The sequence below is a fragment of the [Clostridium] symbiosum genome, assembly GCA_036419695.1.
Lineage (GTDB): Bacteria > Bacillota > Clostridia > Lachnospirales > Lachnospiraceae > Otoolea > Otoolea symbiosa_A.
The window spans coordinates 1-57,671 of sequence record CP143946.1 but is presented as its reverse complement, the minus strand read 5'-3'; the positions used below and the strand labels follow the sequence as shown (position 1 = coordinate 57,671).

Sequence of the window (57,671 nt, the reverse complement as noted above, 5' to 3'; positions counted from 1 at the left end):
AACTAAGAATTTCATCCATAAGCATCACCCTCTATAGCCCGGCCATGAGGGAAAAAATGTGCTGCACAAATTCCGTAAAAACACCCAGCATCCAGGAACCGGTCACCAGAAGCACAATGGCAATTACGATGAGCTTCGGCACAAAGGTCAGGGTCTGCTCGTGAATCTGCGTCGCCGCCTGAAAAATAGCCACAATAAGTCCTACCACGATACTGACAAGCAAAAGAGGCCCGGCCATCTGAAATGCAACCAGCATTGCCTGTTTTAATACTTCCATTACTTCCGATGTCGTCATCTTCTTACCTCCCGTCCGGACTGCCGTTTCATCCTCTTTATCTGAATCCCTGCACCAGCGTCTTGATTACCAGATCCCAGCCGTCTACCAGTACAAACAGCATCAGCTTAAACGGCAGCGCTATCATCGTCGGCGGAAGCATCACCATACCCATTGACATCAGGGTACTGGCCACCACCAGGTCAATAATCAAAAATGGCAGGAAAATCAAAAATCCCATTGTAAATGCCCTGTTCAGCTCACTCAAAATAAAGGACGGCACAATCACAATCAGATCAAGCTGCATATAACGCTCCGGCCCTTCAACGCCTTCCAGCACCACCGGATCCGTTTTGGAAATCTGCATGAACAGATCGAGGCTCTTCTTCTCCGTCTGCTTCAGCATAAACTCCTTCACCGGAACCTGCGCGCGGTCAAAGGCCTCTTCCCTGGCTATCTCCCCGCTCCGGTACGGCTGGTATGCCTCCGTATTCACCTTTGCAATTACCGGGGTCATGATAAAAAGCGTAAGAATCAGCGCCAGCCCGACCAGAATCTGGTTTGGCGGCGACTGCTGTGTTCCCAGCGCATTCCGCAGAAACGAGAGCACAATAATAATCCTTGTGAAGCTCGTCATCATGATAATAAACGACGGAACCACCGCAAGGAACAGAAAAAGAAACAGCACATCCAGAGAGTCCAGGGAATTGGCTCCGTTTCCATTGTCATACTGGATCGAAAAGCCGCCTGCATAGGATGTTTTATAAAATGAAAAAACAAAGACCGCCGTCAGGATCATCAGACCGGCAGCCGCCATCATTTTTTTCTTTAATTTGTGCAACTCAATCTGATGTTCCATCATCTGTATCTCCCCTGTATCTGTATATCAGTTTCCATTCTTTTGTCCTTATTCCGCTCTTTACAAATCCGGCCCTTTCCCGTTCTGCCGGTCTCTCAGCTGCTTTGCAAACACCGAAGTGAACGAAGAGGCGGCTGTCTTCCCGGCATCCGCATTCTTAGCCGGCTCATAGGAATCCAGATCACAAATCTTCTGTATTCCCGACGGGGATACCCCCAGGACCATAAATGTACCCTGTATTTCCACGACAAGAAGGAAACTGTCCCTGGCAACCGCCGTCCGCTCCCATACGCGGATACCGCCCGAGTCCTGTTTCCTTCCCATCCCATTACCTACTAATTTTGTCGTATAATATGCCAAAAACAAGATGGCGATCAATACTATAAAATATAAAACGAGTTTTACTGCCGTCATAGCTATTCCTTCTTGCCGATAATTTCCGTAATTCTGGCGGCAAAATTGTCATTAGAAACCAGCACGTCCCCTCTTCCGATCAGAACCCCGTTAACCACAACATCCGCCGGTGCGCCTGCCTGTTTGTCCAGCATCAGCACCTGGCCTTCCTGCATATCTAGGATATCCTTCATCTTGCAGACAGCTCTTCCGATCTGCACCGAAATATTGAGGGATATGTCGCGGATTTTTTTCCGTTCCTCACCGATATCCGATACCGTGTTCTCGATCTCCTCCATCTTAAATTCCGGAAATGAAACGGTCTTCACTGAAATCGGCCTTTTCTTCCTGTTTCTTTCCTGAACAGCCTGGATATCCTGACCAGAGACACCCTGGCCGTCCTCCCTGGTTTCATCCTCCATGGATGCAAAGAGTCCGTCCGTTGTAATCTTGTAGAATTCTGCCTTCATCACGTCTTCAATTTCCAGCCCAAAGCGGACAAACTGAAGAATCCCGTTATTCCAGTCCCTGAGGCGCTGCTCTATATCCCGTGCGCTCTCCGACATTATCAGCTCTCCGACTGTGCCCGTCTGCTGGACGTTTAGAAGCGTCTGAAGCTGGGCCTCCTCGATCCGGATACACTGGGACAGCACTTCTTTAAACGTGCTGAGCGCCACCTCATCCAGAGGATTGTAGGCATCTGCATCGACTCCCATGATAAAATTGGTGACGCGGCTTACCGTCTCTTTCTCAAATATGTAGAGGTTTCGTATCTGTTTCTGCCCTGCCGCCCGGTCTTCCTCCACGGCCACAGTGCTGCGTGGAAGTTCGAGTTCCAGCCCTTCCGGTATAATGCGCCGTACTTCCCTGCATTCAATCCGGGACTTTCTGCCCAGAAGCTGTTTTAATTTATCCCCCATCATCAGGGTAATCGCGTTCATCATCTCTAACGCCGCGTCTTTTTCGATTTCAGGCATGAGCTCCGTCCCCCTGTTTATAAAATCTTACTGATCTGAACTGCTTTTCTAAGTTTCGTGTGGCCGATTCTGGCCTGAAAACAATTCTTATCCTCCACATACAGCTCCACATCACTGTTAATCAGTTTGGTCAGCGGAATGACATCCCCCGCCTGAAGCTCTAAAATATCCTGGGCATCCAGTTCAAAATCATGCAGAACCGCCCTCAGCTCCACCTCCGAGTCCAGCAGATGCTGGGTAATCGAGGTGCGGCGCACCAGGCTCTTCTCCTGATCCTGTTTCCTTACGCCAACGGCAAATTTATAGCCGAATTTGGAGGTAAGCTCCTCCACGTTGGAAGCGGGCATCACAAGATGCATACGGGTCGATAAGTTATTGACATTCACCTCTATCTGGACGATGACGGACACATCTTCCGGCGCACTGAGCTGCAGCAGATGCGGGTTCGTCTCCAGACCGGTCAGCGTTGCCTGCATTTCAATATAGCCGTTCCAGGCATCGTCCACAAGTCCCGTCATTTTCTTCAGGATAAATTCCAGGATCGCTTTCTCAATGTCTGTGAAATCCCTCTGGAATTCATATTCCGTGCCGGGTCCGCCGAGCAGCCGCTCGATCATAAAAAATCCCAGGGACGGTTCAATCTCCAGGATTAGAGGAGCCTCATTATAATCTTTGTTCTCCGGCATCAGGCTGATAATGCCAAACAGGGACTGATCCTCGATCTGTCCCGCATATTCCTGATACCTTTTTTCTTCTATATTGATAATGTTTACTTCGCAGTACGCCTGTAAAAGTCCGGTAAGATAAGTAGCAAGAGACCGTGAAAATCCATCGTACAGATTTTCCACGGTACTCATGCGCTCTTTTGTAAACTTTTTAGGAGATTTAAAATCGTACGATTTAATCACTGGTTTTCTCCCCTTCCTGTTCTGAATTCTTAGCCCCGGGTACATCAAAGGGTGATACCGGATTAAATAATTCCGCATCTTCTTCGGCCACATCGGACATCTGGAAATCCTGTCCCAGAATGATCATGTCGACGCGCCGGTTCTGCTCCCTGCCTTCTTTTGTGGTGTTGTCTGCGATTGGATAGTATTTGCCGTATCCTCTGGTAATCATCTTCCTGGGATCCACCCCGGCCTTTTCCTCCAGATAAACCGCCACATTTGCCGCCCGTTCGGATGAAAGGAGCCTGTCGTTCACCAGCGATCCCGCCGATTCCGCCGTGTGGCCGTTAATGTAGACCGCACTGATCTCCCCGTTGTCTTCCCTGAGCATCGTTCCTATGTAATCCAGTGCCGACTTACTGTTATCAAGCAGTACGGAACTGTCCGGACCAAACAGAAGGTCATTCTTGAATCTCAGATACATATAGTTCGCCCTGCTGGTTACGCTTACCTGGATATTCTGATCTTCCATATACTGCTGGACGCTGCTTGCCATGCTCTGCATCTCGGTAAGCGGCTGATCCGTCGGTATCCCGTTCGGCACCGAATCCTCGCCGACCGACGGATACTTTAGGTCGGGAGGCACGTCGTTCAGTTCCACGTTCGTCTCCAGTCCCAGTTTTTTCTGCATCGCATTGGCGATCTGTTCCAGTTTAGTAATATTAACATTTGATATACTGTAGAGAAGAACAAAGAACGTCAAAACCAGTGTGATCATATCCGCATACGTATTCAGCCATTCCTGTGTATTCTCTTCTCCGCGCTCTTTTCTCTTCACTGAGATTTCCTCTCTTTGTCAGTCACTCTGTATCTATAACTATTCAGTACCTTCATCGTTACTGCTTCACGAATGTACAGAAACAGCAGAAAACGCTGTTTCGCGTTGGCTAAACTCGGGATTTTTCATGCAAAAATGCATGCCGTTTTATTTCCCAATATCGAGCGCTTTCAGCGTCATGCTTTTGGCAATATTGAGGGCGGTGATATTAGCCTCGTAGGCACGGGTAGCGGCCATCAGATCGACCATCTCCTCCGCGCTGTTGACATTGGGCATCATTACGTAGCCGTCTTCATCAGCGTCAGGATGGGTCGGATCATATACCGGCACAAACGGATTCTCGCTCTCGACAACCTCTTCCGCGATTACGCCTCCGCCGCCGGACGTAGAGAGCGCTCTGTTAAGTTCTGACTTGAAATCCATCTGCTGTTCTCTGAACACCACCTGTTTTCTGCGGTAGGGACCTCCGTCCTCCGTCCTGGTAGTTCTCTGGTTGGCGATGTTCTGCAGAATAATATCGGTTCTGAAACGCTCCGCAGTGAGTGCGGAACCTGTAATATTAAGTGAATCTAAAAAGGCCATCATACCCTCCCCGGCTCATTATTTACCCGTATTGTTGATTACATAGCGGAGCGTTGAAAAACGCCCGGAAATCCGGTTGGTGAGCGCGGAATACTGTACGTAATCCTTCCACATCTCCAGCTCTTCCGCTTCTACCTGTACATTATTACCGTCGGGCCTGGCCTCCGTCTGGTTATCTTCGCTGAGAACCGGCTTATACTGAAGTTCCGGCTTTCCCGTCACCTCCGATTCCCGGAGCACGCGCTGGAAATCCAGCTTTTTCGCCTTAAAGCCAGGTGTCTCCACGTTGGCGATATTATGGCTGTGGACCTGTTGTTCCATCCATGTCTGATCCAGCGCATTACCCAGCGCCCGGATCGACGGGTCTTCAAATAGAGACATTCTTTTACCTCTTGTTATCCTTCTTTACACGCCTTTAGCGCTCTGTGACATCCGCACCTGCCTGTCGGCCTGGGCAAATGCATCCTTTAATTCCTCTACCATAGGCAGAATCTCCTGAATCTGCCCCGCGTCGTTGTTTATATTCGCCTGCACAATGGAATAGCTGAAGTATTCATAAAGGGAGGAAAGTCCCTTCGACACCTCGTACTGAGGGTCCAGCGTCGTGCTTAGATGTGTTACGATCGCTCTGGCCTTCTTCAGATGTTCATTTCTTCCTGCTATATCTTTTTCCCCGATGCAGATTACCGCCTTGTTCAGGCGGGAAATAATCTCTTCATAGAGCAGTTTGAGCATATCGCCCTGGGTCATTGTCATGACTGACTGCTCTTTATATTTTGCGTATGGATTTTGCATACTGACCTCCGTTATGTAAACTGACTTCCTGATAAATCAGGAGAACTGCTGGGAAAGCCAGGAGCTTTGACTGTTCATGTTAGAAATCGCCTTTTCCATCTCGGTAAACTGCTTCCAGTAGCGTGTTCTTTCGTTCTTATACTTTGTATTAAGCTTTGTGAGAGTTTCCGAAATCCCCTTCAGCTCATAATACAAAGAGTTACTGGTTTCCATGACATCCTTGGCGCCTGCATATCGAACCAGCAAACCCGGACTGCCGCTGCTGGCATTCGCAGCTTCCTTGACCACTTTCTGAAGTTGAACTGCAATTCCGTTATCCTTATCGGTAAACATCTGCTGAATTTTATCCAGATTAGTGGAAAGAGCGGTTTTCAGTTTACTCTCATCGAGTATCAGTTTTCCGTTGTCCTTATAGTTACTGGATGCCTCGATACCAATATCATAGAGCGCGAGACCCGCACTGCCGACTTTCTGATACATGACACCTCGCATATCCTGTAAAAACTTCGATATGTTGGTATCGTAGCGGAGCAGGCCCTCTTTGGCTTTCTCCTCCCACTTTTCGATCTCTTTTTCGGTCATCTCTTTCTTCTGGGCATCGGTTAACGGCGGATATTTCTGAAAATTCGCCTTCGCATTTACCTGCTCATTCAGTTCTTCTATAAGGCTGTTATAGTCGTCTACAAAACCTTTCAAACCTTCTACTATTTTATCAGTATCCTTAGAGGTAGTCAAGCTAATTGGACCGTCCCCAGTACCTGTAACGGCCTTTAATTCAATGGTAATTCCATCCAGATCGAAGCTGTTGGTGTTTCGTTCAATTACATTGCCATTTACCACAATCTGAGCATTCTCTCCCTGCTGTATTGTTTTTATCTCCTTACGAGTAATATCTCCCTGGAACTGGTTAAAATTCATTTGGTCATTTACGAACAATGCCTTCATAACATCCTTGCCCGTTCCTCCGGACGTAATGGAAATAGGCTGAGTAATTCCTGAAATTTCAAGCTCTCCTGTAGCATCGTTAAATCCGACCGTAACAGGATCCCCACCATTCTGAGCCGTCAGTTCCTGTTTCATCTGATCCATTAAATCCTGTATAGTCATACTCCCGTTTACTGCAATCTGAGTGCTTCCCACATTAATGGTAGCGCCTGCGTCCACAAAGTTCTGGTTCTCAATCAGCATGCCCAACTTCGTATTGGAGGTTACCGCCATCTGTGTCTGACCGTCGCTGAATCCCAACTGTCCCGTAAACATGCCCTCTATATTTTTTTTACCAAAGCTGACTTGATATCCAGCCTTAGAAACAAGTTCAAATTGGCTGTGATCCGCATCAACGGACGTCATTTTTATTTCGATTTTATTATCACCTGCACTGTCCACACCAAACGTGGCGGCAAGTGACTGGTTTAGTGCGGTTACGTAATCGCCGACGCTGGTATATCCACCCTCCTTAAAAGGAACCCGGACCGAATAATCTTTTCCATTTACATTAAATGAAATAAGGGAGTCCTGCAATTTAATGCCGTCTAATGCGGTCTGGAACAGGTTATTGTCAATAGGAGTTCCCGTGATGGTATCCGTATTTCTGAGTCCCTTACTGGTTCCAAGCACACCATCCTCTCCATTTGTTGTTCCGCTTGCCAGTCCAAACATAGCAGTCATTAGGTTTCCCTTGGACTGGGTAATTGTAATACCTGAAATATCTCCGGTGTTAGACGACTCCAGAACAAATTTATCGTCAATGGAGGAATATGTAAGGCGCACTCCCGCTTCACTGTTATTAATCCGGTTTATAATATCTCCCACCGTATCCTCGGATGTCGCTTTAATCTCTGTACCGTTAATCGAAAACACGAATTCCCGCCCCTGGAGCGCGGTACTGAACGGTGAATTGGACAGATACGTGTTATAATTCAGTTTATTGGTACTTCCGTTTGCCAGCCCCATATTACTCAGGACATTTTCTGTTACGATATCAGAACTGTCACCAACCGTCGTGCTCTGTAAAATAATCTGATGGGTGGTTTTGTTTCCGCCCGCCTCATCATTAAATTTAAACTTAAGGATGTCTGTGCCGGATGGAGACTGAATATCAGCCTGGATGGTTCCTCCAAACACTTTTTGGAGTCCTGCGTTTATGCTGCTCTCTACTCCCGAGGCACTGGAGGCTCCTTTGAATTTGATTGTCTTTTTCACTCCGTCGAGTGTCAAATCAAATGCATATTCCTTATCAGGATCATTGAAAGCGCTCACATTAATATTGCCTTCCAGTTGGTTCGACAGTGTGTGGCCGTCTATTGTAGAGCCTTTATATGCCTGAGCCAAACGTTTAACACTGTCGATTACCACGTTAGGAGAGGCCGTGGACTTAGCAGAAACCACCTTTACCGCCCCGGAGGAGCTCGTTCCGGTCATTACATTATAAAAGCTGCTGCTGAGAAGATTCGTATTTTTTGTACCAAAGAAAGAAAAATAATTATCGGCAAAGCTGTTAATCTTGGTAATTACGTCTCTGTAAATTTCCTGTTTCCACTCAATCTGCTGTTTTTTTGCATTCTGCTTATCAATTTTGGCCTGCGTGCCCGCCAGCAGTTTTTCTACCATATCTTCGGTATCCAGACCTGACGCCAGACCGGGCATAAAATTCGACGTTCCGTTTGGACTAATGCTGTTTGTGGATGATGCCATATTTATCTCCCCTTTATTCTACGAAAAGCCGAAACGGCGATTATCGTTTTTTATCGTAAAGCACCCCTTTGGCTGCCTGAATTCCCATGTTGTTCATATATCCGGTAAATTTGGAATTGGTTTTATTCTGTTTAATACGGTCCCGTAAGACGGACATCATGGATTCCATATTTTTGTTAATTTGCGGTTCCATATTCCTGATGCGGGTGATAATTCCAAAGAGTTCCTGACCGGCTTCAAATATTTCTCTTTGTTCCGGACGCAGCTCTGAATAATCACAAAGATTCTTGGATGCCTGGAGCAAAAGCCCGCCTTCCCCGCTTCGTCCGGCCGTCTCCCTGATTTTTCCGTCCAGTTCATCAATCTGCTGTTTTAACTGCTCACGTTCCGATACACTCTCTATCATTAAGTCTATATCTTCCGACGAATCCGTCATCATCTGCGCCGTCACCGACTCATAGCGTTTGAACAGTCTTGCTTTCTCCCGCAGAAGTTCCGTTATCTCTTTCTCAATCTCCATCTGGTTCCTCCGTGTTCCCCTCCTCCTGGTTGGAGGCGTAGAGGTTCCGGGTGAGCTGGAATACTTTCAGCAGATCTACCTTATCCGCAGCCTCCTTATTGTTTTCCACTGTGAGGTAAATCTCCGTCCTTGTAATCTTCATATTTTCCGGAGCGCTGATTCCGATACGCACCTTATCACCCTTGACTTCCGTGATAAAGATCTCTATTTCATCCCCTATTTTAATAGACTCACCCTTTTTTCTTGTTAAGATCAGCATACCGACTCCTCACTCTCCGGACCGAATACTGGCTTGCGAATCGGGTAATCCTGGTCCAATATTACCTGCATGGCAAGGTTCGTCTTGTGGTTGATGATAACTGGACTTTTCATATTGACTGTCGACTGACGGAATGTCTCTCCAATTACGGCAATCACCCAGCAGTCCAAATCATCCTTTGGAGACGCCTGCAGCGTGAGCAGCACATCCTGCATGACAACCGGGGCATAGTCCCTGCATACCTGAAGTGGATTCATAAGGATAAAGCAGACTGACTTCTGTTCAATCGACTGGAGCCAGCAGATCCCGTTTCCCATATTGGAATCTGTGACCAAAACGTACTGGGTATACTCCTCAAAGCCATAGATCGGCTGCTTAAATGTAATAATATTATTGTCCTTAATCTCAACGATTCCAAAATCCCGCGTCTCTATGTTCATATACTCTTCCTTCCAACCGCTCTGCCCGCCGGTTCGTTTTCATCCCATATTCTAGCGTTCCGCCTCATAACCAGGCGCGGCGCTCGGCGGAACATACATAGGATCTCCCATATACTCGATCTCCACCTTTGGATACTGCTCCACATTGATCGCCAGCTCTCCCGGTACATAATTTGTCTTTGCATTTTTTATATCCGCCTCAAACTCAATGCTGGACGGAGTGTATTTCATTTCCAGACTTCCCGGTGTCCAGCTTATGTCCGGCGGCGGAAGCGGCATTGCTTCCAAATCGGTACGGGGCTGCATCTGTGACGACATCTGCATACAGATAATATCCGGTATATTTGCCCCTTTCTGTATCTGGGCCATTTGATTTCCAACCTGTACATAACGGGCCGTGGCATCCTGCGCCGCCGCTTTACCCTTATCTGCCTGGTAGGCCAGAAAATCCTGATTCGTCCTGCGCCCCAGACTCTGACGCTGCTCATACGTATCGATATTTACTTTGATATTCCGAGAATGCATCTGTATACTTCCCGGTGTCTGTTCCATATTTACGTGCGGCGACGGCAGCTGCGCTTCCAGTCTCGCTCTCTGGGACGTCATCGACAATTTAATCGGAGTTGACGTTATTTTTAACACGTTCATCATAATAACACCTCTTCACCTGATCATTATTTCATAAAATCAAAAATTGACGCCGGTATGATATTACTGCCAAGCTGTAAGGTAACCATCCATGCCATTTCATAATTTTTATTTTCGGTAGCCTCCTGTTCAAGCTTTACGCCCTCCAGGCTCTGCTGACTCTCCTTCAGGTTAATCTGATTCGTCTCAAGACGGTCCTTCGTCCTCTCAAGCAGTTTTTCTCTTGTTCCAATCTCTGTAATCGAGTTTGAAATACTTGACGCCTTATCCTTTAACAGTTCCGCTGTGGCGATAGCGCCGTCCTTATCACCGGCCCTGAGCTGATTTTCCAGCTTATCCATGAGGCTGTAGACATTATTGGGGTTTCCGTCCCCGTCTGTACCATATCCGAGTACATCCACACCGGAGGTCGAAATCTTGATTCCCGTTTTGGCTCCCGTACCAGTCTGGCCGTTGATTCCAAATCCAATATCCAGATAGACATCCTCGTTGTTTTTAAAGTCGCCTGCAGATGTTGCCGTGTCTACAGGCGTTCCGTTAAACAGAAGTTTTCCATCCGCCGAAACTGAAAAAGGAGCCTCACTGCCGGATCCAGAAAACAGATACTTATTTGCATAAGTCGCATTCATAGTCTGGAGCATCTCGTTTTTCTGCCCATTGATTTGCTCTGCAAGAATCTCAAAATCCTTCTGTTCCTTTGGTCCTCCTGCACTGGTCGCAGTCTCATATGCAGAAGTCGCAATGGACTGAATCACCATAATGTTGCCTTCCGCAGACGTCAGTTCCCCTGATGCATTATCAATAGTCCTGATATGTTCCTCCGTCCTCGCAAGCTGATCGCGGATGACAAATGCGCGCGCCGCCGAGGAGGTGTCCTCAGAAACATGGTTGAATGAACGCTCCGATGCCAGACGCATATTTGAAGCGGCCAGATTACTTATATTGCGCTGCAGGTTCGTATTATAATTCGCCAGCAGCATATTATCCGTGATTCTCATAAAGTGTTCCCCTTCCTATCCCGTTATCTTCCTACCAGTCCTACGCTGTTGATAAGAATATCCAATTGTTCGTCCATCGTAGTCATGAGCCTACCCAGCGCCTGATAAGCCTTATTATATGACATCATGTTGACGCCTTCCTCATTCAGGGATACTCCCGACTGAGACATCCGGTCCGTATCCACACTGTTGGCAGTTGCTACACACGATTTCAGCCTGGCATCGTTCGTACTGATCTGAGTGCCCAAAGTCGTCGTTACATGTGTCACGTATTCGTAAAAACTTCCGTTAAATTCTCCCATCTGAAGATCATCGTCAAGAAGCTTTTTCATGCTTAATATATTGTCGGTCGCCATCTGGCCGCTCGGATTGTTTTTCTCAAGCAGATAAGAGGCGTCATTCGCCCAGACGTCGCTGATAGAAATATTTCCCGCCGTCACGTTGCCATCCTCGTCCCCCTGTAAAAGTTTCTTATATGTATCGGGGATCTTCGGGTCCGCCGTCTGGTAGGTCTCCGGAATAATCCGGTTAAATACCTCTGCCAGTTTGGATGCCATTGTATCCAGCTTATGCTGGTAATAGGGAATTCCCTTATTTAAACTGTTGTCACCGGTAAGAGCTTCATTGTAACTGCGCAGGGAACCGGTGGGAAGAGCCACCGTCCGGTTATCCCTATTCCACTTCATGCTCACTCCGTCATCCGCCAGCTTGATTGAGTCATTCCAGAAATTTCCGCCTTCAGATTCCACAACGACCTGACCGTTAAATTTGACCTGGATACTGCCGTCGCTTTTGTTAGAAACTTTGACGTCGCCGTACCTGGCAAGCTCATCTAGAATAACGTTTCTCTGATCCAGAAGATCATTCGGTCCGTATACCACACCGTCATAATCAGTATTTAAAAAGATTTCGTGCGTAATCGTCTTGTTCAAATCGGTGAGCTGGGCCAGCTTTGTATTAATATCATTGACTGAAACGCTGAGATCGTAAATCTGGCTCTCCCTGATTCCCTTCAGTTTCGTATCGTACTCATTCAAAACCTGGGTCAGACCCATGAAGGAATTCATTACAATATTGGCGTGGGTTTCATCCTGAGGATTGCCGCTGAAATCAGAGAGCGCCTGTGATATCATCTTTAAAGCATTCTGGATTCCGCTGCCGTCCACTTCCGGATCACTGATTGCCGCCTGTATTTCATCGAGAATAACCGCACTCTGGTCATAGTATCCTACATCGCCATATTCCTGACGGAATTTACTGTCCAGAAATGAGTCTCTTATCTGGGCCACGCCTTTCATATCCACACCCTGTCCGGCCAGAGGAATTGAACTGCCTGCAAAGCGGTCACTTCCATATACCTGAACCGTTACGGTATCGAGCCGCTGCCTTGTATATCCCTTTGTCTTAACGTTAGACACATTGTTTGCAATAATATCGAGGGCTTTCTGCTGTACCATCAGCCCACGTTTAGTTGTCTCCAACCCCATAAATGTCGGTCTCAATTGAGCCACTCTCCCATCCTAATATAAGATCCTCGTGTTCCATATCCCTGTATTCTATATCTTCTTTTCAAACATGTTCCGTCTGGAAACGGCATCCGGTTTATAAACGCCGCTTCCTACACCCGATAGTCCGGATGTTTTAACTCCCATTCGTAGAAGCTCCGTCTGGGCCAGCTTTACCGCTTTTTGATTGATGAATTTGACATTATCCACCGCTTCCGTAAGTCGGCTGTATAGATTGACAAGCTGTTTCCGGTCCTCACCATCCGTGCGTTCCAACAGATCTTTAAATGTGCATCCGGCGAGTCCCAGCGAGTCCATCAGTTCCTGCCGTCTCTTCTCCATATTTTCCATCTGCTTATCTGAAGCCTGCTGGATAACTATGGTCTCCTCTATTTGTTTTAATTCCTTTGTGGAGAGATTCTCCAGCTTCTCCTGCTGTTTTTCCTCCAACTGCTCAAAAAATGCGGTGTATTCTTTCAAAAATTCAATCAGTTCCTTCACCCTGTTATCCCCTGTTCTGTATACTCTGCCGATTTATAATGAATTCTGGAATCCTGACATCAGGCGTTTGGCAATTACTTCTGCCGATACCTGATAACTTCCGTCCTGTATCTGTCCCTTCAGCTTTGCAATCCGTTCCGGAGACGCTCCTTCTTTTATTGATTGGGAAAGTGTTGAAGAGATTTTTGCAGCCTCCTGCTTTTTCATCGCGTCGCTGCTGATTCGTATCTCGTCATTCCGCACTCTGCCATCCGCAGCTGACGGAATGGATACATTTTTATCCGTGCTTTTGCCAGCCGCCACCGCGCTCTGGTATACTGCCATATTTCTCGTCACTTTTACATCCATCCGCGTTATCCTTTCTGGTTTGACCGTTTTATTATCTATAGACTTGATTATTATTCTTTTCCTAATTATGTTATCGAATCTTTTATGAAAAACTTTAGTCTATTTCGGATTTATTTTTATAATTTTTCTCCGGTATTTCCGTCGTTGTATATTCATTGTTTTCCTGATATAATAATCACTAAGAAAAATGTCGAATTTACTCGTTAAGGGGGTACTGTAATGGCAAAGACCATCGTCCTTTCCAACCAAAAAGGCGGCGTTGGAAAAACTACGTCTGTTAACGCACTGGCCGTTGGATTAAAATCCCGTAATTATAAAGTTCTGGCCGTTGATCTGGATCCGCAGGGCAATCTTACCTTCAGCCTGGGAGCTGATGCGGACAGCAGCGCAACCATCTATGACGTACTGAAAGGGGAGCTGAAACCGCGATATGCCGTGCAGAAGGCCCCATTGACCGATACGATAGCATCAAACATCCTTCTCAGCAGCATTGAACTTGAATTCACTGGAGCTGAAAGAGAATATCTGTTAAAAAATGCCCTGGCGCCGCTTCAGTCTCTGTATGATTATATCCTCATCGACTCACCGCCTGCACTCGGTATCCTGACCGTTAACGCCTTTACGGCAGCCGACTATGTCCTGGTTCCCATGCTGTCCGATATTTTCAGCCTGCAGGGAATTACGCAGCTCGCAGAAACCATTGAGCGTGTAAAAAACTACTGCAATCCTGCCATTAATGTTCTGGGGATTTTTCTCACCAAACATAATCCCAGGACCAACTTCAGCCGTGAAGTGATGGGGACGGTGGGCATGATTGCGGAAGATCTGGGGATCCCGTTTCTGGATACCTACATAAGAGAGAGTGTTGCCCTCCGGGAAGCACAGTCACTGCAGCAGTCAATTCTTCAGTATGCTCCAAAAAGCAATGCTGTAAAAGACTATGAAAACCTGATTGATGAGCTGATAAGGAGGGGGTTATAGTCATGGCAAAAAGCAGAACTGAAATCGATAAAGATATGATGTATAGGAAAATTATGCCTACTTCAGCAAAGAACAACCGCAGCGCCGGTGCAGATGAACACAGTATACCGGTACCGGGCGGCGGCGACCCGGCGCGCACGCGTCCTGCTGCCGGCCTGCAGCTTCCCGAATCCCAGGACATGGTTCTAATTAATCTTATGGAAGACCTGGTTATCTCCCGCCTGGAAAGTACGCTGATGCGTTTTAACTGCTGTAAGTGCAACAAATGTAAGAAGGATATTGCTGCTATCGCCCTGAATAAGCTGACTCCTCGGTATGTGGTGATGAAACAGAATGACGACACAAAGAAGGCTAAAGCCGAAGAGGAATTCGGATCTACCGTAACCGGTGCGCTTGTACAGGCGATTATGCTTGTAAAAAAAGAACCGAGGCATTAAAAAGCCTTGGTTCTGTAATATTCCGCCTCAAAACTTTAAATTTGCCAGGCGTACTTTCGTATATCTTCGTTTTAGTTAAAAAAAGGCTGTGGAAAACCCACAGCCTTTAATCTTTTTCTGATAATTACTGAAGCAGCTGAAGAACTGACTGCGGCTGCTGATTTGCCTGTGCAAGCATTGCCTGTGCAGACTGCTGAAGAACGCTGTTCTTCGTAAATGTCATCATTTCTTTCGCCATATCTACGTCTCTGATACGGGATTCTGCTGCAGTGATATTCTCTGTTGTTACACCGAGGTTGTTGATTGTATGCTCCAGACGGTTCTGCAGAGCGCCTAACTGTCCGCGCTGTGTGGATACGGTGTTGATGGCTGTCTTGATTGTAGCCATTGCACCCTGTGCATTGGCAAGGGAATCAACTGTTACGCCGCGTACGCCTAAATTAGCTGCTTTCATGTTTGTTATAGCTAAGTTCAACTGGTTAAATCCATCATTGGTATCACCAATCTGAAGTGTAAGGCTATGGATTGCATTACCGTTTGCATCTACCTGAGCTGCTCCAAATGTGGCAGCCGTACCTGTTTGGTTAGCAGCATCGGCAGTGAAATTGATTGTCTGGCCTTCCAGCTTAATAGATGATAAGCCTTCAGCCACAGCTCCGCTCAGGGAACCGTCGTCAATCCCCTTTTGTACCGCATTCTTAATAGCGTCCTCGATATCCTTTGCCGTGTAGGAGGATGCGTTTGTCTTGGAACCGAGTTTGACAGAGACATTGCCGCCCGTGAGATCAACCAAAATAGTTCCTCCCTCTTTAGCAACATCATTTGTGATTGTAATCGTCTTTCCTGCCGCACCTGCGCCGACACTTGCATGAAGATTCGTTCCGGTTGTTCCGACTCCTACGTCAATTGAGCTTGCATTATTCAGACTTCCATCCAGAAGCTTAATACCATTGAAATTTGTACTGTCTGCAATACGGTCAATCTCATCGTTTAATGCATTGAACTCATCCTGGATTGCCAGACGGTCTACCGGGTCATCATACGTTCCATTAGATGCCTTTGTAGCCAGCTCGGTCATACGGTTTAACATAGAATGAACTTCCTGTAAGCCGCCCTCTGCTGTCTGAATCAGAGAGATTGCATCATTTGCATTATCGGTTGCTGTTTCCAGACCTTTGATCTGAGCTCTCATCTTCTCGGAGATTGCAAGACCTGCTGCATCATCGCCGGCGCGGTTAATCTTGTAACCGGAAGATAACTTCTCAAGAGATTTGGAAATATTGTTGTTGTTGATACCCAGCTGTCTCTGGGAGTTGAGTGCCATAATGTTGTGCTGAATCCTCATAATATTACCTCCATGTAATAGTTTTCCGGACTTCCATGTCCTTTTTTTGAGTGGCAGTGAAAAGTGCGCCAAGCGTGCTCTCCATTGCCCGGTTTGTCTGCCAAACGGGCCCTGTCTGGCAGGGAGACTGGTGAGAACATACCATCCTTACCGTCCTACTTTAAATATCGAACCGAATGGGAAAGTCTTTACCGTAAAAATGCACAAAATTGATAGCTCAATTTTGTGCATTTTTAACTTTCACTGCTTTTATCCTTCTCAATTCTGTTGTTCCGGCTCATTAACCGTACAAACTTTCCTCAATATAGAACTCTTCCAGCGTTATTCCCTTTTCAGTGATATATTTTGCAACATCCACACCTACATACCGGAAATGCCACGGCTCATAATTAATACCCGTACTCTCTTCTTTCCCCTTATCATACCGCAGTATAAATCCGTATTCCGCGCAGTGTTCCCGCAGCCACTTCCCCTCTTTTGTATCCTCAAATCCCTCTTCCAATCTCTGATAGGACTGGGAGCACACGTCAATGGCAAGTCCCAGGCAGTGTTCCCCGGAGCCTGGAATTGAAAGTACATGCTGGGCCTCCCTGGAAGCCGCCTCCATACTGTATCCCTTTTTTACATAGCTCTTCACCTTCCGGTTAAACAGTATCTCCTGACGGTCCAATGTCCTGTAAGCCGAGCAGACAATCGGGCGAAGCTCTTCCGCTTTCATATCCGATATCATCCGAAGTGTGGTGTCATAGATTCTGGCGTCCACGGACTGTTCCGTACCCGGAAGAACCTTCAGTTCCACGGTGTAATCCTCCGGAATCGGATACCTGGCATTTGTAAGAATCAATGCCCACATATTCTCCTGGCGGATCACCGGGCCTGCTTCCCCACTGTTTCCGGATGCCTCTTTTACCGCTGCACCTTCTGTTAATGATGTTTTTTCTTTTGTACTGTCATTTTCATTTTTACTACTAAATTGTTTTTCTCGCTCGGGGCCACCTTTTTCTCCGGCTCCGCCTTCTCCTCCAGCTCTGTCTTTTCCTTCTGCCTCGCCTTTTCCCTCGAGCTCATCTTTTCCTTCAACTTCCTCTTTCCCGTCAGTCAGTCCCTTCACCCATGCAAAAAATCCCGTCTGCTCACCGGCATCCGGGTCCTTCGGCTGTTCTGTCAACTGTTCTTCCGGCGATTCTGCCATCTTTTCAAGCACCGCGCCGTCCTGTGCCTTTAGTTTTCTGACTTGTCCTCTGGCGCCTATATATGTAAACACGAGGATCAGAAGAAACGTGTAAATCATCATTCTCCTGCTCCTCACCACTAATTTATCCTGGGAAGTTTTTCTATGCAACCTGGTTTCCCTCTCAATTCTCCGTCTTTTAACCAACCGTTCCGGCAGGCCATACCTGTTCTTGTATCCTGGCTTTTACATATTGACCTCTTACATCCTGATTTTCTGCATTCTGGTCTTCTGCATCCTGGTCTTCTGCATCCCGATTTTTCCAGCTTTATCTTACCTTATCCTCCGCAACTGATCATTCTGCCTTTTCAATATATACTTATACAGCAGATCCTCCTGCAGATTTGTCATATCCATGAACTCGCAGCCATACCCCACCAGGTTATCGGCTCTTGGGACAACGCGGCGGATCGTGCAGTTGTAAATCATGGAATCCCGCATCTCCTCAATCACGATATCGAATGTATCTCCTATGCCCAGTTCCAGATCTGATTTAAACATCAGGCCTCCCAGGCTGATGTCCACCAGTTGTACATTCTGGTTCAGATATTCCAACTCACCCGTTTCACCGTTTTCGTCGGTATAGGTGTGACTGATTCTGAGAATCACGGCCTTGCTTCTGGAACTGATCCGGAAGTATTGGCGTCTTTCGTCGTTGGTCGCCTCCGTCAGATTGATAATACGGACAATCTTAGAGGTAGACAGGTATACGTTACCCACAAGCACGCGGAATCCCAGCTTTGCGTTGTAGATTTCCACCTTAACCACCATGTTGTAAGGGATCTCGGGAAGCTCATTTCTGGAACTGTTAATATCAATGTACGTATCCTTGACTTTATGTAAAATACCCATGGTGAGCAGATCGTTGCCGGTCGATTTAATCACGCAGGAAGAACCAATATAATCATCCGGTAATATAACCACTTATGCTACCTCCTTGTCATGCCTTACTTTATTCCCACACCTTACTTATTTCCACATCCTACTTCTAAGTCCGTTTCCCCCCACTGTCTCCACGCTCCCCGCCGGCTTCCTTCTCCGCCCGCTTAGCCCTCTCCGCCGTTCTGGCCGAGGTACGGGATCTTAGGAGTTTTCTGCCTGCCGTTTCCTGCTTTTTCGCCTGGGAGATGACTTCCTCGCTCTTGATCTGGGCCGATGCCTCCAGCAGCCTGCAATAGATGGCAGCCACGACCTCATAGAGGTCCACCGGAATGTTGCTCCCGACTTCCAGCATACAGAGAAGGGAGGCGGCGCTGTCATCCTTGAATACAGGGATTCCTTTTTTCTCGGCGATATCTATGATTTTTTCCGCCACGGTCCCGTAACCGGAGGCAATGACCACCGGGGATGTGTCTTCTTCTGCGTTGTATTTGAGCGCAACCGCTTTATTTTTCTTAGATTTTGACATCGACACCAGTCCTTTTATACGGTAAATTTTTGAAAACGTCCATCAGGGAACGGTTTTTATCGAGTTTATCCACCTTAAGCTCCGACAGGCGGTATCCCTTTTCCTGGATGATCCCGGTAAATTCCGGAATCAGGCCTGCAAATATCCTGGCGTAATCGCCGGGGCAGAACAGATAAAAGGAAAGCTCCTTTCCATCCGCCATGAACTCGGCCTCAAACTGGCCGATTCCGCTTATGTCAAAGGTGATCAGGACATGCACATGGCTTTCTCCGTCTTTCTCACCCTTGTAATTCTTCGAACCGCTGTCATTGGGGTCGAGCCACAGTTCGGAAAATGCCGTAAGCCCCTGGTATTCCACGGGGATGACAAAATGAAGAAGCGGCGTGTAGTTGCACGGCGATGACAGCAGGCTCACGATGATCTTTTCTATTTTATCACCGTTTAAACTGGCCATCTCGGATTCCCGATCCTGTTTTCCGATGATTTCGGCAAGGACATCCATGATCCTGGATCGGTTTTTAACCGTCTCCCCGGATCGGAATCCCTCTATATAGTCAAATATAAGCTGTTTCAGTTCTTCTTTGTTTTCCCTGCCGTTGATATGAATCAGCACATTTAACAAGGATTCCTGGAAAAAGGACTCATTGTCCTGAAAACGCGACAGGTTGTAAATGATAATGGGAACTACCTTTTCAATTTGCGGACTGTAGAGGATGCTGCTTTCCAGATCCTTTAAAAGCTCCAGGATTTCTCCCTTCAGCGCCTGGAAGTGCGATGCGCTGTCCGGCGCCCGAAGCTGCATCAACAGGTCACTGATACGGCCCGACAGGCGGCTGCTTCCCGCAAGCTGGTCACTCAGATATTCCAGGCTGTTTGCCGCCGAATCCATCACATCCTGTCTGGCAATCGTCCCGTTTACCGATTTCAGGAGATCGGCAATCTCCTTCGACATGCCGGGATTCTCCGCCAGAAGTCCCCTGAGGTTTTCAAACAGAGGTCCTTTGAAAAGGGTGGAGGCGTACTCCTGTTTCAGAAGCTCTTCCACTATCTGATCCGGCTTAATCAGGAGAGACTGGAACAGCTGCTGTATCTCCTGTGTCACCGTTTTATTGTTGACCGGAAGAAGATTTATGATCTCCTCCAGCATATAGATGTTTTTGAGGTAATTTACCGTGACGTCGGGATCCTTCAGGAGGTTCATGAGGACGGCGGAACCCGTCTCCTTCTGCAGCACGTTGTGCTGTCCCAAAAGGCCGCTGCTGTTCGGATTTTTTACTATGTGGCTGATTTCCTGGAGATCAAAGGGAATGGACGGATCTGCAACCGGTTTATTTGATTCTACTACGTTTTTACTTAGCACCGGTGACGTCACCCTGAGTATATCTGCCATTACCGCAATCCCCTCTTAATCTGCCCATCCATATAATAATAGCTGCAGTTTTCTTCTTTTCTCGATATTACCAGACGGCTGTCCCCGATGGAGATGATGGTTCCGCCGAACACTTCCCTGGCAGTCAGCCGGGATTTCTTGACCTCCTTAAGCTGTAAGGTCAGCTTCTGCATCTGATCTTTCATTTTCTTCTGCTTCATCGTGTTGACGGGCAGCCATATCTTTAATTCGTTCAGTTTTTCCGTCTGTTTCGGCGAGATGGTCCCCGCCTTCTGTCTGGTGTTCAGGTAGGTGATATTCTTTTTGCACTCATCTAACTGCGCCGTGATGTCCGCAATATCCTTTTTCAGGTTTTCCACCTCTCCAAGAAGCTGCGGCGTCACACCGAGCGTCACCAGCGTCGTAATCTGGCTCATGGCACCCACGGTTTTTACATTCATGGTATTATAGACGGAGCACACACCCCCGATAAAGGCGGCTCTTCTGCCCGTCAGTGTCAGGTTATTGCCGCAGGATACCTCCGAGTTTATGATGTATTCCGCCTGGATATCGCCCCTGGCGTAGATTTTACTGTCTTCCAGGAACTTGGCGGTAATATCGCCGGCCGCCTCCAGGACGCCGCTCTTCATTCCGCGCATTCCCTTGTAGAGGATAATGCTGCCGCCCGAAATCAGGGTTGCCCCTTCCACGATTCCCATAACGGTGATGTCGCCCTTGGCCTTTACCGTAAATCCCTCTAAAACGTCGCCCTTAATGCTGACACTTCCGGTAAAATCGATATTTCCGACCGAGTTATCCACATTTCCGCCGATATTTAAAATCTTTTCCACATGAAACCGGCCGCTGCGGAACGACAGGTTCCCCTCGCAGCCCGTGAGTAATTTGTCTTTTTCCTCGTTGTATACTACGTTTTTTCCCTGTGGGATGGGAGGCATAATGCCCGGTTTTCCATACACCGTGTTCCCGAAGATATCCACACCGTCCTGGGGCGGCTCCGGCGGGGTCAGTTCGCAGACAAGCTCCCCCGCTTTGACATTGTGGATGTAGTTCGTGCTTTTAAAATCGATGCTGTCATTTTCTTTGGAGGCAAACTTGACCTCCTTGTGCCTGGGAAAATAGTCCTTGATTTTTCCGTTGGTTCCGTCGATGGCCGGCGTTCCCTCCGCAAACTGGAACACCTGATTGTAAAGTTCATTTTCCACGATGTCTTTCAGTTTGTCTTCGTCAATTCCGTATTCGATTCCCATCTGATCCAGCATATCCCGGATTTCTTCCAGCGTAATGTCACGGCCCCCTCCTACGGGGCTGTTTACCAGAATGGAGGCGCTCATCTTATCCTCCGCGACTGCGATTTCTGCAAATGCATCTTTTGGTTCAACCTCTGCATTTTGATCGCTTTCAGCAGGATTTGTATCCGCCGGGGCATTATTCCCGGCGGACGGAGGAGAGCCGGAAGTATCCTCTGTCCCAAGCTCTCTTTTTTTCTCTGTATCATTCCAGTCTTCCACCGTCTCAATCAAATCGCTCATGGTGTCGGACGGTTTATTTTTCGTCTCATCCGGTTCTTCCTTCAGGTATCCCTCATCCGGATCCAGATCTTTAAGCCGGAATTTCTTTTTTTCCTCCGGCTCACGCCGCTTTTCTTCTCTGTCTTCCCCGCTTGCCGCATCTTTCCTGTTTCTCGAAAATAAGCTGAAAAACCGGTTTTTCTGTCCCATAAGATCCCTCCTGTTACCATTTCCGGTCCATATTTCGCGAGACATTTTTTTAAGTACATACTGCGTAAATTAGAAAGATACCGCAGTGATGCTCTCAGATTACACGCAGACATCCCTATCTCAGATTATTGATCATTTCCTCAAGCTGATCCGCCACTGTGACGATCCGGCTGTTGAGCTGGAATCCTCTCTGCGATTCAATGATGCTGACCATCTCTGTTCCGATATCCGAGTTGGAACCTTCCAGAGCCTGTGCTATGATTTTGGGATTGCTGCTTACATATCCGTCCTCATCGGCCTCTTCCTGGTCCACCTCATACCATTCACCGCTGGTGGCGCTGGTGCGGAAACGGTTGTTTCCCACCGCTTCCAGCCCTGCCGGGTTGTCGCAGGTAAATAAGCCGATCTTATCTTTCAGGTTTTCCAGGTCAAGGACGTTCGTATCTTCCTCACGCTCCCCTTTTCCCTTTACCGTTTTGTATTCCAGCTCTACGTAGTCGCCATCCATGCTGAGCACATAATGGCCGTCCTTCGTGGTCAGGTAATTGCCGTCTTCCATGGCCGATATCTGGAAGGAACCGTCCCTTGTATAAAGGGGTTCTTCCTCGTCCTCGCCGCCCTCGATGGCAAAATAGGCATTTCCCACAATGGCAAAATCCGTCGGGCTGTCGGAGGGGAGCAGATTGCCTGCCTTGACATTGGTTTTTATCTGGCCGACCTTAATTCCGTGGCCTATCAGGTGTTCTCCCTCGGCCTTTGTATCCATCTGTGTCTTCATAAGCTCATCAAAGGAAACCTTTGACGCTTTAAAAGCGGTTGTATTGACATTTGACAGGTTATTGGCCGTCACGTCCAGCTCAGCCTGAAATGATTTCATGCCGGAAACCGCTGAATAAAATGCACTGTTCATACTATCTGTCCTCCCGCATCGTAAATCAGATCTTTCCGATTTCCGATGCCGTCTTCTGGTTCATCTGATCGATAATCGTGATTGCCCGGCTGCAGGACTGGAATGCTCTCTGTATTTCCATCGTCCTCGCCATCTCATCGTTTAAATTTACATTGGACTGTTCCAGCTTTCCCTGGTACACCTCCGGATAGCTCTCCGTGAGCTGTGCCGTTCCCGCCCCGAACATTCCGTTGTCATAGACCTCCAGATTCTCGTAATTATCGGCCTCTACAATGCGGAATAAATCCAGTTCTCCGCCCTCATTGTCGTAAATGACGCCGTTTGTCCCGACGTTAAAACCGTCCTCGCCGATCTCGATTGGACCCGCGTCTCCCATGACGTATCCCTTGCCTGGAAGCACCAGATAACCTTCCTCATCCTTCTCAAAATTGCCGTTTCTGGTCAGATATTCTCCGTTTTCTCCCTGGATGACAAAGAAACCGTCACCGTGAATCGCCATATTAAAGGCGTTATCTGTATCTATGATAATTCCTTCTTCAAAATTCGTCGCTTCCTGGCCCACAACGGCAATCGGAGAACCCTGGCCGATCGGCGTTGTCTGACCGCCCATCTGGCGCACCAGCTGCTGATCAAACGTGGTTCTCACAAGGCGTTTGGAACGGTATCCCGGCGTCTTCTGGTTTGCCATATTATCGGCCGTTACATCTAATGCCCGGCGGTTCATCAGCATTCCCGAGGCCGCCGTATAAAATCCTGAAAACATACTCTCATCCTCTCACATACTCGTCCAGATCCGCTTTAAGCTTTGTAATCGCCTTTGTATGGATCTGGCAGACTCTGGATTCACTGATTTCCAGAACCTCTGCGATTTCCGAGTATTTCAATTCCTCATAATAGTAAAGAGTCACCACAAGCCGTTCTTTTTCACCAAGAGACTCGATGGAACGTGTAAGCGTCCGGCATATCTCTTTATAAAACAGGCTCTCTTCCGGCTTGTACGAATCATTCCTGTTCTCCGGCTCCGCCCGGAGGGCCGATCCGGTTATATCCTCCAGCATGGATTCCAGAGAAATGATCGAGGAATGGTTCATATACTGAATGTGGCTTTCCACTTTTTCCTTTGGAAGATCCATATAACGGGCTATTTCTTCCACGTCGGGTTCCCTCATATCACGGTTGGCGAGAAAAGCGGAGGCCTCCTCTATCTTTTTGTTGAAGTTTCTTGCCCTGTGCGGAACCCAGTCCTGTTTTCTGACAAAATCGATCAGGGCGCCGCGGACTCTTATGTACGCATACGTTTCAAATCTGGCTCCCTTTGTTTCGTCATACCGGTCCATGCAGTCCATCAGGGCCAGCACTCCCTGGTTAATCAAATCTTCTTCCTGGGCGTAACCGGATGCCACCGCCCGCATCTGTGCCGCTGCGGACCGTACAATATAGAGGGTGCTCATGGTCAGTTCATTTCTTATCTCATGGTTCTTCGTCTTCTGATACTGTAGAAGCGCCTGCATGAAACCGCTCTGCTCCGTGACGCCATGCTCATGCCCGGTCCCCGGTTTTTCATGGTTATTCCGACTGCTTTCCATAGGCATCTATCTCTTGCTTTCGTTAGTTTAAGGCGATGCTTCCCAACGCCTGTATCTGAATGTTATTGTCAATCTCACTGAAAGAAACGACCGTCACATTGGGATAGAACTGATCGATCAGTTTTTTGAAATAGATCCGCACCATCGGCGATGTAAGCACGATTGGCACGCTGACCAGCTCTTTGATCTTGCCGATCTCGGTGGTGGAGACATTGATAATCTTCTGGATTGTCACCGGATCAAGGGCCAGGTAGGACCCCGTATCCATCTTTTTCACGGAAGACATAATCATATTCTCTATCTTTTCATCGAGACTGATCACCTTCATCTGTCCCGCCTCGGAGAAGCGGTGGGAAATGGTTCTCTTAAGCGCCTGTCTTACATACTCGGTCAGCATATCGGTATCCTTGACCTGGGAGCCGTAATCGGAGAGTGTCTCAATGATCGTCTCCATATCCCGGATCGGGACGCCTTCCCTGAGAAGGTTGGCAAGCACTTTCTGGAGATTTCCGACCGTAATGACGGACGGGATGGTATCATCCACAATGGTGCTGTTGGTTTTTTTTAAATTTTCCAGCAGGTTGTTGACTTCCTGCCGGTTTAACAGTTCGTGCAGATGTTCCTTGATAATCTCCGACAGATGGGTGATGATTACCGAGGTCGGATCGATCAGGGTGTAACCCGCCAGTTCGGCCTGGATCTTCTTATCCTCACTGATCCATTTGGCCGGAATGTGAAATGCGGGATCCACGGTCTCAATTCCCGGAATGTCGTCGCTGTCCTCACCGGGCGCCAGCGCAAGGAAGTGATCCGTCAGGATATCTCCCCTTGCCACCTCTTCCCCCTTCAGCAGAATACTGTACTGGTTGGGATTGAGCTGGCCGCTGTCCTTGATTCGCACGGACGGAATGACAAATCCCATCTCCACGGCCATCTGCTTCCTGAACATGACGACGCGATCGATGAAATTACCGCCGCTGGACTCATCCACCAGCGGAATCAGGCTGTAACCAAACTCCATCTCGATCTGCTCCACACTCAGCAGACTATATACATTTTCTATATTTTTGTAGAAGGACGCCTCGCTGGTTACTTCCGTCTCAACGAGACCGGGAGCGGCAGCCGCTTCCTCCGCGATGCTTTTTTCTTTCTTCTGCAGGTAGTAGCCGCCCCCGATCATAATCGCCGAAATGACGAGGATCTGGGGTACCGGAAATCCCGGAATCAGCACAAGGCAGAGGATGGCCGAGCCCGCAATCATAATTACCTTTGGCTGGGCTAAAAACTGGCTGGCCACATCTTCACTCAGGTTGTTCTCCGATGCCGAACGCGTAACAATCATACCGGTTGCCACCGAGATCAGCAGCGCCGGAATCTGGGATACCAGTCCGTCACCAATGGTGGCCGTCGTGTAGATCTGCATGATATCGGAAAAGGTCCCCTGATGGTTGGTAAAACCGACGATAAGACCGCCTATAAAGTTGATCAGTGTGATAATAATGGAGATGATGGCATCTCCTTTTACGAATTTGGTGGCACCATCCATGGAGCCGAAGAAGTCGGCCTCCCTCTGTATCTTGGAACGCCTTGTCCTGGCCTGGTTTTCGTCGATCAGACCGCTGTTTAAGTCGGCGTCGATAGCCATCTGTTTTCCCGGCATGGCGTCCAGGGTGAACCTGGCCGCAACCTCCGCTACTCGCTCCGAACCCTTGGTGATGACGATAAACTGTACTAAAACGATAATCAAAAAGATGACAAAACCAATGACCACATTGCCTCTGATGACAAACTGGCCGAATGTCTTTACAACCTGTCCCGCGTCTCCGTTGTTAAACAGGATCCGCCTTGTGGATGAGATATTCAGTCCCAGACGGAACAGCGTCGTAATCAGAAGGATGGACGGGAATATGGAAAATTCCAGGGCCTCCCTGATATACATGGTCATACACAGGATCAGGAATGACAGTGTAATATTGATTATGAAAAAGAAATCCAGTAAAAAGGTCGGCAGAGGGATGATAATCAGGAATATAATCCCGATCACACCGGCTGTCACCAGCATATTAAATCGTTTCAAGACAATCCACCATTTCGAATGATATTCCTGGTATTGATAATCTCACTGACTTTCACGCCAAAGTTATCATCAATCACTACTACTTCACCTCTGGCAATGAGCTGTCCGTTGACGATAATGTCCACCGGGGCGTCCGCCGCCTTATCCAGCTCGATCACCGTTCCATTGTTAAAATTCAGAACATCCCTGAGCTTGCGCTTTGTTTTTCCAATCTCCACGCAGACATTCAGAGGGACATTCATAATCAGGCCAAGGTTGCCCTTCACCGCCGGCTCCGCCTCCTGGCTCTGTACCGCCGGATGAACCGCGCCTCCCGAAGTTCCGGCCTGCACCGCAGAAGCTCCTTTTGCCTGCTGTGCAGGGGCGGATGACGCCTGCATCTGGCCGGCCGTCATACCGGAACCGGCTCCCGCTTCGATATTCTGCAGGTTTAAAGCCCTCTCCTGCTCCATTTTCTCCTTATTTGCGGCTATTTTCTGATCCATGGCCTCTTCAATGCTCCGAAACGCTTCTTCTGACACACACTGGATAAACTCGCTCTCGATCATGTCATTGATTACAAGTTTATAAGTGATTACGTTTGTGGTGTCTTCTCCGTCGCCGCCCATTACTTTCTCCAGCTTCAAAACGTCATCGGAGAGAAGGAGCTGGCAGGATGAGGCTCTCATTCCGGCGCCCTCCACCAGATATTCGGAGATAGCGTCGGCCGCCGCTTTTGTCATCTGGCTCATAATTTCGCCTGCGGCGCTGACGGCCACCTCGTCGAACAGGAAGTCCGGCTCCGGAAGATCGTCGTTGCCCATCAGTTCATTTAAAAATACCTGCATGTCCCTCTGACGGAAAATCATCGCGATCGTTCCGGCCGCCCCGTCGGTGAGACAGAATTTAACAAAAATTACCGGTTCTAAAAGAGCGTATTCCACCTCTTTTACCTTCATCTCCTTTAACTGGGGAGATTTTACTTCAATATTGGATTTCAGTATGGACGAAAGGGATTCTCCCGATCGCTTTGCAAATAATCCCATAATGTCATGGAAAATCACTACCTGTTCATTCGTCATAACCCTCAACTCCTTTTATTTCTCTTTCCTTCTGCCGAACCGTCTTTCTTTCTTATCCTTCTTTTCTTCTTTCTCTTCCTGTTCCGCCTGGGCCTCCTTGACGCTTACCGGAAGCAGCTTGTAGAGCTTCTCCTCGATAAACCTGGGGTTTTCCCCCTCCTGGATGGCGAGTACCCCCTCCATCACAAGGTTTTTACAGATAAACTCCTCTTCATGGCGCATCTTCAGCTTGGAAGCAATGGGAAGAAATACGATATTGGCAAGGAAAGAACCGTATAATGTTGTAATCAGGGCTACGGCCATACCGGATGCAAGCACATCCACGTCCTGCATGTTGCCCAACATCAGGATCAGACCGATCAGCGTTCCTATCATACCGAATGCCGGTGCAAAGGCGGCTCCCTTTTCGTAGAAAGCCCGATCCAGGGCATGCCGGTCTTCCAGCTGCATCAGTTCTGTCTCCATCAGTGTTTTAACTTTTTCTTGATCCACGGAATCCACTACCAGCATCAGGCTGTTGTAGAGAAATGGATCGTCGATCTCCGTCAGTTTGTCCTCCAGGGACAAAAGGCCTTTCATTCTGGCCTCCGTCGCCAGGTCGACAATCTGCTGTATCACCTGCTTGGTATCGAATTTCTGAGGCCTGAATACGATTTTTAAGTGTTTTCCTATTTTTTTGAAGGAACTTCCGGGAAATGCGATCATCATAACGCCGATGGTTCCTCCCACTGTGATAAAAAGGCTGGGGATATCGCCGAATGCCTTTAAGTTCGTAAAAACGAACCTCATGGTATCCGTATCGAACATCATGCCGAATAATACAAATCCTACCGCCATTAATAAACCGAGTATTGATAAAGCATCCATAATGTTATTTCCTTCTCACTTAATCTTTTTCTTATGTCCTCATATTACTTCATTCTGTCCAGCAGTTCTCTGAATGTGTCTCTCTTAAATTCCACGACCTTATCAATTACCTGTTCTTTTTTCTCCCGGACAAGCAGGTGCTTTCCGTTTGTCAGCAGGATCGTCGTGTCCGGATTCTCCGTGATAACCTCGATCAAATCGCTGTTGAGCACGAACTGTTCTCCGTTCAGTTTTGTCAGTGTAATCATAACCTCACCTGTTTCACCTTTCTCTCCGCCTGTCCGGGTTATCCTATACTCATAATTCCTGTCGGCTCACTATCTCTTCAGGTTTACAAGCTCCTCCAGTACCTGGTCGGATACCGTAATAATACGGGAGTTGGCCTGGAATCCTCTCTGTGTGACAATCATATCCGAGAATTCGGTTGAAATATCCACATTGGACATCTCGAGAGCCGAAGATCGGAGGGAACCTGAACCGCCGTTGCCCGGCTGGCAGGCCTTTGCCTCTCCCGAGTTGGAAGAAGCAGTGAAGTAGGAGTTACCTATCTGCTCCAGACCGTATGGGTTATCAAAGGTTACCAGATCGACACGGCCAATCTGGAGAATTCCAAGCTGCGGGTGGGTAATCTGTACAATACCGTCGGAGAGAATCGCGATCGGGCAGTCCGACAGGGCCTGTGCTCCGCCCTCAGTTCCGCTTTTAAGTGTAAATGTCTTGTCTCCAAGGCCCAGGTTCTTTGCCTGGTAGGATGCGGTTGCCTTACCTTTTTCAGGCGCCGCCGCAAACTCAATTGAATCCGTACCTGCCGCGTCCGCCGCCTCATCCGGAGTCTGACCACCGTTGGCCGTCTTAAATGCCGTTGAAATGGCATCGAATCCCTTATGTGATAATTCTATGCTCTGTCCCGGTTTTTCCATGCTTCCAGCCGCAAGCACCTCCGTCAGCAGAACCGACTTCGGGCTTACGCTGTCCGATGAAATTTTCCCTGAGAATGTCCTGACGTCGGTTCCGTCCTTAATCTTTGCCGTAACCTCCCAGTATGCCAGCTCCGTCCCGTCGGCCTTATGGTAAACGGCGCTGTATTCCACTTCACCTTTTGCCGTAAACATCGGGCTGGTACTGACGGTCTTCGGTTTCATACCGCCGAAGATTTCTTTGTTGTCCATGGTCATGGTACCGGGATTAATACCGAAATTTGCTTTTACCATCTCCTCGCCGGTTAAAGACACGGCAAAGTTCCCCATCTCCGGCTGTGAAGAAATGGTAAAGTTTCCAGCCGGATGGGGCTGGCCTCCGTTTGCTTCGGAGATCGCTTCGTTCATTTTATTTGAAAAGTCTTCCAAAGATGTAAATCTGGCAGTTGGATTGACACGGACCGTGATTGAATTGGATGTAAGTTCACTCGTGTTGACCTTTACATCGGACCCATCCGGAAGTGTTTCATCTAACTGGAAATGGAAGGTTACATTTGCTGCATCATTTGCATTTTCTGATGTGATGGTGTATTCAACCTCGTTGATTGTTTCCTTTGCTTCTGCCTTCGATGCAGAGAGGCTGGGAACGCTGAGATGAATTTTTTCACTGGCTGCGGCTTTTCCCATGGGGTTTCCCGAAACACCCAAAACCGTATAGCCGTTGCTGTCCACCAGATTGTTTGTACTCGGATCGACGTAAAGTACGCCCGCTCTTGTATAAAACGTATTGCCGAACGCATCCTGTACCTGGAAGAATCCTTCTCCCGTAATGGCAAGATCCAGGCCCCTGTCCGTACTCTGCAGTGCGGATCGTCCCATGTTCAGATCAATGCCCCCAAGCTGCACGCCGTATCCTACCTGGCTGGCATTCTTGCCGCCTGTATCATTATCGCCTCCGGTTGCACTCTGGAGTGTCTGGTAAAAGACATCCTGAAATCTGCCCCGGCCTGATTTAAAGCCAAAAGTATTTACGTTCGCAATATTGTTGCCGATTACATCCAGTTTGCTCTGGTGTGCTCTCATGCCCGATACTGCGGAATAAAGAGATCGTAACATATTAAATTCTCCTTTTCCGAACCGCCCCCATCCGTCCGGCATTCGGGATGGGCATTAGCTTCCAAAAGGACCAGCTATATCATAACGGTTCCATCAATATTCGTGAAAATCGCCCCTTTCAGGCTCTCGTCACTGACTACGGTTACCACTTTGTTATTTTTCAGATTCACCACATAAGCGGTGGAATCCACCAGAATCAAAGGCTCTTTCAGTCCCTTCTCCTCTGCCAGGCGCACGCCCTCGTTGAGACGCTCCAGATTGGCGGATGATACATCCACATTTCTCTCCACTACTCTGTTCACGGCGTGTTTTGAAAATGAGAGTCTGCTCTCCTCACTGATTTTCTGCTCCAGAATTTCCTTAAATGAAGTCTCCGGTTGTTCCTTCTGCTGTTCCTGTTTCTGAATTTCCCAGGGATTTCCGGTGCAGATAGGTGACTGTAATCGTTTGTTATATAAAAATGAATCCATACAGCGCCTCCTTTCTCCTGATATCTCTGTTTCAAATTTCCTGTAATACGTATCTTACTCGCCGCTGTTATTCTTTTCGTCGTCACCGTCATTGCTGCCGCTGTTATTTCCGGCGTCATTACCACTGTTGGAATTATCTGCTGGCGGTGTCTGGACTTCCATGATTTCACTCATCTTATACGGTTTGTCGTTGACATATACCAGATACTCATTATCCACCAGTGAAATCTTGTTGACGATTCCCTTAGTTGTGTCGAGATCCCCGCTCACCGTCATTTTGGAGGCAACCACGTATTTGCCCACCATCGAAGTGATATAGGTGCTCTTGGAATTGTAGGCCATCTCTTCCATCTGCTGCATTGTCGTGAACTGGGCCAGCTGTGTGACATACTGTGTATCATCCACCGGATTCATAAAATCCTGGTTTTTGAGCTGGGCTATCATAAGCTGCAGAAAATCGTCCACCGATACCTGTTGATCCTCCGGATCCGCAAAGACTGCATCAATATTGCTCCCTGTCTGGTTCGTCTTATCGGCTCCGTTGTAGGTATAGTCGTTGACCTTGTTTGCAGGGGTCGTATAGTTTGTATCTACCGGCATCTTTCTCCTCCTTTCCCTTTGTTAAATATAGGCGGAAAGCCGTCCATACTCTGCGTGAAGGTCAATGGTTCCCGTTATCCGGTCCTCTTCCCCTTCCTCCTCTTCACCATTCCCCGCAAAATGCCTGCGTGTATTCCCGGCTCCGTTTCCCTGCTGGTTTCTGAAGAATCCCTGTTCGTAGTTCATCATCTCCATGCCGCCCTGGCTGTTGTGATAAATCTCCTGAACTTCCGCATTCAGCGGCTGCAGTGACTCCCTCAGGTGCATCATCTCGCTGGACAGCAGCTTCTGTGTATCCAGATTGCTGACACCGATACTTAAGGCTACCTTACCGCCCGACGATGTCATATGTACCAGGATTTCTCCCAGTCCCTCCGGTTTCAGGCGGATGGTAAACTGATTCAGCTGTTTTGACAGTCCCTCCTCAATTCCCGTTTTAACCTGGTTTGTCAATGGTGTTGCATCGGTAACGCCCCTGTTGCTCATCACCGGCGCTGCGGCTCCTCCTGAAAGTTTGGCTCCAACCATACGCTCAAACGGAAGAATTGACTGCTGCTCCGCTTTTTTCTGAAGATCCTCCAGTGTTACAGCTCCCTGCTTTTCTTCCGATTCACCGCTTTCCCGGACTTTTTCTCCGCGGACCGCGTGATCCAGTGAAAACCATTTCGTAAATTCAGTTTCTTCTTTGGTGGAATTTCCTGTCTGTTCTTCCCTGTTTTCCGTCTGTGTTCCCGCCATAACCGCTTTTTCAAATACCGGCTGCGGTTCCTTTGATACGGCTGTCTCTTTCATCTCCCGGAATCCGTTATTTACAGAGGGCTGCTTTACACGGTTTTCCATCGCGGCATTGAAATTCACATTTCCATCCGCTGATGCGGCCGTTATATCCGCCTGCTGTCCTGCCATGATCCGGTTTTCACTTTCGTTTGCGGCAACCTGCTGCTGTTTTACATGTTCCAGGGCACTGTTTAGAATCTCCGGGCTGCCGTCCGGAACCGGCTGGCTGGATTTTTCCTCCATATGATCAGAAATTATCTCCCCTGCCGTTTGAAAATAACCGACGGCCGTTATTACGGGTTCCTGCTGAGGTTCCGTCCCGTTTTCTGCCGCTTTCTTACTTTCATCTGGCTTTTCGGTTACCCTGTTTTCATCCGGGCTAATCTGATTATCCAGACTGGTCTGGCCGCTCAGTGACTCGGCTTCCCTCTGATCCTTTGGCGTTTCCTGCTTCTTTGCCTTTTCTGCCGGTTTCTCCGTCTTTTTTACGGGTTCATCCCTGCGGCTTTTGGACTGTTCCTTCAGGATTGATAAGAAGTCTCCCTGGCTTTCTTTTTCCGGCTTCCTGCCCGCCGTTGTTTCCCCCGTACGGACTGCCGTTTTCATGATCTGCACATTCATAATCTCACCACCTTTCCCGGCAAATCAATATTTTAAATCATTTATTTGGAAACGCCGCGGCGTGCATAAGATTCGGATACATGTTCGGAAATAAACTCCTCCTGTTCTTTCTGCTCGCTGTGACGGTATTCCTCCAGTTGTTTTTCCTTCAGCTTCTCCAGTTTCTTTACCTCCCTGGATGCCTCGATTACTATCTGCCGCTGCCTCTCAATCTCCGAGTTGCGGATCAGAATATGCTTTTTCAGTTCTTCCAGCTGTGTTTTGCCGCTTTTTATGACGGCTGTAAAAACATTAATTTGGTAAATGGTCGTCCCCTTCTGGATTTCACGGTCCATCTCCCCGTGAATCTGAGCCATCTGTTCCTGGATTACACTCTGTCTTGCCTCCATCTCGTCGCGTTCCGCGATGAGACGGCCCATGGTTCCCTTTTCTTTTTCCAGTATCTGCTCCTGATAATTCAGCATTCTCGCAAGTGAAAACGAAAATTTTTTCATACTCTTTTCTCCGATTCATCAGAATTTATTCGGTTAATTTAATCATCTTGAGTACCGTCTCATCCATGTCAAAACTTTCGTCCGTTTTCTGCTGTAAAAATCCGTTGATTTGATCCATTTTGGCCAGCGCCTCGTCCAAATCCTTGTTGCTGCCCTTTTTATAGGCTCCGATTGCCACGAGATCCGCATTATTTTCGTATACGGACAACATCTTTCTTATCTTGTTGGCCGCTTCTTTCTGCTCAGGAAGCACAATCTCGCTCATCAGTCTGCTGATGCTGTTCAGAACATCTATGGCCGGATAATGGTTTTTCGCAGCCACCTTTCTGGACAGAATAATATGTCCGTCTATGATTCCCCGGACCGTATCCGATATTGGTTCATTGGTGTCGTCTCCTTCTACCAGAACCGTATAAATTCCTGTAATTGATCCTTCTTTGAAGTTTCCCGAGCGCTCCAAAAGTCTCGGAAGCTCCGAATAAATTGAAGGCGTATAACCTCTTGCCACCGGGGGTTCCCCTACACTCAGACCGATTTCCCTCTGGGCCATGGCAAATCTGGTGAGGGAGTCCATCATCAGAAGGACGTCCATTCCCTGATCCTTAAAATACTCTGCGATTGCAGTGGCCGTCATCGGACATTTCGACCGCATCATGGCCGACTGGTTTGAGGTGGCCACGACAAGGACGGATCGTTTTAATCCCTCTTCCCCCAGATCGCGCTTTATAAATTCCACGACCTCACGGCTTCTCTCCCCGACCAGCGCAATGACGTTGACATCCGCCTTTACATTTTTGGCTATCATGCCCATCAGCGTACTTTTACCCACACCGCTTCCCGCAAAGATTCCCATTCTCTGGCCCTTACCGATGGTGAGCATGCCGTCAATGGCCTTGATTCCCATCTGAATGACTGTGTCAATCTGCGGACGGTTCATGGGATTGGACTTCTTACCGCTGATTTTATAATGTTCTTCCGCTTTAATTTCTCCCAGATCATCCATCGGATAACCGAGAGCATCCACGGTTCTGCCAATCAGTTCATTACTTACGGCAATGTTTAATTTATGCCCCGTGTTTTTCACAGCGCTGCCGTAACCGATCCCTTCTATATCATCATATGGCATGAGCAGTACCTTATTTTCACGGAATCCCACCACTTCGGTGTAGATGTTTTTGGTACTGCCCGGGATCTCAATGCTGCATACGTCTCCGATATTGCATACGGGTCCGATCGATTCTATGGTGGTTCCTACGATTTTATCAATTTTTCCTAAATACCGGTACAGGCTGGTATTTCTCAGCTGGCTCTCCATCCGCTCTATATCCATAAACTTCTCCCGAAAACAGTCAGTTTTCTTCTCTGTATTCATCCAGAAACTTTTTCAGATTTTCCAGCTGTACGGTGATGGAGGCATCCACAATGCCCTCTTCTGTTTCTACTTTTATATCACTGTAAGGAATATCTTCTTTTTTTATCTTTATGTTTCTGCCGCTCTGCTCCCTGATGGGTTCCAGCTGCTGTTCCAATTCTTCAAACATTTTATAAGCGCGGTTCGAAAGATGGACCGTCAGATCACTTTTGGCCGCTTCTTCACGGAGCACCGATTTGACAAGCTCTAACAACGCCGTCTCATCCTTTTCCAATGTCTTTTTCAGGATTTTCTCCGTCATATTAAAGGCCAGATCCAGGATATCCCGGTTAAATTCATCAAACATATCCTTCTGGACCCGGTTCAGTCCGTCTATCTCCCGGTTCAGGATTTCCAGTCTTTCTTCGACAAACTTCTTTGATTCCCGGATTCCTTCATCGTAGCCCTCTTTCCTGGCCGCCTCCTTCAGACGCTCTGCTTCCGTCTCGGCGGTATTTACGATTTTATCCCTCTGGGCGTAAGCATCCTCTAAGATTTTCGATGCCGACTGTTTTGCCTGGATTCTGGCATGTTCCAGAATCTGCTTTTTCTCTTTGGAGATCAGTTCATACTTTTTACGGTACTCCTCCTCCCCCACAGAATCGGGTTCCTTTTCCGGCTCCTCCACTTCGTTAACATGGTAAAGATCCACACGGAAATCTTCCAGTACCGCCTCATCTGATTTTATAATCTTAGACAATTATCTCATCCTTTCCATCCTTGGAAATTACGATCTCCCCATCCTCTTCCAGTCTTCTGATGGTGCCAACAATCCGCTGCTGAGCCTCTTCCACGTCACTCATCCTGATATTTCTCAGGTACTCCATATCCGTCTGGATGCTCTCCCTCATACGGTTGGACATGTTGGAGAATATGGCATTCGTCACTTCTTTATTGGCTACCTTAAGTGCAACGGCAATATCTTTGGAGTCTATATCCCTGATAAAACGCTGAATGGAAAGCGGATCCAGATAGGCGATATCCTCGAATACAAACATCAGCTTTCTGACATTCTCGGCAAGCTGTGGGTTCTTGATATTCAGTTCATCAAAAATATCCCGCTCCGTACTTCTGTCCACATGGTTCATCACATCGGCTATGTAATTGAGTCCTCCCACCTCCATGGCCTCTTCCGATTCGGAAGAACCAATTTTCCGCCTCACCACGTCTTCCACAATCTTGACGGCCGCAGGATAGGCCCGATCCATATTGGCCACCCTCTCCACCACGTCAATCTGTGTCTCTCTCGGAAGGTTTATAATAATGCGGGATGCCTGTTCCGGTGTCGCATAGGAAAGTATCATAGCCAGCGTCTGAGGGTGTTCATTCTGGACTACGCTCATCAGACTCTTATAATCTACCTTTCTGATAAAACCAAACGACTTGGTCTTCAGGGCCTTTGTCACCCGGTCCATCAAATTTCTGGCCTGCTGCTGTCCGAATGCCTTTTCAAGAACCTCTTTTGCATAGTCCTTACCGCCCTCGGAGATCACCTTCTGTGTGACACAGCACTCATAAAATTCTTTCGATATATCCTCTATCTCCGCATCATTCAGTCTCGGAAGCCGGGCCAGTTCTATGGATATCTGTTCTATCTCCCCGTCATTCAGATATTTAAACACTTCGGAGGCCGTTTCCGCTCCGATGATACTGATGACGGCCGCCGCCTTTTCCGCGGGGTTCATCATTGTCTTTTCTTCATCTGCCATATTATTTCTTAGCCTCCTTCAACCATGAACTGATCATAGACGCTATGATTTCGGGATTTGTCTTAGCAAAGTCTTTTACCTTCTCCGCAGGATTCTGGCTCCTCTTAATCTTCTCACTGAGTTCTATGTTGACCGCATTGTCCTCAGCGCGGCCTACCGTCTCCTCAAGGGGTCCACCCTCCGGAATGGTCAGGCCGTCAGCCGGGCCAAATAAGGCCTCATCCTCCCGGGCAATTTTTTTGCCCTTCCTGATCATCATGATAATCGACATCAGGATCAGGATAATCAGTGCTGCCACAGCATAGAGAACCATCCGGTTATTCCAGATTGCCGCCCCATCCGACTGCACGGGAACTGCATCCGGTAACTGAACCTCGGTATTCTCCAACTGTTTGAAGCTGGTCACAACGATATCTTCGGGCGCTATATTCGCCGCCTTGGAAGCCGCTTCGATCAGCTGCTGTTTTTTGGTCTCCGTCAGATTGTTGTCATTAACGGAAATTGCCACCGTGGCTTTCTGAAGTTCCACGTTGTCTTTCTCTATCTGGCGCTTTATGTAACTTACGATATAGTCCACATTGCGGTAATAATCACCGTTACGGCCTGCCGTTCCGCCGCCCGCGGCCCCTCCATAGGTGGGAATATCGGTATTATTCTCCTCACCGGCGATCCCTCCGGCTCCGGGCAGGGTTCCTCCTGTGCCTCCCTGTTCCTGGAAATCTTTTACGACTCCCTGTCCGTTCTCCTCCGGCACATAGCGGAGGTCTTCCGTGATCATCTTGTCGTAATCGATTACAACCGTAGCCGAAACTCTGATCTGGCCCGGTTTGTATCCGAGCGCCAATACATTTTTGATCTTATTTTCCAGTTTTTCTTCCACTCGCTCCTCAAAATCGAGGCGGCTTAATCCATACAGATTCCCGTCTCCCACATCTCCGGATACCAGCTCCTGCATCGTGTCCGCATTGATTACCGCTACATTCTCCGGGAGAAGGCGGGGCACGCTGTTTGCCACCAGCTTCTTAATTGCCGCCACCTTATCGGGTGAAAGCTCATAGGACGGAAAAAAGGACAGGGAGACGGAACCCGTGCTGTCAGAATCCTGTTCTTCCCACACATAGGTACTGTCATCCGGAACACTCAAAGTGACGATGGCATTCTTAACACCGTTCATGTCTTTTAATGTCCGCTCTATCCTGTCCTGAAGATTTAATAATAAGTATTGTTTTTTTTCAAATTCGGTCGTGGTAAAACCCGTGTTATTCGAGAATATATCAAATGGGAGCGCCGTTTTAGGATAACCTAATACAGACATGTCAAGCATGACATCCCCAATTTCCGTTTCCGGTACTATGACTTCCCCATCTGAATTTCGTTTTGCTTCTATGTTTTTACTCTGCAGAACGGCGAATACCTCTGCATTTTCTTCTCTCGATATACCGGGAAACAAAACTTCGTAGTTACTGTTTTTCGTATTCAGGTAAACTGTTGCAAGTAACGCAACAATCGCAGCCGTACCTATGCCGGCTGCTATTTTTCCGTTCCTGCTCTTTAAAAAGGCAGGAATTCCTTTTATTTTATCATTAATTCCCATACTCTATCCTGCAAATATAACTAGATTTGCATCCCCATTATTTGATTATAGGCACCTACGGCCCTGCTTGTTAACTGTGTCGTAAATTCAATTGCTGCGGCGCTTTTCTCAGCCTGGATGAGTGCGGTATGCAGATCGTCAATCTGCCCTGTGGCCAGTAATCGGTCCACCTCTTCTCCCTTGGCGCTTTCCTCCTGCGCCGTCTGAATTGCTTCCTGTAATATGTTTTTAAACTCTTTTTCCGGCCTCTTGCCGCCGATACCCGGTTTCCCTGCTTCTTCCAGAGACATAACCATATCCATTTTTGTGATCGGAACTATAAACATAGTAGTTTCCTCAATACAATTTTGTATTTTTTCTTTCTTTTTTCTTACGCAAAATATGTAAATAAATTAATTTTTTTGTAACTTTTTAATTATCATAACATTCCAGCGATAAAATGTAAATATAAAAAGCGATTGGATCTTCCTGGAAATTTGTTTAATTTGAATAAAAATTTATTCATTTTATCTTTTGTAAAAAAAAGCAGAAAGGGAGGTTATTTTCTATAAAATATCTTCTCCGTTTCTGCCTTTTTGTACTGTTTTTTTTCTGTCTGTTATTACCGTCTTAACTGTTATCTGTTGGCCCAGATGCCGTCTCCGTTCACATATCTGCCGTCGATTGTCACGTTTCTCATCATGCTTCCGTCCGATGGATTTAAATAATACCAGTTTCCGTTATTTAACAGCCATCCTGTCTGCATTCTTCCGTCGCCGTCCATGTAGTACAGATTGCCGTTGATATTGGCCCATCCTGTCTGCACTTCCCCGCTGTCCCCCAGTAGATACCATTGCTTATCTAGTTCCAGCCAGCCGGTCTGCATCTCGCCATTACTGTTCATATAATATTTTTTGCCGTTTTTATTCTGCCAGCCGGTCAGTATATAGCCGCCGCCGTCAAACAGATACCATTTTCCGTCAATGGCCGCCCAGTCTCCGGCTGGGTAGCTGCCGTCCGCATTTCGATACCACCAGCCGTTCTTATCATGCCGCCAGCCCAAATCATTCGGCGTCATATTCTGTCCCGACGGTGTGGCGCCTGCTCCGTTGTCTACAAAAGGTGACGTTTCATCCGCATCTACTCTCAGTTCGTCGGAATATACCCAGTCCCCGCTGGTCATGTATTTTAACTCTTCCGAATCTTTCGGAACCGCCCTGACACAGAATTTATATCTTCCTGCCTCCGTAATATAGGGGTGAAAATCATAGAATGTGGTGCTTACCCTGTCTACGCTGTGGATGATCTGCTCTCCCTTGAAGAGTTTGAGTTCATAAGCTCCCGCTCCCTCCACCGCCTCCCAGTCGGCTTTCCCGACCGGATATCCTTTCCACTCGGCGTCATCCGGCTCGTCCAGCTTTCCGCTTGCCGGCTGGAGCTTTACGGTGAGGTAAAGCGTCTCATAATTTTTATCTTTGGAGGCCGAACCATATTCACCTCCGGTAATCTGATATTTACTGGATCCCGTTACCTTGAAATAATATCCCGTCTTTGCATGGATATTGATTTTGATTTTGGGAACATCTCCTATTTTCCAGGATTCCTTCGGTGGTTTCACCCATTCGTAAGAACCTATCTCGTACTGGTTATCCGTTGTTGTTATCATAACCGTCGCTTCATCATAATCCGTATCTGCCTCTACATTCGACCTTATATCAACTCTTATAAATGTAATCGGAGTCCTCGTCTCGGGTTTTCTGGCAGCAAAACACGGACCTGCACACAGAAGCGCAAGACCTGCCGCAATCAATCCCGTCCATATTCTTTTGCTGGTAAATTGCATAAAAGTTTACCCCTCTTTCAGTTGTTCTTACGGAATCCAGACTCCGTCCTGATTAATATAATAACTCTCCACCACCGTGTTTGTCATCATCTTTCCATCGGCAGGATTCAGATAATACCAGTTATCCTTCCATTTAAGCCAACCAGTAGCCTTCACACCGTCAGGCCCCGTAAAATACCAGCTTCCATCCGTCTGGATCCAGCTTGATACCATCTTTTTCCCTTCCGGGCTGAAATAATACCATTTCCGGTTATCCTGATACCAGCCCGTAATCATATCCCCATTGCTGGTGAGATAATATTCATCCGTTCCATACTTCTGCCAGCCGGTCATCATGTATCCGTTCATATCGAACAAATACCACTTGTCATTAATATACTGCCAGCCGTTTTTCGTATAGGATCCATCCTGGTTTCTAAACCACCAGCCGTTCTGATCCCGAATCCAGCCGTTACTTTGACTGCCGGACGGCGTACCTGCAAAACTGGATGGTCCTCCCTGGGAGGAACCGGAACTTCCCGCCGATGAGAAACCCGAGTGGCCGGATGAGGATGCTTCCTTCTTATCAATATCCAGCTCATCCGATTCAATCCATTCTCCGGAATCCAGATATTTGCTGTCCCCCTCTTTTGGTATTGCCCTCACCTTAAATGTATAGGTTCCCTGTTTATCCATAAACGGGTATAAATTGCAGCTTGTCCCCGTTACCTTGTCCTTATGCTCTACCAGTGTATTTCCCCGGTACAGCTTCACCTCATAGGCATTGGTGTTTTCCACCTTATCCCACTTTGCTTTTCCAAGGGAATCTTCATCCCAGTATGCGCTCCCCGTATTTCCAAGGGTGCCGCTGACTGCTTTTAATTTGACAGTGAGTTCCGCCGTCTCACCCTCATCCGTTATTTTTAAAGAGGTACAGGAACCGCCTCCATGGACGGATACCTTGCTCTTACTCATTCCTTTTTTGAAATAATACTCGTCATTTGCACCGATGTATACCTTGATTTTCGGCTCTTCGCCCGCCTTCCATCCACTGCTCTTTCCTGAGAATTCCCAGGAGTCGACGCTGTAGCGGGAACTGCTGACCGCCACGTTTACATCCGCTCCCGAATCTCCTGCTTCGATGGAAGATTCAACGGTAATTGATATTTTTGTGATTTCATCGGAGGTCTCCGCCCCATAGGCAGCAAAAGAACTGCCGCTTAACGACAGTAACAATAAAATGCCTATTAATTTCTTACTTATTTTTCCCATAGTCTGTTTTACCCCCTGGGACGTCTGATCCCCAAAATTGTTCTGTATGTGACATCGTCACTGATTTTAATACCTTCTTTTGCCGAGCTGGCGTGGACGATTCTCCCGTCTCCGATGGAGATTGCCACGTGGCCGGCATAAAAAACCAGATCCCCCGGCTGAAGATCATCAAAGGCCACTTTTTGTCCGTACTGTGACTGTTCCGCCGATGTTCTTGGGATGCTGATTCCAAAATGTTTATAGACCGACTGGGCAAACCCCGAACAGTCCGCGCCGTTTGTCAGGCTTGTTCCTCCCCATACATACGGGTTTCCCACAAACTGAAGCGCAAAGTCGGCAATCGCCCTTCCCTCCGCCGTTCCGCCGGTGCTTTTTACAATCTGCTTTCCGGTATTTCCTTTTGCGGGACTTTTATTAAACTGGCTGCTGGTGGAAGTGCCGTTTCCCGAGCGGTTTCCGTTATTGCGGGCCTGCTGTTTCAGCCGTTCCCTCTCCTCGGCCCGCATGACCCTCAACTTTTCCGTCTGCTTTCTGACGTCTTCTGCATAGAGGGCGGCATCTGTTTTTGCCTTATCAAGTTTTTCGTTAAAATCGGAAATCTCGGCTTTTTTAGCGGTAACAGTCTGTTCCAGTTCCTTCTTTTCAGCCAGATATTCCTGCTCCATGACCTCCATCTCGGCCTTTTCCTCTTCCAGGCGGTTTTTCAGTTTTTCCGTCTGGGAGCGGACTTCCTTGTATCTGAGTATCATGTTCTGATCGTATTCATACAACTGCCGGAAGTACTCATTTTCACAGAGTGCGTCCGACAGGCTGTTGGATTTTAAAAGAATATCAAGATAATCGGGTTCGCCTTTTTCATAGACGTACCGGATTCTCTTTTTCATTGCATCGTACTGGCCACTCTCGTCGGCTGCCGCCCGATCATAGGCCTTTTCAGCCTTGCGCAATGATACTTTCTTTTCTTCCAGCTCTTCTTCCAATACCTGGATCGTGACGAGAAGGGCGGTCAGTTTGTCCTCCAGTTCCGACACCTGCTGTGTTGCGGAATCCTTATTCTTTTGTATTTTATCTATCTCCTGATTGACAGAATCGAGTCTGTCCTGTGACTTCTTTTTATCTTTCTCTGTCTGTGTAATAGGCGTCGCATAGATGACGCCCGCAAATACCATCTGGAACAGAAGAAGTAGTATCACAGACCGGACTGCTGTTTCTGCAAATCTGCCCTTCCCCCACTTCATATCCTTTAAATTTCTTTATATTTCAGCAATGCGGTCTCATACAGGTTATTCCCCTCCGAATCAATCACAACGATGACCGGAAAATTCTCCACCTTAAGTTCCCTGATTGCTTCCGTGCCTAAATCGTCGTAAGCAACTACGGTTGATTCCTTGATGCACTTTGAAAGGAGGGCTCCGGCGCCACCGATAGCAGCAAAATACACGGAACCGTTTCTTACAATTGCATCAATCACTTCTTTGCTTCTCTTTCCCTTGCCAATCATGGCTCCCATGCCGAGATCCAGAAGTTCCGGCGTATACCGGTCCATGCGGCTGGCCGTAGTCGGGCCTGCGGAACCGATCGGCCGGCCTTCCCTGGCTGGGGACGGTCCCATATAATATATGACATTACCCTTTATATCAATTGGGAGATTCTCACCTTTCTGAAGCGCCTCCTGCATCCTCTTATGAGCCGCGTCGCGCGCCGTATAAATAGTTCCTGTTATGTATACATAATCTCCTGCTTTTAAACTTTTTGCCGTCTCTTTATCAACCGGCGCTGTAATTCTCTTCTCCATTTCACCTTTCCTCCGTCTGTTACCCTGTCCTGTCTTTCATGTGCCGGACGTTTTCCTGTTTAACCCCGATTAAAGTACTCTGTGAGCATGACGGTTTACGTGACAGCAGATATTAACGGCCATGGGAAGACCGGCAATATGGGTTGGATAGGTCTCTATGTTTACGGCCAGCGCGGTCGTGCTGCCTCCCAGGCCTCCCGGCCCGATTCCCAGCTTATTAATCTTTTCCAGCATCTCTTTTTCAAGTTCCCTCACGTATTCAACAGGTGACTCTTCTTCCAGGTTCCTGGTAAGGGCGTGTTTGGCCATCAGTGCACACTTTTCAAAGGTTCCTCCGATTCCAACTCCCACGACCATAGGGGGACAGGCATTCGGGCCTGCATCACGGACGGCGGTCAGGATGGATTCCTTTACGCCTTCGATTCCGTCGGCCGGTTTCAGCATAAATACCCGGCTCATGTTCTCGCTTCCAAATCCCTTTGGCGCGACGGTGATGTCAACCTGATCTCCTTCCACTATCTCATAATGGATAATGGCGGGCGTGTTGTCCTTTGTATTTTCACGGAATATCGGATCTTTTACAACGGATTTTCTTAAAAATCCCTCCGTATATCCCTGTCTCACGCCTTCATTGATTGCATCGGTGAGAGAGCCTCCCTCCAGATGAACTTCCTGTCCTACTTTGATAAATACGACAGCCATGCCGGTGTCCTGGCAGATTGGTATCATATCCGAACCTGCGATCTCCAGATTCTCCTTCAGCTGATCGAGTATCTGCTGTCCGAGAGGGGACTTTTCCTCCTGGACGGCAGCTTCGAATACCTTTTTCATATCAGCGGATAGAAAATGATTGGCTTCGATACACATTTCCTTTATATTTCTCGTTATTTCCTGAACATTTACCGTTTTCATAAAAAATGCCTCTTCCATTCGTTTTTTCGACCTGTATTTGTCTTAATCATACTGGATTTTCGTGGTTCTGGCAATCCCTTTTTTGACTGCCTCCCCGGCTACGGCCTCCGCTACCGTAACGGCGGCATTTTTGCCCAGGGCCGACGGCAGAATATAATACTGCTCTAACTGAGCGGCCGGGATCATTGCTGCAATGGTGGGGGGCGGGATGGTGAGAGGGGGGAGTATGAGTCTTCAGTCCCGGCTTGAGTTTAGTCGCGGGTGGGGAATCCGGGCAGAAAATGTTCCTGTGGGAAACGCTTGCGCTCTTTGGAGTACATAACGGTACTAAGACGTCAAAATACGCCGTCTAAGTGCCGATGAACTCCCAGGTTCCCTCCGGAATCATTTCCTCCCTTCTTCCCCACAGATAGGTTATGAACCGTGACTGAAGACGCGAAGGTTTTCGCCATCCCAACCCCGGCCTGCGGCCGCTGATCTGTTCTATTCCTTTAATTGGGAACGGTATTGTCACTGCCACTACTTTTATTCAAATGTCACAAAATATCCAATTATATAATAATTAAATCTAAAATACCGCTGGACTATGAAAGGAACACGACTATATTGTGGCCGCGACCATACCTTCCTCTAACTTGACGAAAGAGACAATCAGCCCTGCAGATGACGGACGGGGCGACAACCTTCGCTGAGTCTTCAGTCCCATCGACAACCTGCCCGGGGAAGGAAGGAGAAAAGATTCCCCCTCACCACAACCTACAAACCGGGACTGAAGACTCATATCCACCCTCCCACTCCCCCGTCCGCCATCTTACAGAGGCGTCCTCGCATCTCAACTTACCTCACCATCTCTTTTCCCAAAATTCCCGGCTCCGTCATGGTATATGGGTTGAGCACCGTATTAAGCTGCTTTTCATCCAGAAGATTTTTTTCCAGGATCAGTTCTCTCACCGACTTATTGGTTTTCAGCGCCTCTTTCGCGATATCGGCAGCTTTCTCATATCCTACATAGGGGCAGATTGCCGTTACAATTCCAATGCTGTTGTTTACCATGTTTTTGCAGTGTTCCTCATTGGCCGTTATTCCGGTAATGCAGTTGTCCACAAGTGTCTTTATCGCACATGTGAGTGTCTCGATGGACTGGAACAGGTTGTAGAAGATAATCGGTTCAAAGGCATTGAGTTCCAACTGGCCCGCTTCGGCTGCCATGGTGATGGTCATGTCGTTTCCTATGATGTTGAATGCGACCTGGTTCATAACCTCGGGAATAACCGGATTAATTTTTCCCGGCATAATGGAGGAACCGTTCTGTTTAGCCGGAAGGTTTATCTCTCCAAATCCGGTTCTGGGGCCTGAAGACATCAGCCTTAAGTCGTTGGATATTTTGGACAGGTTTACGGCACAGGTCTTTACGATTCCGGAAACGGATGCATAACTGTCCAGATTTTGTGTGGCATCAATCAAATCGTAAGACTGCACCAGATCCTGGCCCGACAGTGTTGAGGTATTTTTTACCACCCTCTGGAAATACTGCACATCTGCATTCAGTCCTGTTCCGATTGCCGTTCCGCCCAGATTTAAACACTTGATTTCTTCTTTTGCCGCCTCAAACCGTTTGATATCGCGTTTGATTGCCGTGCTGTATGCATGGAATTCCTGGCCCAGGCGGATCGGAACCGCATCCTGAAGCTGTGTTCTTCCCATTTTTATTACATGGTCAAATTCATACGCTTTCTTTGTCAGAGCCTGGTCCAGGCGGATAAGCTGTTCATGGGCATTATCCAACAGCTTGAGTGCTGCCATTTTTCCGCAGGAGGGGAATACATCGTTTGTTGACTGGCCGAAGTTCACATGGTCATTGGGATTTACAATGGAATAGTCACCTTTTTTGCCTCCCAGTATTTCTATGGCACGGTTTGCGATTACCTCATTGGCATTCATGTTAAGGGATGTACCGGCTCCTCCCTGGATCGGATCTACGATAAACTGATCGTGGAGTTTTCCGGCTATAATCTCGTCACAGGCTTTTACAATGGCATCCGTACGTTTTTTATCAAGTTCACCCACTTCATAGTTGGTGATGGCCGCCGCTTTTTTAATCTGGGCAACGCTGTTAATCAGTTCAGGCTGCATTTTTAACCCCGTTATGTAAAAATTCTCATAGGCGCGCAGTGTCTGCACTCCGTAATAAGCATCCGCCGGAACCTCTTTTGTCCCTATTGAATCATGCTCAATCCTGTACTCCCTCTTCTCTTCCATTTCTGGTAATCCTCCTCTTTTTTCACTCTGTTTATGTAAGTTGACACCTTACCGGCTTGATTTCATTATAGATTTACCCTACAATAGAAGCTAATACTTATAGTAATATATTTACTATAGATATTTATCTATAGTATAGAGATAAAAAGGATATAGTTGAAAAGTATGGAGGTTAAATATGTTTCAGGGAATGGATTATGTTTATGAAGTATATAAAGAAATGAATTTTTCGAAAGCTGCAAAAAATTTGTATATTTCTCAGCCGTCTTTAAGCGCGGCAGTTAAAAAAGTGGAGACGCGTCTTGGATTTCCCATCTTTGATCGAAGCACAACGCCGATTCAGCTCACGGAGTTTGGAAAGGAATATATCAAGGCCATTGAGGTTATCATGGACGTGGAAAACGGTTTTAATAATTTTGTCAATGACATCAATGAGTTGAAAAGCGGATCGATCTCCATTGGAGGAACAAATCTCTTTGCCTCCTACATACTCCCCCCGCTTCTTTCCGGGTTTACGGAAAAATATCCGTTTGTAGATGTTAATCTGGTGGAAGCCAGCACAAGTGAATTGACGGAAAAGCTTTTTTCAGGAAGCCTGGATTTGATTATTGATAATAATTGTATGGATTCTTCTATTTATGAAAAGGTATTTTTCTGTGAGGAACATCTGATTTTGACGGTTCCCAAGGCCTTTTTCTCCAATGAAAAAGCAAAAGATTACAGGATGGATCTGAAGGATATAAAAAATGGCCGCCATCTGGAACCTGATTTTCCTGTTGTGCCGCTCGATTTTTTCAGAGATGAACCCTTTCTTTTTTTGAAATCCGGCAACGATACCAGAATCCGGGCGGATAAGATTTGTCATAACAGCCGGTTTACACCAAAAATAAAGCTGAAGCTGGATCAGCAGATTACGGCTTATAATCTTTCTTCTTACGGGATGGGGATTTCTTTTACCGGAGATATACTGCTCAGCCATATTTATGAGAATGATAATCTGGTCTATTATAAGCTGGATAACCGGGATGCTACGAGGGATGTGAATTTTTATTATAAGAGGAACCGGTATATGACGAGGACGGTAAGGGAGTTTTTAAAGTTGAATTAGGAGGACGCGTTCTTGAGGAAACGGGATGGGGTGGGTAGGTTATGAGTCATCAGTCCCGGGGAGGGGTATCGTGAGGGGGAATCCGGGCAGAAAAAATTTCCTCCGGGAACCGCTCCCGCTGGTGGAGTGCATAACGGTCACTAACCTCGTATAATACCTCGGTAAGTGCCGATGGACTCCAATGTTCCCTGCGGAAAAGTTTTCTCCCTCCTTCCCCGGGAAGTCTTTAATCGGGACTGATGACGCGTAGGTTGTCGCCATTCCGTTGCCCTGCAAGAATCCGCTGATTGTCCTGATAATTCAATGAGGGTGGTATTGTGGCAGCCACTACTTTTTTATTATCCCTTTTTGCTGACTTTTCGATGAAATTTCCAATACTGAATTGGTTGTTTTCAGCCATGTATGGTTAAAATTTGCCTACATATAATAACAAGTCGGTCATTACACCACTCTATTTTTTTATAGTTTCATCTTCTGCTTTTTATTTTTTCTCGTATTTTCAATGGTTTTATTGATTTTTTCTATTTTCTTTTTCCCATTTTAAAATTTGGCATGGAAAATGCTTATATATGGCATTGGTAACTTGTGGAAGGTCTTGAGGCCGTTTTTGTGGAAGGAGGTATTGGATACTGTGCTTTTGATTCGAAATGCGAAGGTTTATAGTCCGGATTTTCTGGGTGTGAGGGATGTGTTTGTTGCCGGAGGGAAGATTTGTTGTATCCGGGAGAGGATTGATATGGAGGATTGTCTGCCGGTGGAGGTGATCGATGGGAAGGGTTGTGTGCTTCTGACCGGGTTTATTGATAATCATGTTCATATCCTGGGAGGTGGGGGTGAAGGGGGATACAGGACCAGGACGCCTGAGCTTTCTCTCTCTACTATGATTGAGGCCGGGGTGACAACCGTGGTTGGCTGCGGCACCGACGGAGTGACCAGGAGGATGGAGAATCTGGTTGCTAAGGCGAAGGGGTTAACGGTTCAGCAAGAATAAATTATCCTTTTATTCCGGTCAATATTACCGCTCTCTCACAATCTTTGATCGAAAGTGAACTGTTTGGCTATGAGGATACCTCCTTCACAGGAGCAAAGAAAGGCGGAAGGCCGGGAATTTTTGAACTGGCCGATAAGGGAACTGTTTTTATCGATGAGATAGGGGACGCCTCCCTGGAATTTCAGGTGAAACTGCTACTTACACTGGAAAGCAAGTGTATCAGACGGGTAGGCGGTGTGGAGGAAATTCCGATCGATGTGCGTATCATTGTAGCGACCAATAAGAATTTTACATACTTTACCTGAATCGACAAACCGCATATTTTTGAGCGAGCAGGAATACAAAATACTCAGCAAACTGGGTGAGTGCGGCAGCCGGAGCACGGGGCGCAACAGACTTCAGGCCCTCCTGGCCGAAGACGGATTTGAGCTTGGTACCGGTAAAATTCGAAATATCTTAAAGGAACTGGAACACAAGGGATTGATCGATCAAAATTCCTCGGGATGTAATATCACAGATGAGGGACGGCATGCATTATCGGGATGTTAACCTTTTCATTTCCGCTCAAGAAAAACCGCAGGATATTTTAAGTATCCTGCGGCAACTCTCTTTTTACTCTTCCGTTATTTCCTCGGAATTTTGTTCGCCTGCTTCTTCAATTTCCATATCTTCATCGCCATCCGCATTATCTGTCAGTTCATCTTCGTCCTGGCTGTTTTCACTTTCACGGACTTTTGCAATGCTGGCAACGGCGATTCCCGAGTCGGGATCAATACTCATTAGTTTTACTCCCGAGGTATTTCTACCGATGATGGAAATATCGTTTACGGCCATTTTTATAATAATTCCTTCGTTGGTGATCAGCATGATCTCCCTGGTACTGTCGACCAGTTTGGCTCCGATCAAATCTCCGGTTTTATCTATAATCTTATAACATCTTACACCTTTTCCGCCCCTGTTCTGGCAGTTAAACTCTTCGATCGGCGTTCTCTTGCCGTATCCATATTCGGATGCTACCAGCAGACATTCGCCCTGGCTGGACATCTGCATGCCGATTACTTCATCGCCCTCTTCGAACTTCATGCCGATTACACCCATTGAAACACGGCCCGTTACTCTTACGTCGGTCTCATGGAATCGGATACACATTCCCTTCTTTGTAACCAGGAAGATATCTTCTGTATTATCGGTTTTCTTTACTTCGATCAATTCGTCATTCTCGCGCAGGACAATTGCCTGAAGACCGTTCTTCCTTACATTCTCATATTCCTTCAGGGAAGTTTTCTTTACCATACCGTTTCTGGTAGCCATAAACAGGTACTTGTCATCCTCAAACTCTTTCATTGCTATGATCGAGGTGATCTTCTCGCCAGGCATAAGCTGAAGGAGGTTTACAATCGCCGTTCCCCTTGCAGTTCTTCCTGCCTCCGGTATCTCATATGCTTTCAGACGGTATACACGGCCGGTGTTGGTAAAGAACATCACATAATGGTGATTGGTGGTCATAATCAGATCTTCGATGTAATCCTCATCAATGGTCTGCATTCCTTTAATTCCCTTGCCGCCGCGGTTCTGGCTCTTGAAGTTGTCGCTGGACATACGCTTAATATAGCCAAAGTTTGTCATGGCGACCACCACGTCGTCGTCCGGGATTAAATCTTCGGCCGACATATCATACTCGTCGTATCCGATTGCCGTTCTTCTCTCGTCACCGTACTTGTCGGAAATCACAAGGATTTCTTCCCTGATAACGCCGAGAAGTTTCTTTTCGTCGGCGAGAATTGCTTTTAATTCACCAATCTTAGCCATCAGTTCACGGTACTCATTCTCCAGCTTTTCTCTTTCCAGACCTGTCAGAGCCCTCAGACGCATATCCACGATAGCCTGAGCCTGGACGTCGCTGAGTTCAAAGCGCTCCATTAACTGGTTTTTGGCCTCGGCCACGTTGGAAGAACTGCGGATGATCTTAATTACCTCATCAATGTGATCCAGGGCCTTTAAAAGACCTTCCAAGATATGGGCACGCTCTTCCGCTTTATTTAAATCGTATTTTGTCCTTCTGGTTACTACTTCTTCCTGATGTTCGAGGTAGTATTCCAGCATCTGTTTTAAGTTGAGGATTCTCGGCTCGTTGTTCACAAGGGCCAGCATGATAACGCCGAAGGTATCCTGAAGCTGGGTATGTTTTAACAGCCTGTTGATCAGGACGTTGGCATTGACGTCACGGCGCAGTTCGATACAGATTCTCATGCCCTCACGGTTGGATTCATCTCTTAGATCCGTGATTCCGTCGATCTTTTTATCCTTTACAAGTTCGGCAATCTTTTCGATCAGACGAGCCTTATTCACCATGTATGGAAGCTCTGTTACAATAATGCGGTTCTTGCCGTTGGCCATCGCCTCTATGTCATATACGGCGCGCACGCGGATTTTGCCTCTTCCCGTCCTGTATGCCTCCTCGATTCCGGCTCTGCCGAGAATGGTGGCTCCTGTCGGGAAGTCGGGTCCCTTTACAATCTCAAGGATTTCTTCCAGGGAGGTTTCCCTTCCTTCCTCAATCCTGTTGTCGATAATTTTTACAACGCCGCCGATTACCTCTTTCAGGTTGTGCGGCGGAATGTTGGTTGCCATACCTACGGCAATACCCGATGTTCCGTTTACCAGAAGGTTCGGATAACGTGACGGCAGTACAACCGGTTCTCTCTCCGTCTCATCAAAGTTCGGTGCAAAATCGACCGTATCTTTATTGATATCGGCCAGCATCTCCATCGAGATCTTGCTGAGTCTGGCCTCTGTATATCGCATGGCTGCAGCTCCGTCACCGTCCACGGAACCAAAGTTTCCGTGACCGTCTACAAGCGGATATCTGGTAGACCATTTCTGTGCCATATTAACGAGAGAACCATAGATCGAGCTGTCACCGTGCGGATGGTATTTACCCATCGTATCACCGACGATACGGGCACATTTACGGTGAGGCTTATCCGGTCCGTTATTTAACTCTATCATGGAAAAGAGAACTCTTCGCTGTACCGGTTTCAAACCGTCTCTTACATCGGGAAGGGCCCTGGCCGCGATTACACTCATCGCATAATCGATATAGGATTTTTCCATGGTTTTTTTAAGATCTATATCATGAACTTTATCAAATACATTAGGTTCCATTCTTTCTCCTCTCAATCCTGGCATAACAGTCCAAAACTGGCTGAATTGTTACATCCTGGCTGCTATTTGCTGCATTTATCACATCCGGCTGGTTATCAGATATCCAGGTTCTGGACATATTTGGCGTTGGCCTCGATAAATTCACGTCTCGGCTCCACCTGATCTCCCATCAGTGTAGCAAATGTCAGATCCACTTCTGAAGATGTCTCATTGTCGATCATAACACGCAGAAGAATTCTTCTCTCCGGATCCATTGTCGTCTCCCAGAGCTGCTCCGCATCCATTTCACCAAGTCCTTTATAACGCTGAATCTTGTTGTTGGTGTCGCGGCCGATTTCTCTCAGGATGGCATCCAGCTCATCGTCACTGTATGCATACCATACGCGTTTATTTTTCTCCACTTTAAACAGCGGCGGCTGAGCCAGATATACATGTCCCTGCCGGATCAGTTCGGGCATAAAACGGTAGAGGAAGGTGAGAAGCAGGGTGCTGATATGGGCGCCGTCCACATCGGCATCGGTCATGATAATAATCTTATTATATCTCAGCTTCATGATATCGAAATCTTCATGGATTCCCGTACCGAATGCCGTGATCATCGCACGTATCTCGGCATTGCCGTAAATCCTGTCAAGTCTTGCTTTCTCTACATTCAGGATCTTTCCTCTCAGGGGAAGGATGGCCTGGTTTGACTTATTTCTTGCCTCTTTTGCAGAGCCGCCGGCGGAATCTCCCTCTACGATGTAAATCTCGCAGTTTTCAGGGTTCTTGTCGGAACAGTCGGCCAGTTTTCCAGGAAGAGCCATGCCGTCCAGGACGGACTTTCTTCTCGTCATCTCCCTGGCTTTTCTTGCCGCATCCCTGGCTCTCTTTGCAAGGATTGATTTTTCACAGATAATCTTGGCTACAGACGGATTCTGTTCCAGGAAATAGGTGAGCTGTTCGCTTACCACCGCATCCACGGCTGTCCTGGCCTCGCTGTTTCCCAGCTTCTGTTTGGTCTGTCCTTCAAACTGGGGATCTTCAATCTTGACGCTGATGATTGCGGTGATTCCCTCACGGATATCCTCGCCGCTGAGGGCAGGCTCATTATCCTTAAGCAGTTTATTCTTTCTGGCATAGTCATTGAATGTCTTTGTAAGGGCATTCTTAAAACCGGTCAGATGAGTTCCGCCTTCCGGCGTATTGATGTTATTAACAAATGTATAGATATTCTCCGTATAGGAATCATTATGCTGTACGGCTACTTCCACGTACACCTTTTCCTTGGTTCCCTCACAGTAAATAACCGGCTCATAGAGCTTTTCATTGCTCTTGTTTAAGTAGGTTACAAACTCCTTGATACCGCCCTCATAATGGAAGGTTTTTTCCTTCTTATTATCTCTGTCGTCACGGAGAACGATCATTAAATTCTTTGTAAGGAAAGCCGTCTCCCTGAGTCTGATCTTGAGCGTATCGTAATCATATACCGTCTCTTCAAAGATATCCTTATCAGGAAGGAAGGTAACTTTTGTTCCGTGCAGTCCCGGATCACATTCTCCTTCTACACGAACCGGATACATTACTTTTCCTCTCTCGTATCTCTGTTTATATACTTTTCCTTCTTTGTAAATTTCAACTTCCAGCCACTCGGAAAGAGCGTTAACGACGGAAGCGCCTACACCGTGCAGACCACCGGATACTTTATATCCCCCGCCGCCGAATTTGCCGCCGGCATGAAGGATGGTGAAAACTACTTCCACGGCAGGAAGACCTGCTTTTTTCTGAATATCGACCGGAATTCCTCGGCCGTCGTCTATTACCGTGATAGAATTATCCTCATTAATCTGTACTTCGATCTTATCACAGTAGCCGGCCAGAGCTTCATCTACCGCATTATCCACAATCTCATACACAAGGTGATGGAGGCCCCTCATGGAAGTACTTCCAATATACATACCGGGACGTTTACGGACCGCCTCCAACCCTTCCAATATTTGTATTTGATCTGCACTATATTCTGAACCCATAAGTTCCTCCTTAACTTTACTCACAGTTAACAGTTCCATTTACCACTTTAAAGGTTTTATCTATTTGAAAACAATGGCTTATAAAATCATCCAGGCCCGTGCATGTTATAACGGTCTGTATATGGCTGATCCCGGCAAGAAGATGTTCCTGCCTTCCCGAATCCAGTTCAGAAAGTACATCGTCCAGCAAAAGTATCGGATAATCTTTCACGATCTTCTTCACCAGCTCTATCTCAGCCAGCTTCAGTGAAAGCGCTGCCGTTCTCTGCTGGCCCTGGGAACCGAACCTTCTGATATCGATATTGTTTACATAAAAACTGATGTCGTCCCTGTGCGGGCCGGTCAGCGTCATTCGTTGTTTCATATCCTGCGCCCGGTTTTTCTTAAGCGCTTTTTCCAGATCGTCCGAATCTACGTTGGGCTCATACCGGATCACCAGCTCCTCTTTCCTGCCGGAGAGATTGTAATGGATATCCCTGATAATATCATTGAGCTGATCGATGAAATCCCTTCTGTAGTGGATCAGTTCACGGCCGTAGGAAACTAACTGCATATCATATATATCCAGCATCTCCTCATATTCCGGCCGGAAAGCGACTTCCTTTAAAAGCTTGTTCCTCTGCAGAATAATTTTATTATATTGAACAAGAGAATGGACATAGAGCCTGTTGAGCTGGCACAATTCCAGATCAACAAACCGGCGTCGTTCCGCCGGGCCGTTTTTAATGAGGTTTAAATCTTCGGGTGAAAAAAACACCACATTGACAACACCAAAAAGCTCACTTGCTTTATGGATTGCAATGCCGTTGATTGCAACTCCCTTTGTCTTATTCTTCTTGAGGTGCATATCAATCCGGTAAGGAACATCGTCCTTTCTGATGTTCATTTTGATATGGGATTCTTCCTCCCCGAATTCTATGATCTCCCTGTCCTTGCTCCCCCGGTGCGATTTTGTTGTGGCGCATACGTAGACGGATTCCAGGATGTTGGTCTTTCCCTGGGCGTTGTCTCCGTAAAGCACATTCGTACCTGGATCAAAATTGATATGTAGTTCTTTGTAATTACGGTAATTCTTCAGTTCCAGCGATTCAATAACCATGAAAGCAGTCCTTTATGATAAATATGAAAAGTTTATAAAAACATGCTTTTCATCATTTTATGATTTTGATCGTTGTGCCTTCAAAGGTCACTTCATCTCCATCATACAGTTTTTTTCCTCTCTGGCACTCGGTCTGACCATTTACCTTCACGAGACCGTCCTGAACGGCAAATTTTGCATCGACGCCATTCTCCACCAGGCCGGCCGCTTTCAGCGCCTGGCCCAGTTTAATGTATTCATCTCTTAATTTGATCGTTTCCATTTTTATTTCCTTTATCAGATTGCTGCCGCATTGAAGTTTACAGGGAGAATCAGATAGATATAGTTCTCTTCCTCATCCTTGATAAAGCACGGCGACTTGGGATTCATCATATAAAGAGTAACTTCCTCGTCATCAATAATACGAAGTGCGTCGCTCAAAAACTTCGGATTGAAGCCGATCATCAGATCTTTACCGAATTTTGTGATATTGATCTCTGCATTCATCGTACCGAAAGTGGAATTCAGCTTCAGTTCCATTCCATCGTCCGTTATATTGATGATAATTGGTTTTTTATCGTTTTCACGGATCAAAATGCTGGCGCGCTCAATGGAATCCAGGAATTCTCTTCTGTTTACCGTGACTTTTGTCTCATAATCACTGGACAGCATCTGGTTGATCCTGAAATATTCGCCTTCGATCAGACGGGAAACCACTACGGTATCGTCAAATTCAAACATAATATGATTTGTGGTGAAGAAAATAAGTACTTCCGATTCATTGTCTCCGTTTAAAATCTTGCTGATCTCACTGAGAGTCTTGCCAGGAACGATGACTTTTATATCATGATACTGATCTTTTAATGAAACTTTTCTGATTGACATACGGTGTCCGTCGAGTGAAACCACCTTTAATACGTTGTCTTTTACTTCGATCAGTTCTCCTGTCATCATCTTGTTACTGTCGTTCGGTGAGGTGGAGAAAATGGTCTGGCGTATTACTTCTTTCAATGTAAACTGGGAGAGGCAGATATAATTGTCTCTTTCTATATGAGGAATGTAGGAAAATTCCTCTCCGTCTTTTCCCTGGATTTTGAATACGGACTTCTCACAGGTGATGACCGTATTGAATTTTTCGTCTGATTCAATGGTAATTGTGGAATCCTGGCCTGAAAGTTTTCTGATGATATCGGAGAGCAGTTTTGCATCGAGGGCAATCTTGCCTCTCTCCAGGATCATTCCTTCCACCTTTGTCTCGATTCCCAGCTCCATATCATTACCGGTCAGTTTTATCTCATTGGAAGTGGCATCGATCAGGATGCACTCTAAAATTGGCATGGTTGTTTTGGAAGATACTGCCTTAAGAACGATGTTGATGCCGTTCATTAAACTGTCTTTATTAAATGAAAGCTTCATAATTGTTGATAACTCCTTTGCTAAGATTGATTGTGATGGTTAAGGATAATTATATATAAATTCCGTAGCATTCGTAGTAGGGGGTGTGGATTTGTGTAAAAGCCCGGACAGGCCTTAAAGTAAAAGGTTTGTCCCTGTTTAAACCATTGTGTAAAACTCCGGTTTTCAGGAAGGATAACTTAATACTTATCCACAGCCTGAAAATGGACCTGAAGTCCCGATCATTTATCCACAAGTTATCCATCGGTATATCCACAGCCTATTGTGGATTGATTTTCTTTTTCAGGATCTCGATGGTGTTGCGGAGACTTTCGTTCTTTTCCATGTCGTTCCCGATCTTCTCATAACCGTGGATAATGGTGGTGTGATCCCTGCCTCCTAAATATTTGCCGATAGCCTGAAGAGGGGTCTCCGTCATGCTGCGGCATAAGTACATAACGATCTGCCGTGGAAATACGACTTCTTTATTTCTCTTCTGGGAAGAGATGTCAAGCGGGGTGATGCCGAAATGATCTGCAACCACCTGGATGATCAGTTCCGGAGTCACTTCTTTCAACTCATTCGGTGAAATCAGATCTTTGAGCGCTTCTTCGGCCAGTTCAATTGTAATCTCACGTTTGTTAAGCTTTGAGAGGGCGACGATTTTGGTGAGCGCCCCTTCAAGCTCCCGGATATTGGATTTGACATTGGTAGCGATGTATTTAATTACCTCGTTGTCAATGTTATATCCTTCGAGTTCTTCTTTTTTTCGCAGTATTGCCATTCGTGTTTCATAGTCAGGAGACTGTATGTCCACCGTCAGACCCCATTCAAAACGGGAACGGAGGCGCTCTTCCAGAGTCTCAATTTCCTTCGGAGGTTTATCCGATGAAATAATAATCTGTTTTTTCGCTTCGTAGAGGGAGTTGAAGGTGTGGAAGAATTCTTCCTGGGTACTCTCTTTACCAATGATAAACTGGATATCATCGATCAGAAGAATATCGTTATTTCTGTACTTTTCCCTGAATTCCGTGGTGGAAATGTTGTTTTTGTTACGGATGGCATCGATCAGTTCGTTGGTAAACTTCTCACTCGTCACATATAAAACCTTGGCCTTGGGGTTATTCTTCAGAATAAAATGGCCGATGGAATGCATAAGGTGGGTTTTACCAAGACCAACCCCTCCGTAAATAAAAAGCGGGTTATAAATTTCACCTGGAGATTCTGCTACAGCTAAAGAAGCCGCATGCGCCAGATTGTTGTTGGCGCCTACGACGAAGCTGTCAAATGTATAGCGTGGATTTAAGTTGGCGTTCTGAATGACCTGGTGGTTTACTTCCAGAGGGCGGTTGATCAACTGATTCCTGTCCGCCTCATCCTGTGCTCCAACCTGTTCCGCTGTTACAAATTCTAATTCACATTCAATTTCTGTCAGCTCTTCGATGGTAATCTGAAGCAAAAATCCATATTTTTTCTTGATATAACCGAGAAAATGGATGTCCGGCACCAGGATCTGAAGAGTATTACCTTTGACAGCATATGGTTCCGTCGGAAGCAGCCATGTTTTAAATGAAACGTCGGTCAGCTCGTGCTCCTCTTTTATGTGCAGGAGAATCTGATCCCATTTTTCCTTGATTTTTTCTAACAT

Annotated in this window: 62 protein-coding genes (1 of these 62 running past the window's edge); 6 read left to right on the top strand and 56 right to left on the bottom strand. The window is 47.1% G+C overall.

Features of this window, described 5'->3' with window-relative positions:
* The 19 genes from V3C10_00310 to V3C10_00220 all read right to left on the bottom strand — a co-directional run.
* A protein-coding gene (locus tag V3C10_00310) for a flagellar biosynthetic protein FliR (GenBank protein WVP62317.1) crosses the window boundary here: on the bottom strand, positions 1-19 show its start. The gene continues 749 nt to the left of window position 1, outside the view; only the first 19 of its 768 coding nucleotides appear in the window; its start codon is at positions 17-19; its stop codon lies off the left edge, out of view.
* Between the two features lie 12 nt (positions 20-31).
* Positions 32-295: a flagellar biosynthesis protein FliQ gene (fliQ, locus tag V3C10_00305; protein WVP62316.1), complete on the bottom strand. Its 264-nt coding sequence runs from the start codon at positions 293-295 to the stop codon at positions 32-34.
* 37 nt (positions 296-332) lie between these two features.
* A complete protein-coding gene (gene fliP, locus V3C10_00300; protein ID WVP62315.1) occupies positions 333-1,136 on the bottom strand; it encodes a flagellar type III secretion system pore protein FliP in 804 nt (267 codons plus the stop codon).
* Positions 1,137-1,193: 57 nt separating this feature from the next.
* Entirely contained in the window at positions 1,194-1,547 is a 354-nt protein-coding gene (locus V3C10_00295) for a flagellar biosynthetic protein FliO (protein WVP62314.1), read from the bottom strand.
* A 2-nt stretch (positions 1,548-1,549) separates the two neighbouring features.
* A complete protein-coding gene (locus V3C10_00290) occupies positions 1,550-2,503 on the bottom strand; it encodes a FliM/FliN family flagellar motor switch protein (GenBank protein WVP62313.1) in 954 nt (317 codons plus the stop codon).
* A gap of 17 nt (positions 2,504-2,520) precedes the next feature.
* Complete coding sequence (locus V3C10_00285; GenBank protein ID WVP62312.1) at positions 2,521-3,411, bottom strand: FliM/FliN family flagellar motor switch protein; 891 nt, start codon at positions 3,409-3,411, stop codon at positions 2,521-2,523.
* Positions 3,404-4,228 (bottom strand): flagellar motor protein MotB, encoded by an 825-nt coding sequence (locus tag V3C10_00280; GenBank protein ID WVP62311.1) that lies wholly within the window; start codon positions 4,226-4,228, stop codon positions 3,404-3,406. The genes V3C10_00285 and V3C10_00280 overlap by 8 nt, the downstream gene beginning before the upstream one ends.
* Before the next feature lie 147 nt (positions 4,229-4,375).
* A complete protein-coding gene (gene flgC / locus V3C10_00275; protein WVP64696.1) occupies positions 4,376-4,810 on the bottom strand; it encodes a flagellar basal body rod protein FlgC in 435 nt (144 codons plus the stop codon).
* 18 nt (positions 4,811-4,828) lie between these two features.
* A complete protein-coding gene (locus tag V3C10_00270; protein WVP62310.1) occupies positions 4,829-5,191 on the bottom strand; it encodes a flagellar basal body protein in 363 nt (120 codons plus the stop codon).
* 24 nt (positions 5,192-5,215) lie between these two features.
* Positions 5,216-5,605 carry a flagellar export chaperone FliS gene (gene fliS, locus V3C10_00265; protein ID WVP62309.1) on the bottom strand — a complete coding sequence of 130 codons (390 nt, stop codon included), beginning with the start codon at positions 5,603-5,605 and terminating at the stop codon, positions 5,216-5,218.
* Between the two features lie 36 nt (positions 5,606-5,641).
* Entirely contained in the window at positions 5,642-8,299 is a 2,658-nt protein-coding gene (gene fliD / locus V3C10_00260; protein ID WVP62308.1) for a flagellar filament capping protein FliD, read from the bottom strand.
* A 40-nt stretch (positions 8,300-8,339) separates the two neighbouring features.
* Positions 8,340-8,819: a hypothetical protein gene (locus V3C10_00255; protein ID WVP62307.1), complete on the bottom strand. Its 480-nt coding sequence runs from the start codon at positions 8,817-8,819 to the stop codon at positions 8,340-8,342.
* The gene (gene csrA, locus V3C10_00250) at positions 8,809-9,078 is read right to left on the bottom strand and encodes a carbon storage regulator CsrA (protein ID WVP62306.1); all 270 of its coding nucleotides are present in this window, start codon (positions 9,076-9,078) and stop codon (positions 8,809-8,811) included. Before csrA ends, V3C10_00255 begins: the two co-directional genes overlap by 11 nt.
* Entirely contained in the window at positions 9,072-9,518 is a 447-nt protein-coding gene (locus V3C10_00245; protein ID WVP62305.1) for a flagellar assembly protein FliW, read from the bottom strand. Before V3C10_00245 ends, csrA begins: the two co-directional genes overlap by 7 nt.
* A 51-nt stretch (positions 9,519-9,569) precedes the next feature.
* A complete protein-coding gene (locus V3C10_00240) occupies positions 9,570-10,169 on the bottom strand; it encodes a DUF6470 family protein (protein ID WVP62304.1) in 600 nt (199 codons plus the stop codon).
* Between the two features lie 23 nt (positions 10,170-10,192).
* Entirely contained in the window at positions 10,193-11,164 is a 972-nt protein-coding gene (locus V3C10_00235; protein WVP62303.1) for an FgL, flagellar protein, read from the bottom strand.
* 23 nt (positions 11,165-11,187) lie between these two features.
* The gene (gene flgK / locus V3C10_00230) at positions 11,188-12,666 is read right to left on the bottom strand and encodes a flagellar hook-associated protein FlgK (protein ID WVP62302.1); all 1,479 of its coding nucleotides are present in this window, start codon (positions 12,664-12,666) and stop codon (positions 11,188-11,190) included.
* A 54-nt stretch (positions 12,667-12,720) separates the two neighbouring features.
* Positions 12,721-13,170, bottom strand: a complete 450-nt coding sequence (flgN, locus tag V3C10_00225) for a flagellar export chaperone FlgN (GenBank protein WVP62301.1) — start codon at positions 13,168-13,170, stop codon at positions 12,721-12,723.
* Between the two features lie 33 nt (positions 13,171-13,203).
* Positions 13,204-13,518, bottom strand: a complete 315-nt coding sequence (locus V3C10_00220) for a flagellar biosynthesis anti-sigma factor FlgM (GenBank protein WVP62300.1) — start codon at positions 13,516-13,518, stop codon at positions 13,204-13,206.
* A 219-nt stretch (positions 13,519-13,737) separates the two neighbouring features.
* Between V3C10_00220 and V3C10_00215 the strand changes: the two genes are divergently transcribed.
* Positions 13,738-14,499: a ParA family protein gene (locus tag V3C10_00215; GenBank protein ID WVP62299.1), complete on the top strand. Its 762-nt coding sequence runs from the start codon at positions 13,738-13,740 to the stop codon at positions 14,497-14,499.
* A 2-nt stretch (positions 14,500-14,501) separates the two neighbouring features.
* Complete coding sequence (locus tag V3C10_00210; GenBank protein WVP62298.1) at positions 14,502-14,936, top strand: late competence development ComFB family protein; 435 nt, start codon at positions 14,502-14,504, stop codon at positions 14,934-14,936.
* A 124-nt stretch (positions 14,937-15,060) separates the two neighbouring features.
* On the opposite strand, the gene V3C10_00205 is transcribed toward V3C10_00210, so the two are convergent.
* From V3C10_00205 to V3C10_00055, 31 genes are all read right to left on the bottom strand, one after another.
* Positions 15,061-16,281 (bottom strand): flagellin, encoded by a 1,221-nt coding sequence (locus tag V3C10_00205; protein WVP62297.1) that lies wholly within the window; start codon positions 16,279-16,281, stop codon positions 15,061-15,063.
* A gap of 280 nt (positions 16,282-16,561) precedes the next feature.
* On the bottom strand, positions 16,562-17,575 hold the full coding sequence (locus tag V3C10_00200; protein ID WVP62296.1) for a M15 family metallopeptidase: 1,014 nt from the start codon (positions 17,573-17,575) through the stop codon (positions 16,562-16,564).
* A gap of 210 nt (positions 17,576-17,785) precedes the next feature.
* Positions 17,786-18,436, bottom strand: a complete 651-nt coding sequence (locus tag V3C10_00195) for a PilZ domain-containing protein (protein WVP62295.1) — start codon at positions 18,434-18,436, stop codon at positions 17,786-17,788.
* A gap of 64 nt (positions 18,437-18,500) precedes the next feature.
* A complete protein-coding gene (locus tag V3C10_00190) occupies positions 18,501-18,920 on the bottom strand; it encodes an EscU/YscU/HrcU family type III secretion system export apparatus switch protein (GenBank protein WVP62294.1) in 420 nt (139 codons plus the stop codon).
* On the bottom strand, positions 18,907-20,310 hold the full coding sequence (locus V3C10_00185) for an antitoxin (protein ID WVP62293.1): 1,404 nt from the start codon (positions 20,308-20,310) through the stop codon (positions 18,907-18,909). Before V3C10_00185 ends, V3C10_00190 begins: the two co-directional genes overlap by 14 nt.
* Entirely contained in the window at positions 20,310-22,028 is a 1,719-nt protein-coding gene (locus V3C10_00180) for a FapA family protein (protein WVP62292.1), read from the bottom strand. Before V3C10_00180 ends, V3C10_00185 begins: the two co-directional genes overlap by 1 nt.
* A gap of 115 nt (positions 22,029-22,143) precedes the next feature.
* On the bottom strand, positions 22,144-22,938 hold the full coding sequence (locus V3C10_00175) for a flagellar hook-basal body protein (GenBank protein WVP62291.1): 795 nt from the start codon (positions 22,936-22,938) through the stop codon (positions 22,144-22,146).
* Positions 22,939-22,963: 25 nt separating this feature from the next.
* The gene (locus tag V3C10_00170; GenBank protein WVP62290.1) at positions 22,964-23,701 is read right to left on the bottom strand and encodes a flagellar hook basal-body protein; all 738 of its coding nucleotides are present in this window, start codon (positions 23,699-23,701) and stop codon (positions 22,964-22,966) included.
* Positions 23,702-23,705: 4 nt separating this feature from the next.
* Entirely contained in the window at positions 23,706-24,524 is an 819-nt protein-coding gene (locus V3C10_00165; protein ID WVP62289.1) for a FliA/WhiG family RNA polymerase sigma factor, read from the bottom strand.
* Positions 24,525-24,546: 22 nt separating this feature from the next.
* Positions 24,547-26,601 (bottom strand): flagellar biosynthesis protein FlhA, encoded by a 2,055-nt coding sequence (gene flhA, locus V3C10_00160; GenBank protein WVP62288.1) that lies wholly within the window; start codon positions 26,599-26,601, stop codon positions 24,547-24,549.
* A complete protein-coding gene (gene fliN, locus V3C10_00155; GenBank protein ID WVP62287.1) occupies positions 26,598-27,662 on the bottom strand; it encodes a flagellar motor switch protein FliN in 1,065 nt (354 codons plus the stop codon). The genes flhA and fliN overlap by 4 nt, the downstream gene beginning before the upstream one ends.
* Before the next feature lie 15 nt (positions 27,663-27,677).
* Positions 27,678-28,529: a motility protein A gene (locus tag V3C10_00150; protein ID WVP62286.1), complete on the bottom strand. Its 852-nt coding sequence runs from the start codon at positions 28,527-28,529 to the stop codon at positions 27,678-27,680.
* A 44-nt stretch (positions 28,530-28,573) separates the two neighbouring features.
* Positions 28,574-28,777, bottom strand: a complete 204-nt coding sequence (locus V3C10_00145; GenBank protein WVP62285.1) for a flagellar FlbD family protein — start codon at positions 28,775-28,777, stop codon at positions 28,574-28,576.
* A 69-nt stretch (positions 28,778-28,846) separates the two neighbouring features.
* A complete protein-coding gene (locus V3C10_00140) occupies positions 28,847-30,562 on the bottom strand; it encodes a flagellar hook-basal body complex protein (GenBank protein ID WVP62284.1) in 1,716 nt (571 codons plus the stop codon).
* Positions 30,563-30,636: 74 nt separating this feature from the next.
* Positions 30,637-31,032 (bottom strand): TIGR02530 family flagellar biosynthesis protein, encoded by a 396-nt coding sequence (locus V3C10_00135; GenBank protein ID WVP62283.1) that lies wholly within the window; start codon positions 31,030-31,032, stop codon positions 30,637-30,639.
* Between the two features lie 54 nt (positions 31,033-31,086).
* A complete protein-coding gene (locus V3C10_00130) occupies positions 31,087-31,632 on the bottom strand; it encodes a flagellar hook capping FlgD N-terminal domain-containing protein (protein WVP62282.1) in 546 nt (181 codons plus the stop codon).
* Between the two features lie 21 nt (positions 31,633-31,653).
* The gene (locus V3C10_00125; GenBank protein WVP62281.1) at positions 31,654-33,030 is read right to left on the bottom strand and encodes a flagellar hook-length control protein FliK; all 1,377 of its coding nucleotides are present in this window, start codon (positions 33,028-33,030) and stop codon (positions 31,654-31,656) included.
* A 41-nt stretch (positions 33,031-33,071) separates the two neighbouring features.
* Positions 33,072-33,524 carry a flagellar export protein FliJ gene (gene fliJ / locus V3C10_00120; GenBank protein ID WVP62280.1) on the bottom strand — a complete coding sequence of 151 codons (453 nt, stop codon included), beginning with the start codon at positions 33,522-33,524 and terminating at the stop codon, positions 33,072-33,074.
* A gap of 25 nt (positions 33,525-33,549) precedes the next feature.
* On the bottom strand, positions 33,550-34,854 hold the full coding sequence (gene fliI, locus V3C10_00115; protein WVP62279.1) for a flagellar protein export ATPase FliI: 1,305 nt from the start codon (positions 34,852-34,854) through the stop codon (positions 33,550-33,552).
* Between the two features lie 19 nt (positions 34,855-34,873).
* On the bottom strand, positions 34,874-35,635 hold the full coding sequence (locus V3C10_00110; GenBank protein WVP62278.1) for a FliH/SctL family protein: 762 nt from the start codon (positions 35,633-35,635) through the stop codon (positions 34,874-34,876).
* On the bottom strand, positions 35,628-36,644 hold the full coding sequence (gene fliG / locus V3C10_00105; protein ID WVP62277.1) for a flagellar motor switch protein FliG: 1,017 nt from the start codon (positions 36,642-36,644) through the stop codon (positions 35,628-35,630). Before fliG ends, V3C10_00110 begins: the two co-directional genes overlap by 8 nt.
* Before the next feature lies 1 nt (position 36,645).
* Positions 36,646-38,238, bottom strand: a complete 1,593-nt coding sequence (gene fliF, locus V3C10_00100) for a flagellar basal-body MS-ring/collar protein FliF (protein ID WVP62276.1) — start codon at positions 38,236-38,238, stop codon at positions 36,646-36,648.
* A gap of 20 nt (positions 38,239-38,258) precedes the next feature.
* The gene (locus tag V3C10_00095) at positions 38,259-38,564 is read right to left on the bottom strand and encodes a flagellar hook-basal body complex protein FliE (protein ID WVP62275.1); all 306 of its coding nucleotides are present in this window, start codon (positions 38,562-38,564) and stop codon (positions 38,259-38,261) included.
* Positions 38,565-38,854: 290 nt separating this feature from the next.
* The gene (locus V3C10_00090) at positions 38,855-40,060 is read right to left on the bottom strand and encodes an N-acetylmuramoyl-L-alanine amidase family protein (protein WVP62274.1); all 1,206 of its coding nucleotides are present in this window, start codon (positions 40,058-40,060) and stop codon (positions 38,855-38,857) included.
* Between the two features lie 27 nt (positions 40,061-40,087).
* Positions 40,088-41,311: an N-acetylmuramoyl-L-alanine amidase family protein gene (locus tag V3C10_00085; protein ID WVP62273.1), complete on the bottom strand. Its 1,224-nt coding sequence runs from the start codon at positions 41,309-41,311 to the stop codon at positions 40,088-40,090.
* Positions 41,312-41,319: 8 nt separating this feature from the next.
* Positions 41,320-42,504, bottom strand: coding sequence for an NlpC/P60 family protein (locus tag V3C10_00080; GenBank protein WVP62272.1), 1,185 nt, complete (start codon positions 42,502-42,504; stop codon positions 41,320-41,322).
* A 50-nt stretch (positions 42,505-42,554) separates the two neighbouring features.
* Positions 42,555-43,106: a Fe-S-containing hydro-lyase gene (locus V3C10_00075; protein WVP62271.1), complete on the bottom strand. Its 552-nt coding sequence runs from the start codon at positions 43,104-43,106 to the stop codon at positions 42,555-42,557.
* Between the two features lie 69 nt (positions 43,107-43,175).
* Complete coding sequence (locus V3C10_00070) at positions 43,176-44,018, bottom strand: fumarate hydratase (GenBank protein ID WVP62270.1); 843 nt, start codon at positions 44,016-44,018, stop codon at positions 43,176-43,178.
* Positions 44,019-44,060: 42 nt separating this feature from the next.
* Complete coding sequence (locus tag V3C10_00065; protein WVP62269.1) at positions 44,061-44,204, bottom strand: hypothetical protein; 144 nt, start codon at positions 44,202-44,204, stop codon at positions 44,061-44,063.
* Between the two features lie 415 nt (positions 44,205-44,619).
* Positions 44,620-44,799, bottom strand: a complete 180-nt coding sequence (locus tag V3C10_00060; GenBank protein WVP62268.1) for a hypothetical protein — start codon at positions 44,797-44,799, stop codon at positions 44,620-44,622.
* A gap of 56 nt (positions 44,800-44,855) precedes the next feature.
* The gene (locus tag V3C10_00055; GenBank protein WVP62267.1) at positions 44,856-46,277 is read right to left on the bottom strand and encodes an aspartate ammonia-lyase; all 1,422 of its coding nucleotides are present in this window, start codon (positions 46,275-46,277) and stop codon (positions 44,856-44,858) included.
* A 178-nt stretch (positions 46,278-46,455) separates the two neighbouring features.
* Here V3C10_00055 and V3C10_00050 point away from each other — a divergent pair, with 178 nt between their 5' ends.
* The 4 genes from V3C10_00050 (at position 46,456) to V3C10_00035 (ending at position 48,925) form a co-directional block, all read left to right on the top strand.
* Positions 46,456-47,385 (top strand): LysR family transcriptional regulator, encoded by a 930-nt coding sequence (locus tag V3C10_00050; protein ID WVP62266.1) that lies wholly within the window; start codon positions 46,456-46,458, stop codon positions 47,383-47,385.
* A 631-nt stretch (positions 47,386-48,016) separates the two neighbouring features.
* Positions 48,017-48,376 (top strand): amidohydrolase family protein, encoded by a 360-nt coding sequence (locus tag V3C10_00045; protein ID WVP62265.1) that lies wholly within the window; start codon positions 48,017-48,019, stop codon positions 48,374-48,376.
* A gap of 44 nt (positions 48,377-48,420) precedes the next feature.
* On the top strand, positions 48,421-48,681 hold the full coding sequence (locus tag V3C10_00040) for a sigma 54-interacting transcriptional regulator (GenBank protein ID WVP62264.1): 261 nt from the start codon (positions 48,421-48,423) through the stop codon (positions 48,679-48,681).
* A 19-nt stretch (positions 48,682-48,700) separates the two neighbouring features.
* The gene (locus V3C10_00035) at positions 48,701-48,925 is read left to right on the top strand and encodes a winged-helix domain-containing protein (protein ID WVP62263.1); all 225 of its coding nucleotides are present in this window, start codon (positions 48,701-48,703) and stop codon (positions 48,923-48,925) included.
* A 63-nt stretch (positions 48,926-48,988) separates the two neighbouring features.
* Here the strand turns inward: V3C10_00035 and gyrA are convergent, their stop codons facing one another.
* The 6 genes from gyrA to dnaA form a co-directional block, all read right to left on the bottom strand.
* Positions 48,989-51,541, bottom strand: coding sequence for a DNA gyrase subunit A (gyrA, locus tag V3C10_00030; GenBank protein ID WVP62262.1), 2,553 nt, complete (start codon positions 51,539-51,541; stop codon positions 48,989-48,991).
* 95 nt (positions 51,542-51,636) lie between these two features.
* Positions 51,637-53,550 (bottom strand): DNA topoisomerase (ATP-hydrolyzing) subunit B, encoded by a 1,914-nt coding sequence (gene gyrB, locus V3C10_00025; GenBank protein WVP62261.1) that lies wholly within the window; start codon positions 53,548-53,550, stop codon positions 51,637-51,639.
* Positions 53,551-53,566: 16 nt separating this feature from the next.
* Positions 53,567-54,649 (bottom strand): DNA replication/repair protein RecF, encoded by a 1,083-nt coding sequence (gene recF, locus V3C10_00020; protein WVP62260.1) that lies wholly within the window; start codon positions 54,647-54,649, stop codon positions 53,567-53,569.
* 52 nt (positions 54,650-54,701) lie between these two features.
* The gene (locus tag V3C10_00015; GenBank protein WVP62259.1) at positions 54,702-54,911 is read right to left on the bottom strand and encodes an RNA-binding S4 domain-containing protein; all 210 of its coding nucleotides are present in this window, start codon (positions 54,909-54,911) and stop codon (positions 54,702-54,704) included.
* 14 nt (positions 54,912-54,925) lie between these two features.
* The gene (gene dnaN, locus V3C10_00010) at positions 54,926-56,044 is read right to left on the bottom strand and encodes a DNA polymerase III subunit beta (protein ID WVP62258.1); all 1,119 of its coding nucleotides are present in this window, start codon (positions 56,042-56,044) and stop codon (positions 54,926-54,928) included.
* Between the two features lie 259 nt (positions 56,045-56,303).
* Positions 56,304-57,671: a chromosomal replication initiator protein DnaA gene (gene dnaA, locus V3C10_00005; protein ID WVP62257.1), complete on the bottom strand. Its 1,368-nt coding sequence runs from the start codon at positions 57,669-57,671 to the stop codon at positions 56,304-56,306.

Excerpts from the sequence above, each read along its gene's own strand:
- V3C10_00060 (WVP62268.1), bottom strand. The coding sequence starts at position 44,799 with ATGAGTCTTCAGTCCCGGTTTGTAGGTTGTGGTGAGGGGGAATCTTTT.
- V3C10_00165 (WVP62289.1), bottom strand. The coding sequence starts at position 24,524 with ATGGAAAGCAGTCGGAATAACCATGAAAAACCGGGGACCGGGCATGAG.
- fliQ (WVP62316.1), bottom strand. The coding sequence starts at position 295 with ATGACGACATCGGAAGTAATGGAAGTATTAAAACAGGCAATGCTGGTT.
- V3C10_00140 (WVP62284.1), bottom strand. The coding sequence starts at position 30,562 with ATGTTACGATCTCTTTATTCCGCAGTATCGGGCATGAGAGCACACCAG.
- V3C10_00055 (WVP62267.1), bottom strand. The coding sequence starts at position 46,277 with ATGGAAGAGAAGAGGGAGTACAGGATTGAGCATGATTCAATAGGGACA.
- fliF (WVP62276.1), bottom strand. The coding sequence starts at position 38,238 with ATGGGAATTAATGATAAAATAAAAGGAATTCCTGCCTTTTTAAAGAGC.
- V3C10_00130 (WVP62282.1), bottom strand. The coding sequence starts at position 31,632 with ATGCCGGTAGATACAAACTATACGACCCCTGCAAACAAGGTCAACGAC.
- V3C10_00200 (WVP62296.1), bottom strand. The coding sequence starts at position 17,575 with ATGATGATTTACACGTTTCTTCTGATCCTCGTGTTTACATATATAGGC.
- V3C10_00125 (WVP62281.1), bottom strand. The coding sequence starts at position 33,030 with ATGAATGTGCAGATCATGAAAACGGCAGTCCGTACGGGGGAAACAACG.
- V3C10_00295 (WVP62314.1), bottom strand. The coding sequence starts at position 1,547 with ATGACGGCAGTAAAACTCGTTTTATATTTTATAGTATTGATCGCCATC.
- V3C10_00185 (WVP62293.1), bottom strand. The coding sequence starts at position 20,310 with ATGGCAGATATACTCAGGGTGACGTCACCGGTGCTAAGTAAAAACGTA.
- fliN (WVP62287.1), bottom strand. The coding sequence starts at position 27,662 with ATGACGAATGAACAGGTAGTGATTTTCCATGACATTATGGGATTATTT.
- V3C10_00070 (WVP62270.1), bottom strand. The coding sequence starts at position 44,018 with ATGAAAACGGTAAATGTTCAGGAAATAACGAGAAATATAAAGGAAATG.
- V3C10_00075 (WVP62271.1), bottom strand. The coding sequence starts at position 43,106 with ATGGAGAAGAGAATTACAGCGCCGGTTGATAAAGAGACGGCAAAAAGT.
- V3C10_00065 (WVP62269.1), bottom strand. The coding sequence starts at position 44,204 with ATGATCCCGGCCGCTCAGTTAGAGCAGTATTATATTCTGCCGTCGGCC.
- V3C10_00145 (WVP62285.1), bottom strand. The coding sequence starts at position 28,777 with ATGATTACACTGACAAAACTGAACGGAGAACAGTTCGTGCTCAACAGC.
- dnaN (WVP62258.1), bottom strand. The coding sequence starts at position 56,044 with ATGAAGCTTTCATTTAATAAAGACAGTTTAATGAACGGCATCAACATC.
- V3C10_00015 (WVP62259.1), bottom strand. The coding sequence starts at position 54,911 with ATGGAAACGATCAAATTAAGAGATGAATACATTAAACTGGGCCAGGCG.
- fliD (WVP62308.1), bottom strand. The coding sequence starts at position 8,299 with ATGGCATCATCCACAAACAGCATTAGTCCAAACGGAACGTCGAATTTT.
- V3C10_00150 (WVP62286.1), bottom strand. The coding sequence starts at position 28,529 with ATGGATGCTTTATCAATACTCGGTTTATTAATGGCGGTAGGATTTGTA.
- fliI (WVP62279.1), bottom strand. The coding sequence starts at position 34,854 with ATGGATATAGAGCGGATGGAGAGCCAGCTGAGAAATACCAGCCTGTAC.
- V3C10_00235 (WVP62303.1), bottom strand. The coding sequence starts at position 11,164 with ATGAGAATCACGGATAATATGCTGCTGGCGAATTATAATACGAACCTG.
- dnaA (WVP62257.1), bottom strand. The coding sequence starts at position 57,671 with ATGTTAGAAAAAATCAAGGAAAAATGGGATCAGATTCTCCTGCACATA.
- fliG (WVP62277.1), bottom strand. The coding sequence starts at position 36,644 with ATGGCAGATGAAGAAAAGACAATGATGAACCCCGCGGAAAAGGCGGCG.
- gyrA (WVP62262.1), bottom strand. The coding sequence starts at position 51,541 with ATGGAACCTAATGTATTTGATAAAGTTCATGATATAGATCTTAAAAAA.
- V3C10_00245 (WVP62305.1), bottom strand. The coding sequence starts at position 9,518 with ATGAACATAGAGACGCGGGATTTTGGAATCGTTGAGATTAAGGACAAT.
- V3C10_00290 (WVP62313.1), bottom strand. The coding sequence starts at position 2,503 with ATGCCTGAAATCGAAAAAGACGCGGCGTTAGAGATGATGAACGCGATT.
- V3C10_00220 (WVP62300.1), bottom strand. The coding sequence starts at position 13,518 with ATGGATGTAAAAGTGACGAGAAATATGGCAGTATACCAGAGCGCGGTG.
- V3C10_00190 (WVP62294.1), bottom strand. The coding sequence starts at position 18,920 with ATGTCAAAATCTAAGAAAAATAAAGCGGTTGCGCTCAAATACAACGCA.
- V3C10_00215 (WVP62299.1), top strand. The coding sequence starts at position 13,738 with ATGGCAAAGACCATCGTCCTTTCCAACCAAAAAGGCGGCGTTGGAAAA.
- V3C10_00090 (WVP62274.1), bottom strand. The coding sequence starts at position 40,060 with ATGCAATTTACCAGCAAAAGAATATGGACGGGATTGATTGCGGCAGGT.
- V3C10_00255 (WVP62307.1), bottom strand. The coding sequence starts at position 8,819 with ATGGAGATTGAGAAAGAGATAACGGAACTTCTGCGGGAGAAAGCAAGA.
- V3C10_00270 (WVP62310.1), bottom strand. The coding sequence starts at position 5,191 with ATGTCTCTATTTGAAGACCCGTCGATCCGGGCGCTGGGTAATGCGCTG.
- fliS (WVP62309.1), bottom strand. The coding sequence starts at position 5,605 with ATGCAAAATCCATACGCAAAATATAAAGAGCAGTCAGTCATGACAATG.
- recF (WVP62260.1), bottom strand. The coding sequence starts at position 54,649 with ATGGTTATTGAATCGCTGGAACTGAAGAATTACCGTAATTACAAAGAA.
- V3C10_00240 (WVP62304.1), bottom strand. The coding sequence starts at position 10,169 with ATGATGAACGTGTTAAAAATAACGTCAACTCCGATTAAATTGTCGATG.
- gyrB (WVP62261.1), bottom strand. The coding sequence starts at position 53,550 with ATGGGTTCAGAATATAGTGCAGATCAAATACAAATATTGGAAGGGTTG.
- V3C10_00175 (WVP62291.1), bottom strand. The coding sequence starts at position 22,938 with ATGAACAGTGCATTTTATTCAGCGGTTTCCGGCATGAAATCATTTCAG.
- V3C10_00095 (WVP62275.1), bottom strand. The coding sequence starts at position 38,564 with ATGTTTATAGTTCCGATCACAAAAATGGATATGGTTATGTCTCTGGAA.
- V3C10_00135 (WVP62283.1), bottom strand. The coding sequence starts at position 31,032 with ATGGATTCATTTTTATATAACAAACGATTACAGTCACCTATCTGCACC.
- V3C10_00180 (WVP62292.1), bottom strand. The coding sequence starts at position 22,028 with ATGGGACAGAAAAACCGGTTTTTCAGCTTATTTTCGAGAAACAGGAAA.
- V3C10_00205 (WVP62297.1), bottom strand. The coding sequence starts at position 16,281 with ATGAGGATTCAGCACAACATTATGGCACTCAACTCCCAGAGACAGCTG.
- fliP (WVP62315.1), bottom strand. The coding sequence starts at position 1,136 with ATGATGGAACATCAGATTGAGTTGCACAAATTAAAGAAAAAAATGATG.
- V3C10_00210 (WVP62298.1), top strand. The coding sequence starts at position 14,502 with ATGGCAAAAAGCAGAACTGAAATCGATAAAGATATGATGTATAGGAAA.
- V3C10_00085 (WVP62273.1), bottom strand. The coding sequence starts at position 41,311 with ATGGGAAAAATAAGTAAGAAATTAATAGGCATTTTATTGTTACTGTCG.
- csrA (WVP62306.1), bottom strand. The coding sequence starts at position 9,078 with ATGCTGATCTTAACAAGAAAAAAGGGTGAGTCTATTAAAATAGGGGAT.
- fliJ (WVP62280.1), bottom strand. The coding sequence starts at position 33,524 with ATGAAAAAATTTTCGTTTTCACTTGCGAGAATGCTGAATTATCAGGAG.
- flgC (WVP64696.1), bottom strand. The coding sequence starts at position 4,810 with ATGGCCTTTTTAGATTCACTTAATATTACAGGTTCCGCACTCACTGCG.
- V3C10_00170 (WVP62290.1), bottom strand. The coding sequence starts at position 23,701 with ATGTTTTCAGGATTTTATACGGCGGCCTCGGGAATGCTGATGAACCGC.
- V3C10_00050 (WVP62266.1), top strand. The coding sequence starts at position 46,456 with ATGTTTCAGGGAATGGATTATGTTTATGAAGTATATAAAGAAATGAAT.